This is a genomic window from Prolixibacter bellariivorans ATCC BAA-1284, from assembly GCF_000621705.1.
Classification (GTDB): domain Bacteria; phylum Bacteroidota; class Bacteroidia; order Bacteroidales; family Prolixibacteraceae; genus Prolixibacter; species Prolixibacter bellariivorans.
The window spans coordinates 1-57,671 of record NZ_JHXO01000006.1 but is presented as its reverse complement, the minus strand read 5'-3'; the positions used below and the strand labels follow the sequence as shown (position 1 = coordinate 57,671).

45 protein-coding genes and 5 tRNA genes (1 of these 50 running past the window's edge) are annotated in these 57,671 nt (G+C 43.4%); 11 read left to right on the top strand and 39 right to left on the bottom strand.

What is annotated here, in order from left to right; genetic code table 11:
• The 9 genes from T426_RS0105745 to T426_RS0105705 form a co-directional block, all read right to left on the bottom strand.
• On the bottom strand, positions 1-910 hold the 5' portion of the coding sequence (locus T426_RS0105745; protein ID WP_025863228.1) for a tetratricopeptide repeat protein. The gene continues 842 nt to the left of window position 1, outside the view; only the first 910 of its 1,752 coding nucleotides appear in the window; its start codon is at positions 908-910; its stop codon lies off the left edge, out of view.
• A 108-nt stretch (positions 911-1,018) separates the two neighbouring features.
• On the bottom strand, positions 1,019-1,654 hold the full coding sequence (locus T426_RS22860; protein ID WP_025863227.1) for a deoxynucleoside kinase: 636 nt from the start codon (positions 1,652-1,654) through the stop codon (positions 1,019-1,021).
• 51 nt (positions 1,655-1,705) lie between these two features.
• Positions 1,706-3,823, bottom strand: coding sequence for a prolyl oligopeptidase family serine peptidase (locus T426_RS0105735; RefSeq protein WP_051568944.1), 2,118 nt, complete (start codon positions 3,821-3,823; stop codon positions 1,706-1,708).
• A 143-nt stretch (positions 3,824-3,966) separates the two neighbouring features.
• The gene (locus T426_RS0105730) at positions 3,967-4,464 is read right to left on the bottom strand and encodes a hypothetical protein (protein WP_025863226.1); all 498 of its coding nucleotides are present in this window, start codon (positions 4,462-4,464) and stop codon (positions 3,967-3,969) included.
• Between the two features lie 91 nt (positions 4,465-4,555).
• Complete coding sequence (gene pnp, locus T426_RS0105725) at positions 4,556-6,775, bottom strand: polyribonucleotide nucleotidyltransferase (RefSeq protein ID WP_025863225.1); 2,220 nt, start codon at positions 6,773-6,775, stop codon at positions 4,556-4,558.
• Positions 6,776-6,876: 101 nt separating this feature from the next.
• The gene (gene rpsO, locus T426_RS0105720; RefSeq protein WP_025863224.1) at positions 6,877-7,146 is read right to left on the bottom strand and encodes a 30S ribosomal protein S15; all 270 of its coding nucleotides are present in this window, start codon (positions 7,144-7,146) and stop codon (positions 6,877-6,879) included.
• A 167-nt stretch (positions 7,147-7,313) separates the two neighbouring features.
• Positions 7,314-8,348, bottom strand: a complete 1,035-nt coding sequence (locus T426_RS0105715) for a potassium channel family protein (protein WP_025863223.1) — start codon at positions 8,346-8,348, stop codon at positions 7,314-7,316.
• Complete coding sequence (locus T426_RS0105710) at positions 8,335-9,612, bottom strand: DUF2851 family protein (RefSeq protein WP_025863222.1); 1,278 nt, start codon at positions 9,610-9,612, stop codon at positions 8,335-8,337. The genes T426_RS0105715 and T426_RS0105710 overlap by 14 nt, the downstream gene beginning before the upstream one ends.
• A gap of 65 nt (positions 9,613-9,677) precedes the next feature.
• Positions 9,678-11,042 (bottom strand): sigma-54-dependent transcriptional regulator, encoded by a 1,365-nt coding sequence (locus tag T426_RS0105705; RefSeq protein WP_025863221.1) that lies wholly within the window; start codon positions 11,040-11,042, stop codon positions 9,678-9,680.
• Between the two features lie 134 nt (positions 11,043-11,176).
• Between T426_RS0105705 and T426_RS24980 the strand changes: the two genes are divergently transcribed.
• A complete protein-coding gene (locus tag T426_RS24980; RefSeq protein ID WP_025863220.1) occupies positions 11,177-11,923 on the top strand; it encodes a toxin-antitoxin system YwqK family antitoxin in 747 nt (248 codons plus the stop codon).
• 50 nt (positions 11,924-11,973) lie between these two features.
• On the opposite strand, the gene nhaD (T426_RS0105695) is transcribed toward T426_RS24980, so the two are convergent.
• The 9 genes from nhaD (T426_RS0105695) to T426_RS0105655 all read right to left on the bottom strand — a co-directional run bounded on the left by nhaD (T426_RS0105695) (position 11,974) and on the right by T426_RS0105655 (position 26,022).
• Complete coding sequence (gene nhaD, locus T426_RS0105695; RefSeq protein ID WP_027585396.1) at positions 11,974-13,359, bottom strand: sodium:proton antiporter NhaD; 1,386 nt, start codon at positions 13,357-13,359, stop codon at positions 11,974-11,976.
• A 170-nt stretch (positions 13,360-13,529) separates the two neighbouring features.
• Positions 13,530-14,912: a sodium:proton antiporter NhaD gene (gene nhaD, locus T426_RS0105690; protein ID WP_199898453.1), complete on the bottom strand. Its 1,383-nt coding sequence runs from the start codon at positions 14,910-14,912 to the stop codon at positions 13,530-13,532.
• A 50-nt stretch (positions 14,913-14,962) separates the two neighbouring features.
• Positions 14,963-15,796 (bottom strand): orotidine-5'-phosphate decarboxylase, encoded by an 834-nt coding sequence (pyrF, locus tag T426_RS0105685; RefSeq protein WP_025863218.1) that lies wholly within the window; start codon positions 15,794-15,796, stop codon positions 14,963-14,965.
• 158 nt (positions 15,797-15,954) lie between these two features.
• Positions 15,955-17,040: a peptide chain release factor 1 gene (gene prfA, locus T426_RS0105680; RefSeq protein WP_025863217.1), complete on the bottom strand. Its 1,086-nt coding sequence runs from the start codon at positions 17,038-17,040 to the stop codon at positions 15,955-15,957.
• A gap of 68 nt (positions 17,041-17,108) precedes the next feature.
• Positions 17,109-18,281, bottom strand: coding sequence for an AIR synthase related protein (locus tag T426_RS0105675; RefSeq protein ID WP_025863216.1), 1,173 nt, complete (start codon positions 18,279-18,281; stop codon positions 17,109-17,111).
• A 95-nt stretch (positions 18,282-18,376) separates the two neighbouring features.
• Positions 18,377-20,383: a PorE family type IX secretion system protein gene (gene porE, locus T426_RS0105670; RefSeq protein WP_025863215.1), complete on the bottom strand. Its 2,007-nt coding sequence runs from the start codon at positions 20,381-20,383 to the stop codon at positions 18,377-18,379.
• Between the two features lie 149 nt (positions 20,384-20,532).
• Positions 20,533-22,722 carry a glutamine synthetase III family protein gene (locus T426_RS0105665; RefSeq protein ID WP_027585395.1) on the bottom strand — a complete coding sequence of 730 codons (2,190 nt, stop codon included), beginning with the start codon at positions 22,720-22,722 and terminating at the stop codon, positions 20,533-20,535.
• Positions 22,723-23,086: 364 nt separating this feature from the next.
• Positions 23,087-24,457, bottom strand: coding sequence for a dipeptidase (locus T426_RS0105660; RefSeq protein ID WP_027585394.1), 1,371 nt, complete (start codon positions 24,455-24,457; stop codon positions 23,087-23,089).
• An 86-nt stretch (positions 24,458-24,543) separates the two neighbouring features.
• Positions 24,544-26,022, bottom strand: a complete 1,479-nt coding sequence (locus T426_RS0105655) for an alpha-L-fucosidase (RefSeq protein WP_027585393.1) — start codon at positions 26,020-26,022, stop codon at positions 24,544-24,546.
• Between the two features lie 161 nt (positions 26,023-26,183).
• Between T426_RS0105655 and T426_RS0105650 the strand changes: the two genes are divergently transcribed.
• On the top strand, positions 26,184-26,597 hold the full coding sequence (locus T426_RS0105650) for a MarR family winged helix-turn-helix transcriptional regulator (protein ID WP_025863214.1): 414 nt from the start codon (positions 26,184-26,186) through the stop codon (positions 26,595-26,597).
• A gap of 45 nt (positions 26,598-26,642) precedes the next feature.
• Positions 26,643-27,014 carry a VOC family protein gene (locus T426_RS22850; RefSeq protein ID WP_025863213.1) on the top strand — a complete coding sequence of 124 codons (372 nt, stop codon included), beginning with the start codon at positions 26,643-26,645 and terminating at the stop codon, positions 27,012-27,014.
• A gap of 82 nt (positions 27,015-27,096) precedes the next feature.
• Here the strand turns inward: T426_RS22850 and T426_RS0105640 are convergent, their stop codons facing one another.
• From T426_RS0105640 to sqr, 4 genes are read right to left on the bottom strand one after another with little or no spacing between them, the layout of a single operon-like run.
• Positions 27,097-27,603 carry a DsrE/DsrF/DrsH-like family protein gene (locus tag T426_RS0105640; protein WP_148303675.1) on the bottom strand — a complete coding sequence of 169 codons (507 nt, stop codon included), beginning with the start codon at positions 27,601-27,603 and terminating at the stop codon, positions 27,097-27,099.
• Positions 27,604-27,622: 19 nt separating this feature from the next.
• Complete coding sequence (locus tag T426_RS0105635) at positions 27,623-27,934, bottom strand: TusE/DsrC/DsvC family sulfur relay protein (RefSeq protein WP_025863211.1); 312 nt, start codon at positions 27,932-27,934, stop codon at positions 27,623-27,625.
• A 21-nt stretch (positions 27,935-27,955) separates the two neighbouring features.
• Positions 27,956-28,630 carry a DUF1641 domain-containing protein gene (locus tag T426_RS0105630; RefSeq protein ID WP_027585392.1) on the bottom strand — a complete coding sequence of 225 codons (675 nt, stop codon included), beginning with the start codon at positions 28,628-28,630 and terminating at the stop codon, positions 27,956-27,958.
• 8 nt (positions 28,631-28,638) lie between these two features.
• Positions 28,639-29,874: a type III sulfide quinone reductase, selenoprotein subtype gene (sqr, locus tag T426_RS0105625; protein WP_025863209.1), complete on the bottom strand. Its 1,236-nt coding sequence runs from the start codon at positions 29,872-29,874 to the stop codon at positions 28,639-28,641.
• Positions 29,875-30,029: 155 nt separating this feature from the next.
• Here sqr and T426_RS0105620 point away from each other — a divergent pair, with 155 nt between their 5' ends.
• The 3 genes from T426_RS0105620 to T426_RS0105610 all read left to right on the top strand — a co-directional run bounded on the left by T426_RS0105620 (position 30,030) and on the right by T426_RS0105610 (position 31,911).
• Entirely contained in the window at positions 30,030-30,719 is a 690-nt protein-coding gene (locus tag T426_RS0105620) for a Crp/Fnr family transcriptional regulator (protein WP_025863208.1), read from the top strand.
• An 84-nt stretch (positions 30,720-30,803) separates the two neighbouring features.
• The gene (locus T426_RS0105615; protein ID WP_025863207.1) at positions 30,804-31,376 is read left to right on the top strand and encodes a pentapeptide repeat-containing protein; all 573 of its coding nucleotides are present in this window, start codon (positions 30,804-30,806) and stop codon (positions 31,374-31,376) included.
• A 94-nt stretch (positions 31,377-31,470) separates the two neighbouring features.
• A complete protein-coding gene (locus T426_RS0105610; RefSeq protein ID WP_025863206.1) occupies positions 31,471-31,911 on the top strand; it encodes a peptidylprolyl isomerase in 441 nt (146 codons plus the stop codon).
• A 51-nt stretch (positions 31,912-31,962) separates the two neighbouring features.
• Here T426_RS0105610 and T426_RS0105605 read toward each other — a convergent pair whose 3' ends face one another.
• The 3 genes from T426_RS0105605 to T426_RS0105595 all read right to left on the bottom strand — a co-directional run bounded on the left by T426_RS0105605 (position 31,963) and on the right by T426_RS0105595 (position 36,398).
• The gene (locus T426_RS0105605; RefSeq protein ID WP_027585390.1) at positions 31,963-33,159 is read right to left on the bottom strand and encodes a DUF5009 domain-containing protein; all 1,197 of its coding nucleotides are present in this window, start codon (positions 33,157-33,159) and stop codon (positions 31,963-31,965) included.
• Between the two features lie 41 nt (positions 33,160-33,200).
• Entirely contained in the window at positions 33,201-34,292 is a 1,092-nt protein-coding gene (locus T426_RS0105600; RefSeq protein ID WP_025863205.1) for a family 20 glycosylhydrolase, read from the bottom strand.
• A gap of 300 nt (positions 34,293-34,592) precedes the next feature.
• Positions 34,593-36,398 carry a glycoside hydrolase family 15 protein gene (locus T426_RS0105595; RefSeq protein WP_025863204.1) on the bottom strand — a complete coding sequence of 602 codons (1,806 nt, stop codon included), beginning with the start codon at positions 36,396-36,398 and terminating at the stop codon, positions 34,593-34,595.
• 86 nt (positions 36,399-36,484) lie between these two features.
• Between T426_RS0105595 and T426_RS0105590 the strand changes: the two genes are divergently transcribed.
• Positions 36,485-38,698 (top strand): bifunctional alpha,alpha-trehalose-phosphate synthase (UDP-forming)/trehalose-phosphatase, encoded by a 2,214-nt coding sequence (locus tag T426_RS0105590; RefSeq protein ID WP_025863203.1) that lies wholly within the window; start codon positions 36,485-36,487, stop codon positions 38,696-38,698.
• Positions 38,699-38,746: 48 nt separating this feature from the next.
• Here the strand turns inward: T426_RS0105590 and T426_RS0105585 are convergent, their stop codons facing one another.
• Together T426_RS0105585 and T426_RS0105580 are read right to left on the bottom strand one after the other, a co-directional pair.
• Entirely contained in the window at positions 38,747-39,511 is a 765-nt protein-coding gene (locus T426_RS0105585; RefSeq protein WP_199898452.1) for an SDR family oxidoreductase, read from the bottom strand.
• A gap of 125 nt (positions 39,512-39,636) precedes the next feature.
• Positions 39,637-41,301, bottom strand: coding sequence for an AMP-binding protein (locus T426_RS0105580; protein WP_025863201.1), 1,665 nt, complete (start codon positions 41,299-41,301; stop codon positions 39,637-39,639).
• A gap of 287 nt (positions 41,302-41,588) precedes the next feature.
• On the opposite strand from T426_RS0105580, the gene T426_RS0105575 reads away from it, so the two are divergent.
• Both T426_RS0105575 and T426_RS0105570 read left to right on the top strand, forming a co-directional pair.
• The gene (locus T426_RS0105575) at positions 41,589-42,236 is read left to right on the top strand and encodes an HD domain-containing protein (protein WP_025863200.1); all 648 of its coding nucleotides are present in this window, start codon (positions 41,589-41,591) and stop codon (positions 42,234-42,236) included.
• A gap of 287 nt (positions 42,237-42,523) precedes the next feature.
• Positions 42,524-43,519, top strand: a complete 996-nt coding sequence (locus T426_RS0105570) for a substrate-binding domain-containing protein (protein WP_025863199.1) — start codon at positions 42,524-42,526, stop codon at positions 43,517-43,519.
• A gap of 83 nt (positions 43,520-43,602) precedes the next feature.
• Here the strand turns inward: T426_RS0105570 and T426_RS0105565 are convergent, their stop codons facing one another.
• From T426_RS0105565 to T426_RS0105545, 5 genes are all read right to left on the bottom strand, one after another.
• Positions 43,603-44,175, bottom strand: a complete 573-nt coding sequence (locus T426_RS0105565) for a DUF3109 family protein (protein ID WP_025863198.1) — start codon at positions 44,173-44,175, stop codon at positions 43,603-43,605.
• Between the two features lie 128 nt (positions 44,176-44,303).
• Entirely contained in the window at positions 44,304-45,839 is a 1,536-nt protein-coding gene (gpmI, locus tag T426_RS0105560; protein ID WP_025863197.1) for a 2,3-bisphosphoglycerate-independent phosphoglycerate mutase, read from the bottom strand.
• A 223-nt stretch (positions 45,840-46,062) separates the two neighbouring features.
• Positions 46,063-46,135, bottom strand: a tRNA-Phe gene (locus tag T426_RS0105555).
• A 179-nt stretch (positions 46,136-46,314) separates the two neighbouring features.
• Positions 46,315-46,390 (bottom strand) — tRNA-Phe (locus T426_RS0105550).
• A gap of 104 nt (positions 46,391-46,494) precedes the next feature.
• The gene (locus T426_RS0105545; RefSeq protein WP_169737674.1) at positions 46,495-48,804 is read right to left on the bottom strand and encodes a TonB-dependent receptor; all 2,310 of its coding nucleotides are present in this window, start codon (positions 48,802-48,804) and stop codon (positions 46,495-46,497) included.
• A 265-nt stretch (positions 48,805-49,069) separates the two neighbouring features.
• On the opposite strand from T426_RS0105545, the gene T426_RS0105540 reads away from it, so the two are divergent.
• Positions 49,070-50,290 (top strand): M16 family metallopeptidase, encoded by a 1,221-nt coding sequence (locus T426_RS0105540; RefSeq protein WP_025863193.1) that lies wholly within the window; start codon positions 49,070-49,072, stop codon positions 50,288-50,290.
• Positions 50,291-50,296: 6 nt separating this feature from the next.
• The gene (locus tag T426_RS0105535; protein WP_025863192.1) at positions 50,297-50,959 is read left to right on the top strand and encodes an O-methyltransferase; all 663 of its coding nucleotides are present in this window, start codon (positions 50,297-50,299) and stop codon (positions 50,957-50,959) included.
• Between the two features lie 24 nt (positions 50,960-50,983).
• Here the strand turns inward: T426_RS0105535 and T426_RS0105530 are convergent, their stop codons facing one another.
• From T426_RS0105530 to T426_RS0105495, 7 genes are all read right to left on the bottom strand, one after another.
• Entirely contained in the window at positions 50,984-52,585 is a 1,602-nt protein-coding gene (locus T426_RS0105530; protein WP_027585386.1) for a hypothetical protein, read from the bottom strand.
• Between the two features lie 31 nt (positions 52,586-52,616).
• Positions 52,617-53,534, bottom strand: coding sequence for a hypothetical protein (locus T426_RS0105525; protein WP_025863189.1), 918 nt, complete (start codon positions 53,532-53,534; stop codon positions 52,617-52,619).
• A 155-nt stretch (positions 53,535-53,689) separates the two neighbouring features.
• Entirely contained in the window at positions 53,690-55,519 is a 1,830-nt protein-coding gene (locus T426_RS0105515; protein ID WP_027585385.1) for a lactonase family protein, read from the bottom strand.
• Between the two features lie 42 nt (positions 55,520-55,561).
• Positions 55,562-56,404: a hypothetical protein gene (locus T426_RS0105510; protein ID WP_025863187.1), complete on the bottom strand. Its 843-nt coding sequence runs from the start codon at positions 56,402-56,404 to the stop codon at positions 55,562-55,564.
• Positions 56,405-57,384: 980 nt separating this feature from the next.
• Positions 57,385-57,460, bottom strand: a tRNA-Gly gene (locus T426_RS0105505).
• 44 nt (positions 57,461-57,504) lie between these two features.
• A tRNA-Leu gene (locus tag T426_RS0105500) sits at positions 57,505-57,588 on the bottom strand.
• Positions 57,589-57,597: 9 nt separating this feature from the next.
• Positions 57,598-57,670 (bottom strand) — tRNA-Gly (locus T426_RS0105495).
• Between the last annotated feature and the right edge of the window lies 1 nt (position 57,671).

Sequence of the window (57,671 nt, the reverse complement as noted above, 5' to 3'; positions counted from 1 at the left end):
TGTCCTGGATGTTGGATTTCTCCATCAGTTCTTTAAAACCTTCCCAGTCTTCAGGAGTGTATTTTCCGGTAACTGTCGTTTCAACTTTATCTTTCTTCAGTTTCTTATCAAGAACCTTTGTGGTAGTTCCTTCACGTTTTTCAGCCAGTTTCGTATTGAAAGCCTCAGTTCCATCAGGAGAAGCATATGCTGATACAGCAACACCTTTCAGGTCTTTGCGTTCTGCCTCTGCCGCATCTTTGATGTATTCGTTCAGCTTCACCATATCCTCTTTCTTCAGCTGAGAACCGCGAACATATGCGCTATTGATGAGGTACATCAAATCAGCTTTATATTCATCTGGTACAACGCGCTGGAATTTATCAATGGTCGGATCATAAACACCAGTTGTATTTTTTCCTTTCTCAACACCAACGATTGATGCGGGTTTGTCTTTAACCAATGTTGAGGTTGCAATTACACCGTCAGCAATCTTAACCGGATCGAAATCCAAAGATTTGTCTCCTTGTGAAGCGGTAATACGCACAACCAAATCCGATTTACGCATTCCGTCTACATAAGGAACAGTTCCTTTATAAGAGAAAGTTCCACCGTTGGTATAGCTAATCACCTTGTTATTAGCTTCTACCTTCTCTCCCTGAAGTTTGTAAGGAGCATAAGCTTTTTCTCCACCTTCGTAAGTCAGAACGGGAGTAGCCGTAATAGTAGCTTTCTTGTTAAAGAATTTTTCAGGAATGCGACCCTGAATCTCAACGTCAACGTTACCACCTTTTGCAACAAGCACTTCCGGAGTAACCGTGTAGTTGATTTTATCGGCATTCTTCTTCATTTTCTGCAGACTGGCACAGCTTGACAGCATCATCGCGCCAACGAAGAATACGGCAACAGCCTTAAAATTGATTTTCTTCATGATGAACCTTTATTAATTTTCAAAACCAATTGTTCGACACTTTTCACAAAAGTAAAATCTTTTGTTAATTAAGAAAAGCTTTAGAACGTTTTTTATTATTGAATCTAATTATAAAATTACTCTATTTACCCCCAAATTATAGGACTTATGAAAAATAACGTCAATTAATTTTTCATAATCTGCCTGGCTTTCCACGAAATCAATATTTCGGGTATCTATAATAACAATCGGGAAGTCATTTTGCTGACGGAAAAAGCGAAAATATCCTTCACTGATTTTTTTTAGATATTTTTCATCAATTTCCTGTTCGTATTCCCGTCCTCGCTTCCTGATATTTTCAATCAAACGATTCTCAGGAAGATGAAGATAGACATACAAGTCAGGTTTGGGGTGTTTATCATATATGATTTCAAAGAACTTACGATACAACTGATATTCATCTTCGGCGAGTGTGTTCTGAGCAAAAATCAGCGATTTCATAAAAAAGTAATCGGCCACCGTCAACTGGTGAAAAAGATCGCGATCAGAAAGCTCCCGCTTCAACTGATTATACCGTTCGGCCAGGAAGGACAACTCGAGAGGGAAAGAAAACCGCTCCGGATCTTGATAGAATTTCGGCAAAAACGGATTATCCGCAAACTTCTCAAGAATCAGTTTCGCCTGAAAATCCTCGCTTATCCGATTTGATAATGAGGTCTTTCCGGACCCAATATTACCTTCTATGACCAAAAAACTTATATCCATACAAACCCGGGGTAAAAATTCCGGGAAAGATATCCAATAATTTGCGAAGGGTCAATTAAATTTTGGCTCAACCCCCATTTCATAAAACACAAATGACCAAATATCGGTATACTCATCTATTATCTTTGACGTTGGTTTTCCACCACCGTGTCCTGCTTTTGTTTCGATACGCACCAACGTTGGATTTTTGCCATCGTTATATTCCTGCATCCGCGCCATATACTTAAAGGTATGTGCCGGAACCACGCGGTCATCGTGATCTGCAGTCAATGCGAGAATGGCAGGATAGTGGCCGCCTTTTTTAATATTGTGATAAGGAGAATAGGCATAGAGGTATTTGAACATTTCCTCACTATCGCTGCTGGTTCCATAATCACCAGCCCACGACCAACCAATGGTGAACTTATTATATCGAAGCATATCCATAACGCCTACCTGCGGAATAGCCACCCGGAATAAATCGGGGCGTTGGTTAATAACAGCACCAACCAGCAAACCGCCATTCGAACCGCCCATCAGTGCCAGATGGTTCGTGTCGGTATATTTCTTCTCGACCAGATACTCGCCTGCACCAATGCAATCGTCAAATACATTTTGCTTATGCATTTTGGTTCCTGCTTCATGCCAGGCCTCACCATATTCGCCACCTCCACGTAAATTGGCTACTGCATAAACACCTCCCTGCTCAAGAAAAACCATGCGCGCTGGTGAAAAGTAAGGTGTCAGGCTAATATTGAAGCCACCATATCCATATAGAAGAGCTGGATTTGTACCATTCAGTTTGGTTCCTTTCTTCATGAAAATGAACATCGGAACTTTGGTGCCATCCTTACTGGCATAAAATACCTGCTTTGTTTCGAAATCATTTGGATTGAACTTCAGCTCAGGTTGTCTGAATATTTTCGACTGCCCGGTTGCGACGTCATATTGATAAATGGTGTTCGGCACAGTCCAGGACTCAAAGGTGTAAAATACTTCATTGTCATTTTTATCTCCAATCAAAACGGAAGCACTACCGATTTCAGGCAAATCAATATTACCCGTTAGCTTTCCATCTGGCTGAAACAACTGTAATACCGTATGTGCGTCTTTCATATACGATGCGCAGATTTTACCGCCAACAACCGATACATTACTTAACACATCATCAGACTCCAGAATGGTTTCCACCCAATTGGTCTCTTCCGGATGCTGTGGATCGATACTGACCAACCGGTATCGCGGAGCTTTATAATTGGTCATTACCAGTAATCGTCCATCAACATCATCAACTACCTGGAACTCTTTGTCAAAAGCAGTATAAACAGGTTTCCATTCTGCCTTTTTATCGCTATTTAACCTCACATAAAGTGAGTTACCGATGGATGCTTCGTATTCGGTCAGATATTGAATTTTCTCATCCCTTGTTACATTAATATCTGATAACCGCTTAGGATGCTCAGGTGTATCATACACCATCTTATCGTCGGACTGCGAAGTTCCAACCCGGTGATAATATACTTTATGATATTCATTTGACTGACTCAACTCATCTCCAGCCTCCGGTTTCGCATACCTGGAATAATAGAAACCGTCACCATCCCATCCAATACCAGAGAATTTAATCCATTGCAAATGATCCGACAGTTTCTCTCCGCTATTGATATCCAACACATAGCCTTCGTTCCAGTCGGAACCCGAACGGGCTACAAAATAAGCCAGGTACTTTCCGTCGTTCGAAACACGCGCCGCACTTAATGCCACGGTTCCGTCATCGGAAAGTTTATTGGGGTCAAGTAATACTCTTGGTTCAGCATTTAGATTATCCTGAACATAGAGTACACTTTGGTTTTGCAATCCATTGTTCTTATAATAGAAGTACTTGCCTGCTCTCTTGAAAGGGGCCGAGTATTTCGGATAATTCCAGAAGTTGGTCAATTGTTTACGGATGCTATCCCGATAGGGAATCTTCGCCAGAAACGTGTTCGTCACTTCGTTCTCGGCTTTAACCCATTTAGCCGTTTCTTCCGAATTATCATCTTCCAGCCAGCGATACGGATCGCTTACTTTATGACCAAAGTAATCATCAACAACATTGTCTTTATGCGCCACAGGATATTTGATTTTCTCATTGTTGGTACAGGAAATGGCGAAAAATGCCAGACCTGCAAGTAGTGTGAGCCCTTTCACAAGTTCGGTATTAGATTATTTATTAAACAATTTAAGTCTGTCTGGTATAAATCAACAACACATAATATACGCAAAGGTTTAATTCTTTGCAACTTAAACGGATTAAAATGGTTAGTTATCTGGTAATTTTCTAAAATGAATGCTTACAACAGTTTCTTCTTCGCCCTCATGTCATTGTCTTTACGACCACCAAGCACGTAACCAATCAGCATTCCAATCATGGTGCCACCGACAATAAAGCCCCATTTCTGTCCATGAAACAGCACCAAATCAACTAGCGCGCCAACCAAAGCGCCTGCCGGTAAACCTAGTGCCGACCACCGGTATGTATAATAATAAGGTGGAAGGAAACCGTGTTCCTCCGTCATATGTGATGCCAGCGTTGACAATGCACGGTCGAACTTTCGCCTCCTTTTTCCAGGATGCTTTACTGCGTCGTTCATTCCGGCAATGGTTTCCCTTACTTCTGCATGCATTTCCCGACAAACCGGACAATCATCCGAGAATTCATCCAGTCGTTTAACATTGCGCCAAAACTCTTCCAGTCGATAAAACCGTACATCCTTTTCCGATATACCTTTCAGATTTTCACGAAAAAGGTTCTCTGTCTCATTCAGCCATGCTGATTCTTTCGCTTCCATGTAGTAAAAAAAGATTGATTAAATATAGAAAAACTGGCAGAGATAAAAAAAGCCCGGTCACCCGGGCTCTTAAATATATTCTGAATTAAAATTATCGGTTGTTATCACGACGCGGGGGACGACGATCTCCACGGTTGCGGTCACGACCACCCCGATCTCCTCTGTCTCCACGCTCACTCTCGTTTCCGGTTCTCTCCGGACGAGGCAACAACGCTTTTCTCGATAGTTTCAATTTTCCGGTACGCTGGTCAACCTCAAGCAGCTTTACTTCTACTTCGTCGCCCTCCTTCAGCACATCACCCGGATTCTCAACACGTTTCCAATCAAATTCCGAAACGTGAAGTAAACCTTCCTTACCCGGCATGATTTCAACAAAGGCTCCAAATGAAACGATTGATTTCACCTTTCCTTTGTATACCTCGCCTACTTCGGGTACGGCAACAATCGCACGCACGCGCTCTAATGCTGCGTCAATTGCTTCACGATTGGGTGCGCTGATTTCAACGATTCCCATATCATCAACTTCTTCGATAGCAATTGTTGATTGCGTATCTTCCTGAATTTGCTGAATAATTTTTCCTCCAGGACCAATAACCGGACCAATCATTTCTTTCGGAATGGTGATGGTCACGATGCGCGGAACATTCGGTTTGTAATCTTCACGAGGCTCGTCAATCACTTCGAGAATTTTACCCAAAATGTGTTCACGTCCTTCTTTAGCTTGCTGCAAAGCCTGAGCCATTACATCATAAGAAAGTCCATCAACCTTGATGTCCATCTGAGTAGCGGTAATTCCCTTCTCCGTTCCGGTCACTTTGAAGTCCATATCTCCCAGGTGATCTTCATCACCCAAAATATCGGAAAGTACAGCGAATTTATCTGAATCCTTATCGGTAATCAATCCCATTGCAATACCTGAAACAGGACGTTTCATATGTATACCGGCATCCATCATGGCCATTGTTCCGGCACAAACCGTTGCCATTGAAGACGACCCGTTCGATTCCAAAATATCAGATACAATACGCAAGATATAAGGGAAATCATCCGGAATCATTCCTTTCAGTGCACGGTGAGCCAAATTACCATGACCAATTTCACGGCGCGAAACGCCTCTTGGTGTACGTGGTTCACCAACTGAGAAGGGCGGAAAGTTATAATGCAACAAGAAACGTTCACGCCCCTGAACCGTTACATTATCGATAATCTTCTCATCCATCTTGGTTCCGAGGGTCAGACTGGTCAACGACTGCGTCTCACCACGAGTGAAAACTGCTGAACCGTGCGCTCCGGGCAGGTAATTAACTTCACCCCAGATAGGACGAATTTCGTTCGTTTTCCGACCGTCAAGACGAATCTGCTCATCCAGAATCATCCGGCGAACAGCTTCTTTTTCCACATCGTGGAAATAACGGCCAATCAGGGTCAGCGGAATTTCTTCGTCCTCTTTTCCTTCGCTGTATTGCTCAATGAACTCTTCCTTAACCTTGGCAAAGGCCTCGTAGCGTTCCTGCTTGTTTTGTATTGTTGCCCGAGCTACATCATATACTTTCTGGTAAGTTTCCTTTTTAACCAGTTCACGCAGCTCTTCGTCATTTGTTTCGTGTGAATATTCACGCTTAACTACACCCAGTTCAGCAGCTAACTCATCCTGAACTTTGCAATGTTGCTTAATGGCTTCGTGCGCAAATTTGATGGCTTCGAGCATTTCGTCTTCCGAAACCTCATCCATCTCGCCTTCCACCATCATGATGTTGTCATATGATGCTCCCACCATAATGTCAATATCGGCTTTTTCCAACTGCTCTAACGAAGGATTGATGACCAGTTTTCCATCAACACGACCTACACGAACTTCTGAGATAGCACACTCAAAAGGCACATCGGAAACTGCGATTGCCGCTGATGCTGCCAATCCGGCCAACGAGTCCGGCATTTCATCTTTCCCGGTTGAAATCAGGGAAATCATCATAGCTGTTTCGGCATGATAGTCTTCCGGGAATAAAGGACGCAGAGCACGGTCGACCAAGCGGGCTACCAAAATCTCATCATCCGAAGGACGACCTTCCCTTTTCAGGAAACCGCCGGGGAAACGACCCGCAGCAGAGAATTTTTCACGATAGTCAACCGACAAGGGCATGAAATCAACGTCTTCTTTAGCTTCCTTTGCCGAAACAACAGTCGCTAACAACATTGTATCACCCATTCTAACCACAACCGATCCGTCTGCTTGTTTTGCTAATTTTCCGGTTTCGATGGTGATGGACCTTCCATCACCGAGATCGATTGTTTTTTCAATAGCTTTATACATAATCTCTTCTTCAAACAATTAATAAGTTTTAAACAAATGGGTGGGGCTTTTTCAAAATACCAAAAAAGGCAATTCGAAAATTGCCTTTCAAGGTCGTTCGTTTATCTACGAAGATTCAGTTCTTTCAGAATTGCACGATAACGCTCAATATCTTTTCTTTTCAGATAATCGAGTAATGAACGGCGTTTACCAACCAAACGAATCAGTGCACGCTGTGTACTGAAATCTTTGCGATTCTTTTTCAGGTGTTCAGTCAAGTGACTGATGCGATATGAAAATAACGCTATCTGACCTTCAGTTGAACCTGTGTTAGTAACACTTTTGCCGTGCTTTTCAAAAATCTCTTGTTTCTTTTCTGATGTTAAATACATTTCCTATAGATAAATAGTGTGATACAATCATTACACAGCAGTATTCGCGTTCGATAACAACCGTGTAACATTATTTGCAAAAATCAGCCCCAAAAGTAAATAAAAATATTGAAAAACTGTAATCTTTACTTGCTAATATTTTATTTAAACCATTTGACTGACAACCGCTAAAGCGAGTCAGATTCCCGTTCAATAAGTTCCTGCAACTTGGTAACCTGAGCATGTGAACCCAAGACAAATAATTTGTCCCCCCGGCTCAACATATGGCCGGGACCGGGATTAAACACATATTTTCCTTCGAAATTCTTCAGCCCCACAATCGTTGCCCCGGTAATATTTCCCATCCTCAGATCGCCAATGGTTTTTCCTTCATACTCCTCAGCCATCCGGCTACAAGGTACTTCCGTCAGACTTACCGATTTATTCCGCTGAAGTAAAACATACTCTACAAATTCCACAACATCCGGCTGGGTCACCAAACGGGCCATCCGTTGTCCTCCCATACGCTCCGGCATAATCACGTTTGTCGCTCCGGCCCTGCGAAGTTTCATGTCCGAACCAATTTCCGAAGCACGACTGATAATGAGCAAATTCGGATTCATACTTCGTGCAGTCAGTACCACAAAAACATTGTCTGCATCGTTTGGTGTAGTAGCTATCAAAGCTCGTGCATGATCAATACGCGCCAAGCGGAGATCATCCTCATGGGTGGCATCTCCCCTTACGTACAGAAGATTGGGATCTTCCCGAATGCGCTCTATCACATTATCGCGCTTTTCAACAATAACAAAATGTTGATTATGATCCATGAGCTCTAAGGCCGCCTGTTCGCCATTCCGCCCAAAACCACAAATAATCACATGATCGGTCAGTTTCTCAATCTTCTTATTCACACGACTCGTCTTTAAATAATTAATAAACTCACCATCCAGGAAAAAACGCACCAAACTGGAACCCACATAGGCTATATTCCCCAGTGAAAAGATAATCAAAATTGAAACAAATATTTTACCGCCCGGCGATAATGGCTTCACGACTTCGAATCCCACGGTTGAAATCGAAATGATGGTCATATAGAACGCATCAACGAAATCGAGACCTTCAATAATCATAAACCCAAGGACGCCGAAAATTATCAGCGACAACATCAGGACAATTCCTATGCGTAATGTTCTGTAAGTTTGTTCCTCAAAGAGGTTCATGCAAAATTATTTTATGCCCGATTCCGCAACTAAGACACCGCTTTAACTCACAATAGCGACTTTTTAAATGCAATAATGCCTGTGATTCCAATGCATTGTCAGCTTCAATTCCAGCCAACGCCCACTTTCGTATCACCATATTGTCTTCTGCCGGCAATTCTTCCAGCAGTTGCAGTGCCCTGTTCTTCAAATATAGTTTATTTTGGTGTTCTCCATACAGGAAATAAAAGGGAACAATCACATTTATCACCAACAACCTCAACGATTGCTCACCCATCTTTTTCTCACGCAATGGCGATTCCCTGTTAAAATGGTAATGCTTATCCCAGTATGGCGAAGCAATTACCTCAAACCAACCTCGCATTTCGTCAATGTTTTTTGCTTCCAGTAGTTTTCCGAGCAATCCCTGTGAATTATAAATCAACCGGGCAAACTGAGCTAACCGGATCGTTGGAAAATTGACCGGTCGCATTCGCATGAATTTCCAAAGATGCCCGGCAATGGGTTTCAATGAATATTTCGTTGCCAGGAAACGGTATTCCTTCCGTAATGAAAGATAATAATCATCCGCAAACAACTCCTCACCTAACAGCCCGGCCTGCCCAAAGAGCAATGCCTCGGTTTGCTGTAACGAATCATGATGATGAGCCAGAATCCTTTGTGGTAATGAACGGGCCAGCATTTCAAAGGGCTGAGCATTTTCCTTAAATCCAAAACCACGGGCCAACATTCGGTAAAATGTTTCTCCCCAGTCGCCATTTGTATCCCGGAGTATCCCGTCAACCATCTCTGATTTCTCTTTCAGGCGTTCAATCATCACACTGTTTAGAAAAAACTTTACCCGGAAGGGATCAATCCGGAATAACCGGGAAGCACAAGCAACCCAATCCTTGCTTTCCGTGAGTTCATGATAATTCGCTTCGATGGTATCCGCCCATTTCAAAATAAGGGTAGGAAGTTCGACACCCAGCGTATTTTTAACACGCTCATCATACTCAGCAACCACGTGTAGTATGACATTGTTATAGGCTTGGTCCTTGTCATGGCCATGGCGTTTCCAATCGGAAGATTTACGGTGAAGCTCAACACTACCAACCCATAACGTATTATCTATGCGAATACGTGCATCAGAGAAATCAGGGCCTGCATGCAGATTATGAATTCCGGGTTGAAGGATTTCAATTGGCTCCCCGTTAATCGTTTTTAGCTGGCGTGACTGATAAAGACGGTGTTTCCAAATAAAATGAAGAAACTCTTCTTTCATATGGTCGGTGGATAATATTCCTGAAATTACAAAATTCCAGCCGCATTAACCAATCATAATAATTATCAGAGCTTGTATTTACGAATTTTATTGTAAAGTGTTTGGCGGGTAATTCCCAACTGAGCAGCGGCAGCGCTGTGGTTATTCTTGTGTCTTTCCAGCGCCTTTTTTATCATCGATTTTTCCATCTCCTCAATGGTATCGGGAATCTTAAACAAATGCGATTGTGCTGCCGACCTAAACATGAAGTCTTCGGGTTGCAAAACTTCTTTTTCGCACAGAATAACCGCCTTTTCGATCGTAAGCTTTAGTTCGGAGATATTTCCCGGCCACTGGTTCAGTTTCAATTCTTCCAGCGTGCGGGCACTCATCCGGAGTGTACTTTTATGGTATTTAGCACATAATTGTGCAATAAAGAAATTGGCTATACCCTCAATATCTTCGACTCGATGCCGCAAAGCCGGAATTTCGACAGCTTTGGATGAAAGGCGACGATACAACTCCTCATGAAAAACTCCTTCCCCAACCAATGATTTCAAATCTTCAGCTGTTCCGAGCAACAGTTTTACATTTACCGGAACGGATCTGACAGCACCAACCGGCTCTACCGCACCTTTTTCCATGTAGCGTAAAAATTGCTCTTGCACAGAAAGTGGTATTTTTGCTACTTCCGGAATATAAAGTGTACCGCCTTCGGCTATTTGAAATTTTCCGGGAAGATCCGGATCTGCGGTTGGGTAGTTCCGTTTTTTCACACCGAAAAGGTAACCTCCCAATTCGGTTTCTCTTTCGAGCAAACTGTTTGCCTCGAGAAATAATTTATTTCTTCGCGATGATTGATTATGAATATAACGAGCAATTGTTTTCTTTCCACTTCCAGTCTCTCCCTGCAGCAAAATAGCATCAGGAGTGTCGATTACACCTGTTACGGCATGCATCATCCGATTATAAGGTACGGAACTTCCCTCGATGATCGGTTCGGATTGCAATATCTCTTTCTTTACACCCTCAAAACGCAATTCGACCAATTCACAACGCTCTTTCATCAGCTTAAGCTGCACGACGGAGCGAAGAGAAGCAACAAGTTTTCGGTTATTTACCGGCTTGAAAGCAAAGTTGGCCGCGCCCTCCTCAATAGCCCGCTCGCCCAACATAACATCTTCTTCTTCCAACAGGATAACCACCTCTATTCGCGGATTAATCCGTTTAATTTCACGCAACCAATAAAGGCCACGTTCCTCCCCTTCTCTGACTCCCGAAAAATCAACGTCTAAGATCGCCACATCGGCCTTTTCGGTCTTTAGATAAAACGGCAGCAGGTTCGGATTTGAAAAGGATTTCACCGATTCAAAATCCATCCTAAGCGCCATCTCCAATGCACCGCCCGGACCTTTACCGTCATCAATGATTAATATTCGACCTTCAGACATTTAATTATCTATTTCTAACAAAGATACATCCACTTAGGCCTGCGAGCAACCTATTCTGTAAATTTTTTTTACACTTTCATGGGTTTTATTCCCTTATTATATTACTTATCTTACAGTATGTTAATTTCGTCATTATGAAACACACCCACCTAACCATTGCATCAATAGCCTTCTTGATGGGATTCTCCTTATTTTTCTCGTGTTCTTCATCTAAAAGCGATAAGCGCGATACCAGTTCGATGCAGAAAAAAACGGAAAGTGAACTAAAGACTATTAAAAACTATACGAACGGGAAACTTACTTCCATTGTTCATTTTAAGGATAGTATAGCTGAAGGAGAAGCCCGAAATTTCTATTCCAGTGGAAAGCTGGCTTCAGTATTTTATTACAAGCACGGAAAACTGGAGGGAAAAGCAATGAAGTATTATCCCAGTGGCAAAATCTACCGTATTCGCTGGTATGTCAACGGAAAACTTCAGGACACAGTAAAAAAATATTATGAGTCGGGTAAACTCATGTCAACCCAGGTGTATAAAGACGGGATGCCTTCCACCGATTTGAAAGAATACTCTCTTAGTGGAAAGTTGATTTCGAACTATCCCACTCTTGTATTTACACTGAAAAATTCAGCTGATTTTTACAAACGCAAATTACTGGAATTTAAATTATCAAATGGTTCCAATGTCGTGAGATATTATTATGGACCGCTTACCGACGGAAAATACCTGGATCCCCAAGCCACTCCTATCGGACAATCTGGGAATAAAGGACAGATTCCGCTTCAACCTGAAGATTTAGGAAGAAAACTGGTAGTAATTGCCAAATACATCACACCGCTACAGAATGTCTACCTGATTCAAGCCAGTTATACATACAAATAAGAAGGGCACTCCCATTCAGGAATGCCCAATATCTATCAGATTAAAACATCTTAGAATATAACAGATTGCACATAGTAGGTACCTGCACCAGCTAAATATCCCAGCAATGCGATCCAGGAAATCTTACGGGCATACCAACCGAAATGAATTTGTTCCATTCCCATGGCAGCGACACCGGCAGCAGAACCAATAATTAACATCGAACCTCCCGTACCTGCACAGTAAGCAAGGAACGACCAGAACTGACCATCCTGAACAAAAGAGGCCAGATAACCTTCTGCTCCGGACGGGGCGATACCATACATTCCCATGGCACCCGCAACCAACGGCACGTTATCAACAATAGAGGACAGTGCTCCAATAATCAAATTGATGCCAAAGATATTCCCAACATGTACATCCAAAAATTTAGACACGATGTCAAGCTGCCCCGCAGACGATAAGCTGGCTACTGCAGTCAGAATACCGGCAAAGAATAGAATGGTCGGAGCATCGAGGTTACGAACAACCCGGCTCACACTTAGAATACGTTTATCCTCGTGAGGACGATTCTTCAACATTAAATCAGTAATCAACCAAATTACTCCCAAACCAAGCAACATCCCCAGGTATGGTGGCAGATGGGTAATGGTTTTAAACACCGGCACCGATAACAGCGCACCGACACCCAGGAAGAAAATAAACTTCCTTTCTCCCCGCGAGGTAAACTCTCTCGTATCTTCGTCTGTTAATTCTGGTCTTTCCGTCTCACCTTTCATAAATATCGAGGCGATGATGACTGGTACCAGCATACTGACCAAACTGGGCAGAAATACTGATTTGACAATATGTTCAGTCGTAATCTGTTCACCAATCCACAACATAATTGTTGTTACGTCACCAATAGGCGACCATGCACCCCCGGCGTTAGCCGCAATAACAATCATACTGGCAAAAATCCATCTGTTTTCGGGCTTTCGCAGAATTTTCCTGGTAAGGGTAATCATTACGATGGTAGTAGTCAGGTTATCCAACACTGCCGACATAAAGAAAGAAAGGATACTGATTAACCACATCAATTTAACACGGTCGCGGGTAGTAATGTGATCGGTAATCACGCGAAATCCCTGAAAACGGTCTACAACCTCGACAATCCCCATAGCTCCAAGCAAGAACAATACAATGGAAGCTATTTCGGAAAGATGGTGGAATAACTCGTGTTCGGTAATAAACTCTCTCACAACCTCCGGAGAGGTGGATTCGGGGTGTTGTGAAATAAACTCGTGCCAACTGTGACTGTAACCTAACGAAAGAATATCAGACCCACCGATGGCATACACGGCCCACATCAGCGACCCAATTATTAAGGCTGTGCCTGCTTTATTTATTCGTATCTCGTGCTCAAAAATAATTCCAGCATATCCCACGAGAAAAATAATTGCCATTAATTCAAACATTCTGCAAAAGTTTAGTTTAGTAACAACTTATTATACCTAGTAAAAGTTTGGACCTTATTCAGAAATAAAACGTTTCAAGCTGGTATACATTACTTTCTGCACTCTTTTTTTCTTCCTTCCCAGCGCCGGAAGATAACAATGTGACCTTCTATATTCAGTGTTTTATGTCACTAAAGTCCGAAATAAAAAAGCGCGGCTCCCGCCAAATAACCCAGAAATGCCAAGCCGGACATTCGCTTAAAATACCATCCAAAACTGATATTTTCCATACTCATAGCGGCTACCCCGGCGGCTGAACCAATGATCAACATCGAACCTCCGGTTCCCGCTGTGTAAGCCAGGAATGTCCAGAAATCACCATTTACCACAAACGTTGAAAGATAACCGTTTGCACCCGGCGAAGCAATGTCATACATTCCCATGGAAGCCGCAACAAGTGAGGCATTGTCGATTAACGAGGACAACATCCCGATTAACATATCAATACCATAAATGTTTCCTACTCCGCTATCCATTTTCATGGCAACCAAGTCAAGTAAACCTGATGAAGACAAAGCCGCAACCGTAGTTAGAATACCTGCATAGTAAAGAATTGTCGGTGCGTCGAGCTGACGAACAATTCTGCTTACACTCAGTATTCTTTTATCCTCGCGCGGATGCGTCCGCAACATGATATCTGTTGTAACCCACAATACTCCCAGCCCCAACATCATTCCCAGGTAGGGAGGTAAGTGGGTAAAAGTTTTGAATACCGGAACAAATACCAACGCGGCAACTCCCAGCGCCAGGATAAACCTTCTTTCCCACGGAGCTGTAAATTCCTTTGACTCTACTCCAGCATCTTCCGGTCCTTCATCCACACCTTTGACAAAAAATGAAGCAATGAGCAGCGGAATCAGGATGTTTGCCAAACTGGGTAAAAAGATGGCTTTAATAATATAGGCGGCCGTAATCTGCCCTCCAATCCAAAGCAAGATGGTGGTCACATCACCGATCGGCGACCAGGCTCCACCGGCATTAGCAGCGATAACCACAATACTGGCAAATATCCACCGATCCTCCGCCCTGTTTATCAACTTCCGGATTAACGAAATCATGACAATGGTAGTCGTCAGGTTATCGAGCACAGCAGAAAGGAAGAACCCCAACAATCCAAGTATCCAAAGTAGTTTTACTTTATCTCTGGTACGGATATGATCAGTTAAAACCCGAAAGCCTTGAAAGCGGTCAATGATCTCAACAATTCCCATTGCCCCAAGCAGGAAGAGCAATATACTCGCCGTATCGGACAAATGGGGCAACAACTCATGATTGACGATGAAATCACTCAGCATCTCATGCGTCGCCGGACCCGTAAATTGGGAAAGATAATCGTGCCACGAGTGACTGTAACCCATCGAAAGGATTTGGTCGCCCCCAGCCAGGTAAACAATCCAAATCAGAACACTCATAATGAGCGCCGAAGCTGCCTTATTCACTTTGATTTCATTCTCAAGGATAATTCCGGAATATCCAATGAGAAAAATCAATGTCATCACAATCACCATCGTCATATCAACGAGTCAGTTTGCAGCCTTATAAATCTCTCAAGTTAGGTTAAGGTTTATATCAGCTTGTTTAGTTTAAGTATTTCTTTCATTTCCGCGGCGACTTTCAGCGCATTTTCCCTCGCTTTTTCAGCAAAATCCTCACCATCCGAAGCGTAGATGATTGCCCTCGATGAATTGACCAGCAATCCACACTGTTCGTTCATTCCGTATTTTGAGACCTCAGACAAACTTCCTCCCTGAGCTCCTACTCCCGGCACAAGTAAAAAGTGATTCGGGATGATTTGACGTATTCCGGCCAGTTCTTCTGCTTTTGTGGCACCGACAACATACATCATGTTTTCGGTAGTTCCCCATTGACTGGAAGTCTTCAAAACCTTCTCAAATAATTTCTCTCCTGTCGCCTTATCTTCCATAAACTGAAAATCGAATGCCCCCTTATTGGAAGTAAGTGCCAGCAAAACAATCCACCGATCGAGGTAAGTCAAAAACGGCTTGACCGAGTCTTCACCCATGTAAGGTGCAACCGTAACAGCATCAAAATCGAGGTGGTCGAAAAATGCCCGGGCATACATCGAGGCAGTGTTGCCAATATCGCCCCGTTTGGCATCAGCAATGATAAAAATGTCAGGATGGTTATACCGAATGTAGTTGACAGTTTTTTCCAGGCTGCTCCACCCCTGAACGCCTAGCATTTCGTAAAATGCCAGGTTAGGCTTGTAGGCCACTGCGACATCGGCTGTTGCGTCAACAATTTCTTTATTGAAAGCAAATACCGGATCTGTTGCGTCAAGCAGGTAACGTGGAATCTTGCGGATGTCAGTATCCAGTCCTACACACAAATAGGAACCTTTTCGTTTGATGTTTTCAAATAGTTGTTCGGTATTCATTTCCTGAAATTTTGGCTCGAAATTATTTTTATTTAGGACAAATCTGCTTTTCACTTCTTAGTATTTACTAAAAACCTCGCAGTGAAAATACTATGATAATCAACTCACGTTATTGGCCATACCAATAGGACATTCTTCTTATCCTGTAAATAGTTGTCTTACAACTCGCTCTCCTTCAATCTTTGTGCGTTTTCTTCAACGCGCAGCTTATCGATTACTTCCTCGATATCGCCATCCATAACGGCTGAGAGATTGTAAAGTGTTAAACCAATTCTATGGTCGGTAACACGTCCCTGTGGGTAGTTGTAGGTACGTATTTTTGCCGAACGGTCTCCCGTCGAAACCATGGTCTTTCTGCGTGAAGCTACATCATCGAGATACTTTTGGTACTCCATATTGTAAATCCGGCTACGCAATTCAGTCATGGCTTTCGCCAGGTTCTTCAACTGCGACTTTTCATCCTGACAAGTTACCACAATCCCGGTAGGAATGTGGGTTAAACGAATGGCGGAATAGGTGGTGTTCACACTCTGTCCGCCCGGACCTGAAGAACAATAAGTATCTTTCCGAATATCACTCTCCTTCACGTCTACATCAAACTCTTCTGCTTCCGGAAGAACGGCCACGGTCGCTGCAGATGTATGCACTCGTCCCTGCGTTTCGGTTTGCGGAACACGCTGAACACGATGCACCCCGGACTCATATTTCAACACTCCATATACGCCTTCACCGGAAACCTTGGCCACAATTTCCTTGTAACCTCCCGATGTGCCCTCGGTGTAGTGGGTGATTTCCATACGCCACCCTTTGGCGTCGCAATACTTGGAGTACATGCGGAAAAGATCGCCGGCAAAAATGGCAGCTTCGTCTCCTCCGGTTCCACCACGAATTTCCAGGATGGCATTTTTACTGTCTTCCGGATCAGCCGGCACCAAAAGCAACTTGATGTTTTCTTCCATCTCATCCACTTTGGCTTCGCTGCTTTCCAATTCTTCGCGGGCCATTTCCCGAACATCTTCGTCACTTTCTTCGGCCAGCATTTCGCGGGCATCCTTAATGTTCTGAAGTACCTTTTCGTATTCCGAGAATGCTTTTACCAGCGAATCAAGCTGTTTGTATTCCTGATTCAGCTTGACGTACCGCTTCATATCCTTCATCACGTCCGGGTCGGTAATTTGCTTACCAACTTCTTCAAAACGTATTTGGATACTTTCAAATTTATCTAAGAGTTTGTTATCTGACATAGTCTGTAGCATTTTGGCATTTTTTCCCCATTAAAATAATCTCACTGCAATAAATTAAGCCTGGGTAACTAATGGTATGCAAAAGTGCCAAATTCCGATTGAATGGTTAGTTTCTTGCCTTCATGTTTTTCAACACGCCCAACAATTTGCGCATCAATATTAAATTCTTTGGCTATCGCGATAATACTTTCAGCAACATCAGGCTCCACATACAGCTCGAAACGATGCCCCATATTGAATACCTTGTACATTTCCTGCCACTCGGTTCCGCTCTGCTCCTTGATGAGCTTAAACAGCGGAGGAACCGGAAACATATTGTCCTTCACCACGTGCACATCATCGACAAAATGCAGCACCTTGGTTTGTGCTCCGCCCGAACAATGAATCATCCCGGAAACCTGGCTTCTGTATTTCTCCAGCACTTTGCGAATAACCGGCGCATAGGTACGGGTCGGCGAAAGCACCAGCTTGCCGGCATCCAGACCAACATTTTCGATGGCATCCGTTAATCGGCATCCGCCGGAATAAACCAAATCATCTGGTACTGAAGGATCAAAACTTTCGGGATATTTTTCGGCCAGGTAATGAGCGAAAACATCGTGACGGGCTGAAGTCAATCCGTTACTTCCCATTCCGCCGTTGTACTCCTTTTCGTATGTGGCTTGTCCCGATGAAGACAATCCGACAATCACATTTCCAGCATGGATATTGTCTGCTGAAATCACATGCTCGCGTTTCATCCGGCAGGTAACCGTAGAGTCGACGATAATGGTACGGACCAGATCGCCCACATCGGCTGTTTCACCGCCAGTCGGATAAATCGAGATTCCCCGTTCGCGCAGTTCCGCACATAATTCTTCCGTTCCATTAATAATGGCCGAAATCACTTCGCCGGGAACGTTATTCTTGTTACGTCCAATGGTAGAAGAGAGCAGAATATTATCGGTAGCTCCCACACAGAGCAAATCATCAAGATTCATGATAATTGCATCCTGCGCAATGCCTTTCCAAACCGATAAGTCACCCGTTTCTTTCCAATAAAGGTAAGCCAGTGATGATTTGGTACCGGCTCCGTCGGCATGCATAATGTTGCAATAATCGGGATCGCCGCTCAGGTAGTCCGGAACTATTTTGCAGAATGCTTTCGGGAAAAGCCCCTTGTCGATGTGCTTGATGGCGTTGTGCACATCTTCTTTCGATGCCGAAACACCGCGCCGGTTATATCTGGTTTCGCTACTCATGGGTGAAAATAGATTTTGCCGAATGGTTAACCCCCTCCGGATGAAAAACAACCGCAAAATTAATATCTTTTTAGACTTTCACCTTTATGGAATTGTTACTCCTTAGGTGACGGTGCAAATTTCTCGCGATAATCCGTCGAAAGCACCCTGAATTCGGTGCGACGATTAATTTGATGACAAATTTCCTGCTCTTCTTCGGTTGGCAATTTGTTAATGAAATCGCAGGTTAGTTCATCTCCTCTTTTCAGGAAATTGTATTTCTCAGCCAATTTCCGGGTAACGGTCTTGGGAGCTGTCTCGCCATATCCTTTTGCTACCAGCCGGGCTGGTGAAATGCCGTTTGCCACCAGGTAATTCACAACCGACTCTGCCCTTTTCTGCGAAAGCTCAAAATTAAATTTTGCATCACCCCGGCAGTCGGTATGCGCCATTAACTCGATAGTGACAGTTGGATTTTGTACCAGGATTTGCACCAAACTATCCAACGCACTTTTCGATGCCGGCAACAAATCCCACTTTCCGAAATCGAAGTAAATATTATCCACCCGAATTGGAGCATCAGTCGGAGTGAGTGCCAGACTGACATCAAACGTTTTGCTGTCCTTCAAACCAATGGTTGTTTCATTGGCCTTGGCATTGAGGTAGCCTTTCTTAAAGGCGGCCACCACATATTCTGTTTCCGGATTGAGCCTAAATTTGAATTTCCCGTTATCTGCATTTAGTCGCAACATGGTTCCATCAGTACCGATCAGCCGAATGGTCGCGTTCCTCAATCGATTGCCGTTTTCTTTGTCAACTACATTTCCATCGATTTCAAAAATCTTCGGCGGAAGCACAAACGAGAAGATATCGTCGCCACGTGTTCCTTTCCGATTGGTCGAAAACAATCCCCTGTCCTCTCCGGGAATAAAATAGATGGCAAAATCGTCGCCGGGTGAATTAATGGGCGCTTTCATATTCTCAACTTTCCATTGCCCTTTGTCATCCTTCACGGCTTTAAAAATATCGAGCCCGCCCATTCCCACACGATAATCGGAAGAGAAATACAATTCGCCGTTATCACGAATGAACGGGAACATCTCGTTTCCGGGCGTATTGATAGCCGGTCCCATATTTTCGGGTTTTCCCCAGGCTCCCGGAGCTCCTTCCGCTTTCCAAATATCTTTACCGCCAAAACCACCGGGCATATCCGAAACGAAATAGAGCGTCCTGCCATCAGCTGACAGCGACGGATGAGCAATCAGCAAAGTATCGCCACCCAGTTCGACTCTTACCGGCTCCGACCAGGTTCCTCCTGTTTCGGAACTGGTGTATATTTCCGCACCCATCGACTTGGTCTTGTCGTAACGGCAGCGGGTAAAATACATGGTTGTTCCACGCGAATCGAAAGATGCCGCTCCTTCATCATCACCTGTGTCAACAGTCAGATTCTCGTCAACCAGCGTTGGTTTTTCCCAACGACCTTTTTGCTTATCGTAATACGAATGGAAAATGTCACCATACAACTGTCCGGTAATCGGGCTATCGCGACGCCCGGTTGCGCCTTCACGTGAAGAGGTGAACACTATCTGATTTTCGTGGCCACCAGGATAAACGCCGGCATAATCACTGGACTTTGAATTCAGTGATTTTAAATCTTCTATCTGAAAACGAGTCGGATTTTCCAGCCACTTAGGCGTTCTATCACAAGATGCAATCCCGTTCAATGCATGTTGATCGCCAGGCTGCGACTTCAGATACAACTGGTAATTGGCGATTGCCTCATCATATTCCTCATCGGCTCTCAACACATCGGCATAATGAAGAATGGCAATCGGATCGGAGTATCCACGTGTAATTGCTGTTTTGTAAAAACTGGCAGCTCGCTTATACTCCCCAATATATTTATAGGCTTCAGCGATGCGAAACTGTATTTCGGCCTTTACAGCCCTGTTTTTGGTTTTTCGATAGGTTTTCCGGTACTGTTCGATGGATCGATAATATTCCCCTATTTCATATGATTTATTCGATTTTGACAATTTCCGGGAGGCCTTGCATCCGCCCAACGCAATCATCAACATCAATACCGATATAAAAACAAACAAAGAGGAATTAGACTTCATCGATCAGGAATTATGAGCCGTAAATTTAGACCTTTTCCGGTTAACGTAAAACCCTTATGGCTATTTGACAACATCTGAAACAAAAGAAAGCCGCCTTCCAACAGGAAAACGGCTTTCAAATCTAATCTTAATGGAATTTGTCCTTGAAATTATCTTGCAAAAAGTAATTCACGATACTTAGGCAATGGCCACAACTCGTCATCAACAATCAGTTCCAATTTATCGATGTGGTAGCGGATATCCTCGAGGAAGGGACGTACCGTTTTGTCATATGCGTAAGCCTTTTCGCGCTCATTCTCGATGGCATTGGCCACTTTACGTGTCTCAATCATTTCAGCCACCTTCGCCTTAATGTTGGAAACATGTCCTGAAATAGTACGAATCATATCCAAACGGGCGCCAGCCAGTTTCTCAAACTCACTTTCAGGGAAGAGATTTTTCAAACCCTGAACATTTTCAATCAAGTTCGTCTGATAACGGATGGCAGTAGGCACAATGTGATTGATAGCCAAATCACCTAACACACGAGCTTCAATCTGGATCTTCTTGGTGAATTTCTCAAATTCAACCTCAGTACGGCCTTCCAACTCTTTGGGTGTGTAGATACCCATTTCACCGAAAAGGTTTATGACCTTATCTGTCATGTAAGCATCCAGTGCTTCCGGTACATTCCTCACGTTGGTCAAACCGCGACGGGCTGCTTCCTCGACCCACTCTTCGCTATAACCGTTACCGTCGAAACGAATGTCTTTACACTCAACGATGTATTTTTTCAGTACCTGGAAGATAGCTTCGTCTTTCTTCACTCCGCTTTCAATGATGACATCCACATCCTTTTTGAACACAGTCAGCTGTTTTGCCAAAGCCGTATTCAATGCAATCATCGCTGAAGCACAGTTTGCGGAAGAACCAACCGCGCGGAACTCGAACCGGTTTCCGGTGAAGGCGAAAGGTGAAGTACGGTTACGGTCGGTGTTGTCAAGAAGAATTTCAGGAATACGACCGATATCTAATTTCAATGCTGTTTTTTCATCCGGAGTCATCTTCCGGTCAACGACCGCTTCTTCCAGATAGTCAAGCATCTTATTCACTTCTGCTCCCAGGAAAGCAGAGATAATGGCCGGCGGAGCTTCGTTGGCACCCAAACGGTGAGCATTACCTGCAGTCAAAATCGATGCACGGAGCAAATCCTGGTTATCATGCAACGTCTTCAACGTGTTTACCACGAAGGTCAGGAATTGCATATTCGCTTTCGGATTTTTTCCGGGAGAATACAGGTTCACACCGGTATCTGTAGAAAGCGACCAGTTGTTATGTTTTCCGGAACCGTTAATTCCAGCAAATGGTTTTTCATGAAGAAGAACACGGAAACCGTGATGACGCGCAATACGGGTCATGGTGTCCATGATCAACTGGTTGTGATCGTTGGCCAGGTTAACCTCCTCAAAAATCGGCGCTATCTCGAACTGATTCGGAGCCACCTCGTTGTGACGGGTTTTTACCGGAATACCCAGTTTATATGCTTCATTTTCCAGATCACGCATAAAATAAGAAACCCTTTCCGGAATAGAACCGAAATAGTGGTCATCCAGCTGTTGATCCTTGGAAGATGAGTGTCCCATTAATGTACGGCCAGTCAAAATCAGGTCGGGACGTGCATTGAACAGAGCTTCATCAATAAGGAAATATTCCTGTTCCCATCCGAGGTTAGCCGTTACTTTCGACACATTCTTATCGTAATACTGACAAACCGCAACGGCTGCTTTATCAACAGCGTTGATGGCTTTCAACAACGGAGCTTTGTAGTCAAGAGCTTCTCCGGTGTACGAAATAAATACGGTAGGAACACAAAGAGTCGTTCCAACAATAAATGCAGGAGAAGAAACATCCCATGCCGTATAACCACGCGCTTCAAAAGTATTCCTCAAACCACCACTTGGAAAGGACGACGCATCAGGTTCCTGCTGAGCCAGTAATTTTCCTGAGAAATTCTCTACAACGCCACCCAATTCTGAATACTCAATAAAAGCGTCGTGTTTCTCTGCGGTACCGTCAGTCAACGGATGGAACCAGTGAGTGTAGTGTGTTGCACCATTTTCAAGCGCCCATGCTTTCATGCCTACAGCTACCAAATCAGCCGATTTACGATCAATGGTAGTTCCTTTATCAATCGCATCGGTTACGGCTTTGTAGCCTTCTTTCGACAAGTACTTTTTCATCTTCTCCCGATCGAAAACTAATTTTCCGTAATAATCGGAAGTGAGATTTGCTTCACGGGGGACACAAACGGGTTTTCTTTCCAGAAGTGCCTCGAGGGCTTTAAATCTAAATGTTGCCATAGTTATTCAGGGATATTTGTGAATGATTTTTCTTGATTCTGAAATCAAAAGTAATTTTTTTGATATATAACATTGCTTTTTGCGATGATTTCACACTCCATTTTCACAATTTCTTAATATTACCCCTCATTTTTTGACATATATCTGCAATTTTTGCCACTTTTTTAATCAAAAAGCTGATTTTTGATTTTCACACACTGAAATTCATTTTCAAATTATTGTATTTTTAGTGTTTTCTGTAAACATATGTCACTATTTAATCTTCTTTGCCAATAATTTTTGCCACATCTCAATAAAAAAGGGAAATACAAAAATTGTATTCCCCTTTTGGCTAACTATTTGAGTGATGCTATATAGTCATCTTCTATTTTTCACCTGCGGCAAAATATTTATAGAAAAGCGGAATGGTCCTAATTCCATTATAGAAGTTTTCCAGCGGGAAGTTTTCGTTAGGAGAATGAATGGCATCTGACTCCAATCCAAATCCCATCAGAATAGTTTTAACTCCCAGAATTTCCTCAAATGTGGAAATGATAGGTATACTTCCCCCACTTCGAACCGGAACAGGCGTACGGCCAAACACATCTTCACAGGCTTTTTCTGCAGCACGGTAGGCCGGCAGATCGATTGGACAAACGTAGGCTTTACCTCCATGCAAAGGAGTCACCTCAACAGTTACTGTATCGGGAGCAATGGATTCGAAATATTCTTTGAACACAACCGCCATTTTCTCATGATCCTGATTCGGGACCAAACGACTGCTGATTTTTGCAAAAGCTTTAGATGGTAAAACTGTTTTGGCTCCTTCGCCCGTGTAACCACCCCAAATTCCGCACAAATCAAACGAAGGGCGAATTCCGGTCCGTTCGTTAGTTGAAAATCCCTTTTCACCATCAAGCACTTTCACGCCGATTGCTTCCTTGTACTCGTCTTCATCGAACGGTGCTTCGGCCAGTTTAGCGCGTTCTTCAGCAGAAACCTCCAACACATCGTCATAAAACCCAGGGATAGTCACACGATTATTTTCATCGACCATGCCGGCAATCATCTGACTCAATACATTGATAGGATTGGCCACGGCTCCGCCAAACAATCCGGAGTGCAAATCACGATTTGGGCCTGTAACTTCAACCTGCCAATACGCCAAACCACGCAAACCAGTTGTAATTGAAGGAATATCGCGGGCAATCATACTGGTATCCGAAACCAGAATGATATCCGCTTTCAACATTTCTTTGTGCTCTTCGCAGAATTTACCCAGATTAGGAGAACCAACTTCTTCTTCCCCCTCAATCATGAACTTCACATTACAGGGAAGCGTATTATTCTTTACCATCAGCTCGAACGCTTTGGCATGCATAAACGATTGCCCTTTGTTATCTTCAGCACCGCGAGCCCAAATTTTCCCGTCTTTAATCTCGGCCTTGAATGGTTCCGTGTTCCACTTCTCGATCGGATCGACGGGCATCACATCCATGTGACCATAAACTAATACCGTCGGCTTAGCTGGGTCGATAATTTTCTCACCGTAGGTTACCGGATTGCCATCCGTTTCGTAAACATCTGCTTTATCGGCACCGGCATCTAGCATCTGCTTCTTCCAATACTCGGCTGCTTTGTACATGTCCGGTTTGTGCTGAGCGATAGAACTGACAGAGGGAATACTTATCAGTTCGAACAACTCCTCGAGGAACCGCTCTTTGTTCTCTTCAATATATTTATCAATGTAATCCATGATGTAATTTTTTTTTGAATGCCTAAGGTACATTTTTTTCCTCATGCTGACAGAATCGGTTTCCCGGAAAATCCCCCGCAATGTGACTATTGAACCTCAGGAAGCAAAAACAAACCAGCCGCCGAAATAACCGGACAGGCCATTGCCTGTTCGATGTTAAGCCTTACTTTATTTGCCGTAACCATTGGAAATCTTAAAAGCTTCTTGTAACCGATGGTATTTCCTTTTGCAATAGGTCTCCATTCTCCATTTTGCCAAACATCTACCGAGAAGTTGGTTACCCGTTGCCCCAACGGAATGTATTCCTGTACCATAAAACAGTTGAATGTCTCCTCGCCGGGAAGTTGGAAAATCACCGTTCCCCCTTTTTCTCCATCGTTGGTTGCCCAATAGGTTTCCGGATCATCGTCGATGATGTTTCCAGCAGCATATTTATCGCTTCCACCACGAATTGATGAAGCTGTCACATGGGCCCTTTCAAGCAGGTTATCATCAAATGCCTCTTGCAACCAGGCATGAAATTCCATCAATCTTACTGAATCAACCGGATTAATGCGTCCACGTCTGTCGGGTGGAATATTCAAATTCAGAGAAGCTCCGTTGCCAACCGAATGAAAATAAATCTCCACCAATTCCTTCAAGCTTTTCACCTTATCATTTTCCGAAGGATGATAAAACCAACCCGGCCGAATAGAAACATCAGCTTCAGCCGGCATCCAGAATTTTCCGTTCTGCGTTCCGGTTTCACCAATTTGCCACTGCGTTGTCCCGGCTACCGCTTTCGTTTCACCTTTTGCAGGAAGTGGTGTATAGGTTGCCCAGCAAGAATCCTGCGCAAAACCATGTTCATTCCCGACCCAACGAATATCCGGCCCGGCATCGCTGAAAATACAAGCACCGGGTTGAAGTTCACGCACTAATGGAATTAAATTGTCCCATTGATAGTAGGATGAGCGATCGATCGTTCGTGTTTCCCGGGCACCTCCGTAATATCCGTCGCCTCCGTTTGCACCATCCCACCACACCTCGAAAACATTGCCGTAGTTGGTCAGTAATTCTTTCAACTGATTACGGTAATAAGTAATGTATTCCGGCTGACCGTAACCGGCATAATTACGATCCCAGGGCGACAAATACACGCCGAATTTCAATTGATACGTTCGACAGGCATCCGAAATCTCCTTCACGACATCGCCTTCTCCATTCTCCCATGGAGAGTTCTTCACCGAGTGTTCGGTATAAGCCGAAGGCCAAAGACAAAAGCCATCGTGATGTTTGGCAGTCAGAATTGCTCCTTTAAAACCTGCAGCACTCAATGTTCCGATAATCTGGTCGGCATCAAAATCGGTCGGATTGAAAACCGACTCCGGTTCATCACCATAGCCCCATTCTTTATCGGTAAACGTGTTGGTTGTAAAATGCAGGAAGGCATACATCTCCATTTGGTGCCATTTCAATTGCCGTTCGGAAGGAACCACGCCATATGGCTTCGGCGGCAGAACTGCTTTTTCCTGGCAACCAGACAATAGTAAAAGCAGGCAGGTTAATCCAATCAATTTATGCATGGTGGTTTGTTTAGTTTATGTCAACTAAACAAAAATAACAATTATCCCTAAAGCTGTATTCATCCTACAATACAGAGAAACCGGAGACACGTATTGAAAATCAATCCAATGTATTTCAAATTTAGTTCTATCTCACTAACTTTATAAGTAAACCGAATCTTATGAAACTGGAAGAAGTTATTGCCTTTATTCTCACACAAAGTGAGCAAATAGAAGAAAAAGCCCGGCTACAATCGGAATTGAGAGATGTCACAAATCATCAAATTCACTGTTTGAAAAGTATCAACAACCTGAAGAACCCAACCCCAACCATCCTGTCGAAGGAACTTGCGATTACCAAGCCATCCACCACGGCCATGATTGAAAAACTGGTAAAAAAAGATCTGATAAAGAAAGTACCATCGAAAAAGGATGGCAGAGTGTTTCATTTGCAGATAACAGCGAAAGGAAAGAAAATCATTCAATGGCACCATTCTATTCATACCAAAATTGCCGACCGGATATCAAAGAACCTGAATGAGTCGGAGAAAGATATTCTGGTTTATCTGCTGACCAAAGCTGTTGCAGAAGAATAAATCGCTACGATAATCCTTTTCAGCTTGTTCAAAATCATTCATCCAATGAAAAAATTCAAGTTTCGCTATCATCATCTCGGCATACCGACCGACCAAAAAAAAGAAAATGAAGTCTATCATGAACGACTGAAATTCTACCATTCCGGATACGAGTCAAGTGAGTTTGGAATTGAGTGGATGCGTTTTGATGAGGATTCTCCCATGCCCGAACTCGTAAAAACGATACCCCACGTGGCTTTTGTTGTTCACGACATGGATGAAGCATTAAAAGGACGAAATATACTGGTTCCTCCCAACAGTCCGTCGGCAGGAATACTGGTTGCCATGATTGAGGAAAACGGCGCACCGGTGGAATTTCTTCAGTTTACCACCCGGGAAACAAAAAGAAAAAGTCGCACTACCATGAGCCATGGTTAAAAAAGAAAGGGAGGCGGACGGTTCCACTCTCCCTCTCCAAACGTTTAAATGTCTAAAAGCCTAAATTAAGGCAAAAGCCAAATCAGGTAAAGATGATTTGGGTATTTTCGCCACCAGCCATTTCATAGAACTGACCGATGGTAATAATGTCTTTTACCTCATCGCTCAAATCTTCCTTCTTGAGTTTGAACATGTCGACAGCCAACTTACAAGCAAATACTTCTCCTCCTCCGGCTGTAATCATCTCCAAAAACTCATCCACAGGTGGCATATCCAGGTCATCCATGCCTTTACGCATCATAGACGATACACCACTCTCAACTCCGGGCAATACACCCAGCAAAGACGGGAACTGCATTCCTCCCGGCATCCGCATAGCCGGATTTCCCAAAGTTGCAGTATGTAGTTTATTCATTCGCTTTTTGGTAATTCCATCAAGGCCGAAGAAAGTAAAGAACAATTTTGCTTCAATGCCTTCCATCACGGCTCCATTGGCCATTACCAGTGCAGCGTATACATCTTCCAATGCTCCTTTAGCACATATAACCAGTACCTTTTTCAGGGGCGTTTCTGCTTTATGTTCACTCATCATTCAAGGATTTATTGGGTTAAACACAACTGGTGGGTTTAGGAATACCGGCCAGTTTCGATGAAATTTTCAACGGACCACCGGGGAAGAGTTGGTAAAGTCCTTTAATGTCGACAACACCTGATTTACCAACCTTGCGGATGGTCAAAGCCTCTCCGGTTTCAAACTGCTTACGCAGATAGTTCAACACCTCGAGATGCTTATCTGTCAATTCAATTCCAGCTTCCGTTGCCATCTCCTTTGCAATCTCCTCATTCCAGTCAGCCGGATTCGTGAAATAACCATCTTCTGTCACTTCAACTGTCTTGCCTGCATAATTCTTTTCTGCCATTGTTCTGTCGTTTTAATGTTGTTATGAATTAGGATTGTTGGTTGAAAAATTCTTCATCAGTGTTACGATAAACCCAAGTGCTTTTTTCATCTCAGGTTTATTTAGTTCGCGTATCATGCGGAACACTGAAACTTCGGGAACCTTCTGGCTACTGGTTTCGGACAAAGCCTGAGTAGCATTCTTCATTCCCTGCATCACTTCGGGACGTCCCAACGCTTTCAGCATATCCAGCATCGGATCGATATTCTCCGCCAATTGCTTCAGATCGTCAGCCGAAACTTCGGTAATGAATTTATCCAATACATTTCCGCTTTCGCGTAGAAATTCAAAATAACCTTTCCGGTCAAACTCATTCAATTTATCCGTGAAGTCCATAATGGTTTCATTCACGATAGGCGTGACATCTTTGACCAAATCAGCCATACTCTCGAACGTGATAAGCAAATCGCGGAAATTACCCATGTTTCGCAACACCCGCAGTCCCATTCCTTTTAGCTGTTCCGGGTCGAGCTCCACCTGACGGTTTTCCAGTTCCACCACGGCTGTATCGTACACATCCTTGCCCACGATGGAAATATCGGACACCAAATCTTCCAGTTGATTGGTTTTGAGCCGTTGCTCGTTCACATGCTCGAGCAATAGATCAACTTTCGCATTCAGTTCCGAAATCTGAACTTGTAGTGCTTTATCATCCATGGTTCTCCTTATTTTATCATTTTCTTGCCAGCCATCGTCATTAACGGATCGATGGGTAATTCTTTCCCGCGAAGGAGAATATGCCAGTACATCCAGCGGAACATTACTTTTCCGTAGTGGTTGATTTTGGTATTTTTTAGCAAACCAAACGGCCCGATTCCCGGCAAGGGAAATGTTCCCGGAAGTGGTTCGGTATCGTAATTGAAATCGATGAGGGCTCCTTTTCCGAAACCTGTTTCGATGTAGCAGTTGGCGTGTCCGTCGAATTTGGCCATCAACGGACGACCTTCAATAGCACTCATCAGGTTCTCGAAAAGGATATCAGCCGCGAAGTGTGCAACACTACCTGCTTTGGATGTCGGCAGATTGGCTGCATCTCCGAGTACAAATATGTTCTCGTATTTTTCCGACCGCAGTGTATGTTTATCAGTAGGCACGTAATTCATATCATCGCCCAGGCCGCTACGCTCTATAACCGAATTCCCCATGTTCATGGGAACAATGGTCAACACATCGAACGGAATCTCCTGCTCGTCGTATGAAACGATGGCCTTCTTCTCGTTGTCGACTTTTTCGATATAAAAATCCGGGACAACCTTGATATTTTTCTCAGCCAATAATTCGCTCAACATTTTCGTGGCAATCGGCTTGGTAAATGCCCCGGCCAGCGGAGTAACGAAGGTAATGTCAACCTTGTCTCTAATTCCCTTTTCGGTAAAATAAGCATCAGCCAAGCATACAAACTCGATTGGCGCAACCGGACATTTATATGGCAGTTCAGTAATAGCCAATACCAGTTTGCCCCCTTCCCACTGTTTGAAGAATTTCTGCAGTTCAACCGCGCCTTCAACCGTGTAGAAATCAAAAATCTCTTTTCTCCACAATTTGTCAGTCAAGCCCGGAGTTTCATCAGGACGGGTTTCCGTACCGGTTGCAATAATAAGATAGTCATACAATAAAACGCTTCCATCTGCCAGGTGAACCTTGTTTTCTTCAGCCTCCACTTTATCGACTTCCGAAAAAACCACTTTTACGCCCGGTGGAATGAAATCGGCTTTGGGTTTGATTACATCTTGCTTATTGTATATCCCGAAAGGAATAAACAAAAAACCTGGTTGGTAATAGTGAGTGCGGTGCTTATCAACAATGGTAATCTCCCACTCGTCCCTGTCAAGGGATTTTCTCAGCTTGTTGGCCATCATTGTGCCAGCAGTACCCGCTCCTAATATTAATATGCGTTTCATCGTTACTGGATTTAGAATATCAATAAAAATCTCAGAAGCGAAAATACTTCCCCTCAACATGCGAGCAGAAAAATGTCGTGTGACAATTATCATCAGCTAATATTTATCATATCTTTTTAATACCTTAGGGTCCTAAATAATCAGGGGATATAGATATGAACACCTTTGAATGCACCTGCGAACGATGCCACTTAAGAACCCTGTTCTTCAATCATATATCAAAGAATGACATTCGTTCAATCTGCACTCAGAAAGTAGAACACCGGTACGAAAAGGGCGATGTGATTTTATGTGAAGGCGATCCCATCAAAAATTTTCTTTATCTGAAAGAAGGCTTGGTCAAGCTTTCAAGAACAACGAGCGATGACAAAGAACAGATCATCAGTTTTGCCAAACCGTTCGACTTTGTCAGTCTCCTCAGTGTCTTCTCTTCAGAAAATTATCATTATACTGTTACTGCCATTGAAGATTCGACGACTTGTGAACTCGACCTGGGACAAGTGAAAGAAATTGCCCGTGAAAACGGTGTATTCACACTCGACCTGATGACTCGGGTAAGTGAAGCAACAGACCGAATTATACTGGACAATCTGGAAATCAAGCAAAAACATTTACATGGAAGGGTGGCTTATGTACTGTTGTTCTTCGCTCAAAATGTATACGGACGTGACGATTTTGAATTACCTATTTCCAGAAAGGAAATTGCAGAATACATTGGCATGACAACCGAGAATGTTATCCGCACTCTTTCCGAATTTAAAAAGGACAAGATTATTCGGATTTTTGGCAAAGAAATCGATATCATCGACCGGGAGCGGCTGGAAAGTATCTCTCTGCACGGATAGAAAATCGCCACTCCTTTTTTTAAAATATTTCAACGTCTCATACCGGATTTGTTGTACCTTCAGGTGATTTTAAATCCTGAAGAAATGAAAGAAGCGGAGCATGACAATCAAGTGTTTGACGGCATCGATTACAGCCGGCAGACCATCGGCGGGGAAGAGTATTACGATTGTACTTTCAGGAACTGTAACCTTTCCGAAGCCAACCTATCAAACAGTGACTTTAACGACTGCATATTTGAAAACTGTAACCTGAGCCTTGTTAAGTTAGCCAACACCGGACTGAAAACTGTTTCCTTCAAAAATTGCAAACTGATTGGTATTGATTTCAATTCCTGCAACCCTTTTCTCCTCAACGTAAAATTTTCAAAGTGCCAGCTCGATTATGCAGGTCTTTACCAGATGAAGCTGAAAGAGACAACGTTTGAAGAGTGTTCGCTCGTCGAAGCCAATTTTTCAGAAAGCGACTTAACAAATGCATCCTTCCGGGAATGCGATTTATCAAACGCTATATTTGATTTTACGGACCTTACCAATGCTGATTTCCGGAACGCTCACCATTATACCATCGACCCCGAACGGAATAAAATGAAACAGGCAAAATTCTCTCATTTCGGACTTGCCGGCTTACTGGGAAAATATGACCTGCGCATTGAATAGTACATACAACATAAAGCTGCTCGACTGTCTTACGTCCGCCTGCTGATAAGTGAATAAAAAAGATTGTATTTTTGTGGTCAAAAATTAAAAGATTATGACAAAACGTGCTGAGATTCATACCGCGAAAGGGGTAATGAAAGTGAACTTTTACGAAGAGGATGCTCCGAATACCGTAGAAAATTTCGTTAAATTATCGAAAGAGGGATTTTACGACGGATTGACTTTTCACCGTGTAATTCCGGATTTTGTCATTCAGGGTGGTTGCCCTAAAGGTGACGGAACCGGCGGTCCGGGTTACAAAATCAAATGCGAACTGGATGGCAATAATCAATACCACGATCGCGGCGTATTGTCGATGGCTCATGCCGGCCGTGATACCGGTGGTTCGCAGTTCTTTATTTGCCATAGCCGGCAAAATACAGCTCACCTCGACCGTAATCATACCTGTTTCGGTAAAGTTTACGAAGGTCTGGATGTGATTGACGAAATTCGCCCCGGCGATGAAATCGAAAAGATTGTCATTATTGAAGACTAATCGACTTTCATATGAAAATGAAGCCCGACTGATTTCAGCCGGGCTTTTTCATTATAGCTTCAGCTTTATTTTGTGTTTTTCCAACCAACCGGTTAACAAAACAACCAATAGCGCAAAAATCAGTGATTTCAATATCCCGATAAAACCGGTTCGCAAGGCAATTGGCAGAACCAGTCCCCAAATACTTCGTACCGGGTAGATGAAATAAGGTAACAGGTAAGCTGTTAGTGTTGCTGTTCCGGCCGGACGAATCACATTCGCCCAATTGGTTTTCCCTTTCTTATCGGCAATAAAGTACAGTAAACCAAACAGAGCGAACCCCATTCCCGAACAAATACCAACCCATGCCGGTGTTGCCTGAATTTTCGAAATACCCCATTCGGGCCTTAAGCCAAAACCATAAGCTAAAGAAACAACAGCCAATACAGCCATCCACATGTAAAATGACTTCTCTTTTCCGGTTTTTTGCAGCTTCCGCAGAATGACGGCTGCCACCATTCCTCCCGCCGTTAATGCGGGATTAGAACCCGAAATAAACGGTCCGGCTACATTTCGAAGGAATTCCCAACCGGAAGTCCATCCGGCAAGGTCTGCTATGTTCAGCAAATTGAAAAACAACCAACCGGCAATTATCACCCAAAGGTTTCCGCGGGAAGCAACATAAAGCAATGCATTTAAGAGATACGCCCAACCAATCAGGCCCAAAATTCCCCACCAATAAACCTGCATCCACGACTCGCCATTTTCACCTCCATGGTAAATGGCTGCCAGGAAAATGAAGATTGCCACACCGATTCCCTGCATCATATAAACGGCTTTCTGCGACAAACCGGTTCGTTTCCAATCAAGCCAAATGAGCATGATGCCTGCTCCCATCAGCAATTCCCATCCAAAACGTCCTACCATTACCTGGCCTCCGGTAATTTCTTCCAGGTTCATCATATAAAAACCCAGCAACATCAGTGAAACGGAACGGATAATAATGTGCCAGATAATTTTTCCTGCCGAATCTCCCTTTTTTCTTCGGTTCGCAATAGCAAACGGTATGCTGAGGCCTACAATAAAGAGGAAAAGTGGAAATATAATATCGGAGAATCCCAGATAATCTTCGGTAGCAGAAGCATGTTCGAGCCATTTTGGAACTCCCTGGAGAGACCACAAATCATTTACAAAAATCATGAAATACATAGTCAGGGCGCGCAGTATATCAATAGCAGCCACCCGACCTAAGGAAGTTGGTTTTGTCATGGTATGGTTCGATTGTTAGAATAAAAAATGTTCGCTTTGAATTATTTTCCGGTCCATGCTTTAGACAATGCTTTGAAGCAAGCAATATCACTTAATCCATTTTCCGGTTTCTCACCCTCCTTCCAACGATTGAGAAAACTTTCCGCAGGTGTCCACACGGTATGCATGACGCCCAGGAATTTTTCATTCATCGGGGCAGGTGAATTTTGCCGAAAACTCTTCATATCCTCCAATTGCTGCAAAGCCACGTCCTCTTTTCTCCAGGGACAACTGATGACACGCAGTCCTTTCTGAGCAAAATAGGGAGCAGTAGGCACCGCTTTCACGTAATGCCAGTCACAAATAACCACGTCTTTGGGAATCATATCAACAGCGGGCCAGGTATTGTTAAAGCTACCTTCCCACATGCCAATTCCACTGGATTTGCCATCGATTAGCCTGTCACCCCAAATCCATAATTCGGTTCCCGTCTTTGCCAAATGGTCATTGATACGCTTCACTTCGTCGGCGAACAGTTTAGCTTTCGACTTACCGGCACAGCGCGGACAATCCGGGTCACCGATGTAGAAAACTTCGTCCATGCCCGCATGAAACGCTTTCGCATGAAATGCTCTCACAATTTCATCTACCACATCGAATACTACCTTGTGTACTCCCGGATGCAACGGACAATAACTTTTGCAGTATAAACTGTCTTTGTTTGGCCACTTGTATTCCTTCGGCAACTTTACATCGGGCGTTTCATCAAACTGCGGATATACTTTCAACAAATTCCCTAAATCGGATGCCCAGGATTGGTGCCCCAGCAAATTAACCTGTGGTATAATGGCTATCTCATTGTTTTGGCAGGCCTCAACTATCCGATCCACATCTTTCTGCGAAAGCGCATCTTCATCGCGCAATTCCGGATGGCTTTTATATTGATAATTATAATCAACTCTCAAAACCAACGTATTTATGCCTGCCGGTCCCAGCACATCGTTAATAAATTCCAGAAAGGTATCCAAATCGGCTGGCTTAGGTGCAGCAATACAGAACCCGCGCAACGGTGGCTCAGTATTTATTTTTTTCGGTTGTGCAAAAGCTGGTGTAATCAGAAGAGCAAGCAGTAGTAAAGCAGTAATCCTTTTCATGTCAGTTAGTTTTAGCGATTAGTGCTAAATTTATGTGATTAACATCCAATCGCAAAAACTCTTTAAAAGTTTGCAGAAACCGTTCGTGACTAACTCTTCAACTAAATGCTAAAATATATTGCACAACAGCTAACCGGACAAAACAATATTAGAATAATCCGTCTATATTGCGTTTGATCCTTTTACTATTTTAACCATAAAACCGTATATCAAAGGTTTTCAATCAGAAACCGGGTTCTTTCCCTTTAAAGGGGCCAGAACCCGGTTTCTTTTCAGTAATGATATATTCTATTTATACCTTTATTTTATGGCTTCCCGGATAATTTCTTCTAGACTTAGTTCGCCTTCCGAAATTGTTATGGCCGATTCAATCATGGCCAGATGGGAATAAGCCTGCGGAAAATTTCCCAACATCCGTTTCGTTTTAAAATCCAGGTCCTCGCTGAAAAGTCCTAAATGGTTGGAATACGATAATAGCCGATTAAACCTTTCACGCGCTTCTTCCTTGTAGCCCGTCTTGTAAAGACTGTTTACCAACCAGAATGAACAGATAGTGAATGCTGACTGCGGTTCGCCAAAGTCATCTTCATTTTTATAGCGGTACATCAAGCCGTCGTGCTCCAACTCGCGTTGTACGGCAAGTACCGTACTTTTAAACCGTGGATCGGAAGCCTGCACAAATCCGTATGACTCCATCAACAGTACCGAGGCATCCAAATCCTCACTTCCGTATGACTGTGTAAACGACTGTTTCTCTTCCGACCAGGCATTTTTTAAAATACTATCGCGAATGCGGTCTCTCAGCCGTTCCCATTCCGTGAAAAGCTCTTCCTGCTTGAGCAAATTACCAACTTTCACTGCCCGGTCAACAGCCACCCAACACAATACTTTACTAAAGGTAAAATGCCGGCTCTCGTTCCGGAATTCCCATATTCCCTTGTCGGGTTTCTGCCAGTTGCGTTCTACCATTTTTACAACATTCCGTACCAGCGTCCACAACTCTTCGCTGTATTCCAAACTGGCCGGGAAAAGTTTGAATTGCTGATAGACTACATCGACTAAAATGCCGTAAATATCATTCTGCTTCTGCTTGTAAGCCGCATTTCCGATTCGCACCGGACATGAGCCTTCGTATCCTTTCAGGTGTTTCAGAACCTTCTCCGAGAGTTTCTTCTCACCGCTGATACCATACATGATTTGAATGCGCTCATCTTTTTCGGGCAACAAACTGATGATAAAGTCAAGGTAATGCTGCGTCAGACTCAGGTGACCAAGTCCGGTCATGATACGGACCACCATCGATGCATCGCGAATCCAACAGAAACGGTAATCCCAGTTTCGCTCCTCTCCAATTGTTTCCGGTAACGAAGTTGTTAATGCTGCCAGCACGGCGCCGGTTTTTTCGTAACTCAACAACTTCAGCGTAAGCGCACTCCGGTTAATCTCGTCATTGTATTCCTTGAACCTGGTTGTCCGCTCCGACCAGTTTAACCAATACACCTGTGTCCGCATCAACTTCAGGTAAGCTCTTTTTACATCCTGCCTCAACAGTTTTTGATTATAACTCACCAGGACAAACTGATCTTCCGGCAAGTGTAAGACTTCACCTGCTACCAACTTTTGTTTGTCAAAACTGGTGTATAAATAGAGCGAATCGTAAGGACCTTTGGTGGTATTCGACTTAACGTAACCATCGTTAACAATCGTTTTGGTCTCAAATTCCGCATATTCAAGGCGTGGATCATACACAATCCGGAACGATGGATTACCCGTAATATGCTTGAAGTAGCGAATAATATCGGGCGGTGAATAGTATTTTTCTTTTTGATTCTCGTAACGCGGCATAAAATCATGCACTTCGAAAATACCGTCCTCACATTCGAAACGGGTGCAAAGTATATTGGTCCGCGGAAGATAAAATTGCTTCGATTCGTTTAACTTTTCAGGCAGAATGGCCATATGTCCTCCCTTCTCATCATCCAGTAAGCGTCCGAAGACCGAAGACGAATCAAATTTCGGCAGACATAACCAATCGATTGAGCCATCTTTGGATATCAATGCTGCACTTTTGCAATTCCCTACAATTCCATAATTCAAATTATCCATTCTGCCGTTTTTGTTTCTGCCAAATTTGTTTAATCGCCAAAAAAGGGCTATTATCAGTAAAAATCCAAAAAAAACATACTAATTATATGAGCAAAATTCATATTGTTTCAAACCGGCTCCCATACAGCATCAAAGATACGGAAAACGCTTTTTCTCTGAAACCGAGCGTCGGAGGGCTGGCCACTGGAATGAAATCAATTTATAAAGAGTACAACGGCTCATGGATAGGCTGGCCCGGAGTGGCCAGAGAAGACCACACAACAAAGGAACTTGACCAGATTGATGCGTTGCTAGGAAAAGAGAATTGTGTCCCGGTACATCTTAGTCATGAAGAGATCAATCTCTATTACGAAGGTTTCAGTAACCGCACGATTTGGCCTCTTTTTCACTATTTCACACAATATGCCGATTTCAATGCCGACACGTGGGAAGTGTACAAATCGGTTAATCAAAAAATGGCTGACGCGACCATATCAGTTTTGGAAGACGGCGACTCAGTCTGGGTGCACGATTATCAATTGCTTCTGGTACCCGAGATGATTAAATCGAAGAAGCCCAATGTTACGGTTGGATTTTTCCTTCACATCCCGTTCCCTTCTTACGAAGTCTTCCGGACCCTTCCCTGGCGAAAAGAGCTCATTAAGGGAATGCTGGGAGCTGATCTATTAGGCTTTCATGTGTATGACTACGAACGACATTTTTTCAGTACGGTCCGCCGGCTCTTCGGTTACGAAATCTCGTTTAACCAAATCCATGTCGAGGACCGGATTATTCTGGCGGATGCCTTTCCGATGGGAATCGATTACGACAAATTCCACGACGCTGCATTGGCCACCCACCAAAAACCGTTGCAGGAGAAGTCGAGATTGCATCAGGAGCTGGAAAAATATTTCCTTACCTCACCTGACCGCCGTTTGATTTTATCTATCGATCGCCTCGATTACACCAAAGGAATTCCGAACCGACTGAAAGCATTTGCCCGTTTTCTGGAAAAATACCCGGAGTTTCGCTACAAAGTAACGCTGGTCATGCTGGCGGTTCCTTCCCGCGGACAGGTAGATCATTACCAACAACTGAAAAAGGAAGTGGATGAGTTGGTTGGTAGCATAAACGGCCTTTATGGAAGTATTAATTACACTCCCGTCTGGTACTTCTACCGGTCACTGCCTTTCGAAAACCTTATCGAGTTATACAGTTCCTGCGACGTTGCACTAATCACGCCTGTTCGTGACGGCATGAACCTGGTAGCCAAAGAATATGTTGCCTCCCGAACCAATAAAAGCGGTGTGATTATTCTCAGCGAAATGGCTGGAGTAGCCAAAGAGATGGGTGAAGCCATTATCATCAACCCCAACGATGAGAATGATATGGCCGAAAGCATTTACCAGGCGCTGACCATGCCTTTAGATGAGCAACGTGAACGGATGAGTTTCCTGCAGGATCGCATCAAACGATATGATATTTTCAAATGGGCTCATGAATTCGTAAAATCGCTGTTCAAAGCCCGCGACATTCAATCCGACTTTTTGGCGAAACGAATCAATACCAAAATCCAAAAACAACTTGTTGCCGATTACACGAAAAGTAAGAATAGAGCCATCTTCCTTGATTACGACGGCACCTTAACCCGTTTCCGGAAAAACCCGCAGGATGCCTCACCCGACGAAGAATTGCATAACTTGCTTAAAAATCTGGAGAAGGATGAGCATAACGATATCACGCTCATTAGCGGTCGCGATCGCGCAACCCTCGAAAAATGGATGGATGGACACAAAGTGAATCTCATCTGCGAACATGGTGTTTGGGTGAAGGATTTCGGCGGAACCTGGAAGACGCTTACCAACATCAGTAATTCGTGGATGGACATGGTTCGCCCGATATTGGAAAACTTCGTAGACAGAACACCCGGCTCGTTCATCGAAGAGAAAAATTATTCCCTTGTATGGCATTATCGCAAAGCGGAACCGGAGCAGGGTGAGTTGCGCGCTAACGAACTAAAAGACGAGCTTACTAACCTGGTTTCGAATCACAATCTCGAAATCATGGAAGGGAACAAAGTGATCGAAGTGAAAAACGGTGGTATCAATAAGGGCGTAGCTGCACTCAATTTCCTTCACAACAAGAATTATGATTATGTATTGGCCATGGGAGACGACTGGACTGATGAATTCATGTTCAGGGAGCTTCCGCGCGAAGCCATCACTATAAAAGTAGGATTGAAACATACCAATGCCACTTACAACCTCGAATCGGTTGATGCCGTTAGAGAATTTTTAGGGGATTTGGTCAATGCCGGTTAAACAATAAGGAAAGAATATAGAAAAGGGGAGCCAAAAGCTCCCTTTTTTTTATACATAAATCATTTTCCGAGTCATACCTCCGTCTACTACAAAATTCTGACCGGTAATGAAACTGTTTTCAGGCTGTACCAGAAAAAAAGCCATATTGGCAATGTCATCCACTGTTCCCACTCTTCCAACCGGATGTTGAGTGTTATCTTCTTTCGTTAATTTTTCTTGTTTCGCAGCTGACTTCTTTTTCATTGCCGAAACATCAATCCAACCCGGTGAAATACTGTTCACTTTTACTTCCGGCCCCAAACTCATGGCCAGGGAATGTGTCAGTGCATAAACTCCCCCTTTCGATGCGGAATAGGCTTCAGTATCGGGTTCTGACTGAAAAGCTCTTGTAGAGCATAAATTAATGATGGCTCCCTTGTTCCTTCTTAACTCCGCAGCACAATGTTTTGAGCACAAAAAAGGACCATTCAGGTTAACATCGAGAACATGTTGCCACTCTTCCAGCGAAAGCTCAGTTAGTGGTTTGTTATTCGCGATAGCAGCATTATTCACCAAAACATCGATTCTTCCAAACAACGAAATCGTTTTTTGAACAGCGACCCGAACGGCTGCTTCGTGAGAAACATTGCATAAAAGATATTCGAAATCGGGCGAGTTCAGTTGCTTCTCCACTTCTCTTCCGGCTTCATCATCCACTTCCCAAATGGCAACTTTCCAGCCTTCCTTCAAAAATTTCTCTGCCATACCGCGACCAATTCCCTGGGCACCCCCGGTAATTACAACAACATTTTGTTTCATATTATCTGCCATCATTCATTTCCATTAAAATAGGAAAATATCGTCTTCACAATAATCCATAAAGGTCGGGAATTTTGTCTCACAAAAGAAAAGGGATACCCCTATGAGAGCATCCCTTTCTATATTGTAAAATTTCTTTATCAGGAATAAAGGAATCGCTTAATTTTTTGCGTTGGTGTTCGTTCGAAAGGCGTTGGCTGAACCAGGACCAGTTGAACCTGTGCAAACTTACTTACACGGGAATTTACATATGCCTGCAGTTCCTTCAACGTTTCGTCCACTTTTTCGTTGACATACTGCTCAGCCTGATCACGCATCAAGTGGTACTTTTCTTCAATCTCCTCGATATTCAAATGAACCAGAGCAACTAATTTTCCCTTTCGTTGTACAACCAACGACTCAACCACACTCCGGAAGTTATTAATGACTGACTCAATCTCTTCAGGATAGATATTCTCTCCGGAAGCTCCCAGAATCATATTTTTAATTCGTCCCTTCATGTACAGGTATCCATTCCGATCGAATACACCCAAATCACCGGTCCTAAACCAGCCATCTTCGCTCAGCACTTCGCGTGTCAGTTCCGGCTCTTTGAAATACCCTTTCATCACATTCGGCCCTTTAGCCAGAATTTCGCCTTCGCCGGTTTTGGGATCAGGATTTTCCAGTTTTAATTCTACTCCTTCGAGCACGGGTCCAATTCCCTGCAATCGTGTACCACTTGCTCCGATACCAGCTAGCAATGGGGACGTTTCAGTTAAGCCATAGCCAATAGCGTACGGGAACTTTGCTTCACGCAGAAAAATTTCAACCTGTCGGTCAAGTTTTGCACCTCCAATACCGAAAAATACCAATTCTCCACCAAATGTTTCCATCAACTTCTTCCCGGCAATCGCGTTTAATTTTCTCCGGATGACCGGAATGCGATACAATGCCCGAATGAAACCATTCTTTCGGAACTTCGGTAATATCTGTTGTTTGTATATTTTCTCAATAATCAGCGGCACAGAGAGCATCAACGTTGGTTTTACCTCCTGAAGGACAGGCAACAATACTCTTGCTGTCGGTGGCTTTTTCAAATAATGAACCGAGGCTCCGTACATAATGGGTAACAAAAGCCCAAGTGTATTCTCAAATGTATGCGATAAAGGCAGCAGGGACACGAAACGATCTGTCGTCAATATTGGCTGAATGGTATAACTCTGACGGGCATTCCAAACCAAATTGCGATGTGTCAGCATGACACCTTTTGATTTTCCGGTTGTTCCTGATGTATAAATGATTGATGCCAAGGCGTCTTCATCGATATCGACAGAATCGGTCAAATAATATTCGTCTGATAACGCCGATGGAACACTAAGAATCTGATCTCTCGATGTTCCTTTCGAAATAACACCAAACGTTTCCATTAAAATGACAGAGGAGAGCTCGATGGATTCAAACTCTTCTACTTTATTGTATAGATTCTCGGAAACGAACAGTGCTCGTGTTTCCGAATGCTTGAAAATATTTTCAATTTCAGCCGGCGAAAAGTCTGGTAATACAGGTACAGCAACGGCACCAATCATCGAAACAGCAAAAAATGCAATTCCCCAATTTGGCATATTACTACTCAATATCCCAATTTTGTCGCCTTCTTTTAGTCCCAATTGCCTTAGCAATCCGGCAACTTTCCTAACTTCGGTTTCAAGCTCGGCATATGTGCGGTGTTCTTCACCGGCAAACACCAGCGATTCCTTGTCTTTAAATTCGGCAAAACTACTCCGAAGCATTTCCGGAATAGTTAGTTTGTTAAGTTTTCTCATGTTTTCTTCTCCAACCCCAAAAATAGTATTTCTATATACTCAGCAATTTCCGTTCCATGATTTTTCATGTCCCACCCCCTTGATTTCGATTTACTTCAGATGTAAATTATTCATTGAAAAGCAGTTCAAGTTTATTTGAACGAATTATAAATTGCCTCGACACAAAGATACGATATTTGCCTAAATATCAATGCATTCAGGATTTTCAACCATTTAGGTCAAATGATCGACAATAATATGTATTTTCCCTGTGAATACAATCCGAATTTCATCGAATAGCTGATATAATGAAATACCACGATAAAAAACAGATCATCAGGCAAACAGAAGATTTTATCCGGGCGCGATTCACCGGCGACAGCTCGGGGCACGATTGGTGGCACATCCATCGCGTACGGAATTTGGCATTGGAACTGGCCAAAAGAGAAAATGCCGATGAATTTATCGTGGAAATGGCCGCTTTACTGCATGATTTAGATGACTGGAAACTGAATCAAACAGGCAACCAGGTAAAAAAATGGTTGGATACGCTTCTACTTTCGGAAGACGAAAGCTTCCACATTTTGAGCATCACAGAAAATGTCTCATACAAAGGAGCTGGCGTACCAACACCAATGAGCAGTATCGAAGGGAAAGTGGTTCAGGACGCGGACAGGCTGGATGCCATCGGTGCCATTGGCATTGCACGCACATTTGCCTATGGCGGAAGCCGCGACCGACTCATTTATCATCCGGATACGACACCTGAATTGCACCAAAGCTTTGATAGCTATCAGCAAAATCAATCGCATACCATTAATCATTTCTATGAAAAATTGCTTCTGTTAAAAGACAGAATGCAAACAAAAAGTGGTTCCGAAATGGCAGGGCACCGTCACCGTGTTATGGAAAATTTTCTTGATGAATTTTTCAAAGAATGGGATGGCATTAAATAACATCCTGTATCAATGTACAATACAGTGCATGTCGCGTTGCCTTCTGTTTCATTCTTTCGAAATTAAGAGTCAATTAGTATAAAAATCTGGCACCCAGAATCATTATGTTTTTAAATACCTTCAGGATTTCTCCCACATTTCAATGTTTTTTTATTTCCGAATCCGTAAATTTATATTGAGAGAAAACCAAAACTACCTAGGGACTAACCGGTCCTCCGCTTTCTTCTGAAGAACATTTTTCGTTCTGTACCTGATTCTATTTTGAAAATCTTTTAAATATCCATGTCATGAAAAGTGTATTGCGTTATTTCATTCTTTTCATTGGATTGATATTGGCTGGTTGCTCGAGCGATAAAGTAAAGGTTGGTTTGCTGATACACAGTCTGGACAAAGAACGTTGGGAGAATGATCAGAAATATTTTATTGAGTATGTAAACGAACTGGGAGGGAAGGTATTGGTGGCCGTTGCCGACAACGACGAACAGAAACAAATACAACAAGCTCAGGACCTGCTGAAAAGAAAGATTCGAACCCTTGTTGTTATTCCTGTTAACCAGTATAGCGCTGCCAGCATTGTCGATTTGGCCCATAACCGATCGGTCCCCGTTATTTCGTATGACCGTCTCATCAACAATAGCCGTGTTGACTATTATGTGTCAACTGACAACATCAAAATTGGCGAAATGCAAGCCCGGTATATGATGAACCTGGTACCCGAGGGAAATTATGCCTTAATTGGTGGCTCAGAATATGACAATAACAGTCGAATGCTTTATCTCGGTCAGATAAATATTCTGCAGCCTTACATTGAGCGAGGTGATATTTTTCTGGTCTACCGAAAATTCACCAAATTCTGGTCGGAGGATGAAGGTTACCAAATGGCTAAGGAGTGTCTGGATCAGAACAATAATCAGGTGGATGCCATAATTGCCGGCAACGACGCTATTGCATACGGGGTTCTACGCGTCCTGAAAGAACGAGGCCTTGAGAAAAAAATAGCGGTAGCCGGAATGGATGCTGACCTGCGAAATATCCGCGAAATCGTGAAAGGCAATCAGTCCATGACCGTTTACAAACCAATTAAAACCATGGCTTCCACAGCTGCTCAAATTTCGGTTAAGTTGGCCCGGGGAGAAAAAATCGAAGATTGCAACAGTCGTGTGAGCAATGGTTCCTGGCTGGTTCCATCAGTTTTGCTTGATGCTCTGCCTGTGTACAAAGACAATATTGAACAAACTGTTGTTGCTGAGGGCTACCTCACAGAAAAGGAAATTTACAAATAAAACCCTGTCAAGAAAAGAGGCAATTCCCATCCATCGCAAATGAATGGGAATTGCCTCTTTTTATGTCTTTAACTGATTATAATTTAATCGCGTGGAATATTTTCTGCGGCATACTGCAGCTCCTCGTACCACTCTTTACCGTATTTCCTAATTAAGGGCTCTTTTAAGAATTTCCACAAAGGCAATTGCTCTCTTTTTCCGCAGGCTTTTCCGGGTTTACAAATATCCAATTCCTGGTAATTCACGGCATCAAAACGCTTGTATTCGGTTATCCGAATAGGGAAAAGATGACATGATACTGGTTTTCGGAAATCGATTTTCCCATCGAGATAAGCGCGTTCGATGCCGCATTTAACGGTGCCGTCCTCATCCCAATAGGTATAAACACATTCTTTATTACCGATAATAGGAGTAACCAAATCCCCGTCGGAATCAATCATGGAAAAGCCTTGTCTTTTAACTTCGGCCCGGTTCCGCTCTGACAGATATGGTTCAACCTCAGGGTAAACCTCTTCGATAATTTTCGCCTCTTCTTCCGTCAGTGGTGCGCCGCTGTCACCTTCCACACAACAGGCTCCCTTGCATTTCGACAAATCGCAAAGAAACTGCTGATCCAAAACATCAAAACTGACCAATGCTTTCCCTATCTCAATCACTTGTTTACTATTTAGTTATTAGCCATCTGCTGAATTTCATTTTCCAGAAGTGAACGTCGGCAAAAATAAAAAAAGAACCGGGAAAGAATCATCCTCCCGGTTCGATAATTTCTTGGAATAAGAATAATTTATGCGTTCTCAATCAGAACTTTTCCCGTCATATCCTTCGGAACATCAACCCCCATAATGGTTAACAGTGTGGGAGCAACATCGGCAAGAATACCATTTGTCAACTTCTTGTCCTTGTTTTCGGTTACCCAAATGCAGGGAACCGGATTAAGCGAGTGAGCTGTATTTTCGCTACCGTCGTCGTTCAGTGCATTATCAGCATTACCATGATCGGCAATAATTACGACATCATAATCATTGGCACGAGCAGCTTCGACCACTTCCTTCACGCAGGAATCGACCGCTTTCACCGCAGTCTGAATGGCTGAATAAACACCGGTATGTCCTACCATATCGCCATTGGCAAAATTGAGGCAAACAAAGTCAGCCGACTTATCATTCAACTCTTTCACGATGGCATCTTTTACTTTCGGAGCCGACATTTCGGGCTGCATATCGTACGTAGGAACTTTCGGTGACGGAATCAGAATACGCTTCTCTCCATCGAATTCCTGTTCGCGTCCACCGGAAAAGAAGAAGGTAACATGTGCATACTTTTCCGTTTCGGCAATACGAATTTGTTTTAAGCCTGCTTTCTCAACAACCTCTCCCATCGTATTGGCCACGTTGTCTTTATCAAACAACACGTGAACACCTTTGAAGCTGGCATTATAGTTGGTCATAGTGTACCATTCAACCGGCATAGTATGCAAATCTGCCTCTGGATGCTCTTCCTGTGTGAAGGCCATCGTCAACTGACGCAGTCGGTCAGTCCGGTAGTTGAAACATATAACCACATCGCCTTCCTGAACGGTTGCCAATGGCGCGCCATTTTCATCAACCATCACCACCGGCTTGATAAACTCGTCGGTTACACCTTCATCATATGATTCCTGAATGGCTTTCAAAATATCATTGCTCTTCTTGCCTTCGCCTTTCACCAACAGATCATAAGCCAACTTGATGCGCTCCCAGTTCTTATCACGGTCCATGCCAAAATAACGGCCAACCAACGATGCAAAACGGGCATTGGTTTTTTCCAGGCCTTTCAAATCGCTTTCCACAAATCCGTAACCGGAACGCGGGTCGGTATCACGCCCGTCCGTCAAACCGTGAACAAACACTTTTTCCAATCCTTTTTCGGTAGCAATCTCGGCCAGGGCAATCATGTGATCGCTCAGTGCGTGAACGCCACCAGGACCAATCAAACCAATCAGGTGAACCTGTTTGTTATTGGCTTTGGCATAATCATAAGCTTTGAGCAATTCCGGATTGGTCCACAAGGATTTATCCTTAACCGCTTTGTTGATTTTCACCAAATCCTGGTATACTACACGGCCGGCGCCAATATTGAGGTGTCCAACTTCGGAGTTTCCCATCTGACCATCGGGTAAACCAACATTTTCGCCTGAGGTTAATAATTCGCTGTGAGGATAATTATTCCAAAGCTCATCGATAAATGGTGTGGGAGTACTAAAAATTACATCGCCTTTCGATTTGTCACCAATCCCCCAACCATCGAGGATCATGAGCATGGTTTTTTTAACGTTTGCCATCTTGAATTCTACTTGTTTAATTAACGACTTTAATCGTCGCAAAAGTATGATTTTCAAGCGAGGAATAAAACCAGTGGAACATTCTTGATGAACAAATTAAGGATTTATTAAACGTAATTTGAGAGAATTATTTACAATCGTTCAGAATCGATATATGGGGGAGAAAATTAACTGAGAAAGTAATAAAACAAAAGAGGGAAAGATTTTCATCTTCCCCTCTTTGTGGTGCCACCTGGAATTGAACCAGGGACACACGGATTTTCAGTCCGTTGCTCTACCAACTGAGCTATGGCACCTACTCATTTGGTTTATCAGTTCGTCAAAAGTAAAGATTTTTTAGAAATCCCAAACTTTTGCCTTAACCGATTTCTTCAATAAACTCGTTAAAATAAAACCTTTCTAAATAACTATCCAACCCTAACAACTATGACTCATTCAGAAAAATACCGGAGCATCTCTGCTTCGGTATTTCATCTGGTGGTGCCACCTGGAATCGAACCAGGGACACACGGATTTTCAGTCCGTTGCTCTACCAACTGAGCTATGGCACCTTAATTTTGTTAAGCGCGGTGCAAAAGTAACGATTAATTTCTATGTGCCAAATTTCAACTTAAAAATTTTTAAACCCGCTGTGACCGCCGCTTTCAGCTAACGATCAGAAATAAACTCGATACAAGATAGTTGGCACAAATCCCAACTGATATTGCTGCTCAATAGCTCCTGATTCCGGGTTGAAATATTTTCTCAGCAAAATCTTTTCCCCCGTAAGGTTACGAAGACTTAACGATAAATCATGGCTTAACCAACGCATCGACCATTTCAGGCTAACATGAGCATCAACCCTAAACCAGGCAGGTTCCCGATTGGCGTATCGTAATGCTTCATCATAAACAGTATAACCCGCCAAAACGGAGGTGTTATCGTCAATTCCCGGCAAGGGTGAACCTCCCGAATAAATAGCATGCAAACTAATATCTAAGAGCCCGTTTGGCGCAAAGGAAAATTTCGTACCCAACACCAAATCTGATTTATAATTGCCATTGAAGGCTGTATTTCTCGTGGTGCCGTCACTTGCCTTATATTTCGAGTCGTACAGCGAACCCGACAGACGGAAATAGTATCCATGTGACAGGTATTTATCGAGTTGCAGATTCAAACCTTGGTTCTGTCCAGTTCCCAGATTTACCAACGGATAGATCGAATAATCCCTGAAACCAGCCCCGTAGTTTATCATTGAATAGCTACTCACATGTTGTTCTACCGGTACCTTCATCAATTGCTGAAAATAAACTTCGGCATGAAGCCGTAGACCGCCACGAAAATTTTTATCGACAGCTCCCACCAGTTGATGCATACGCGTCGATCCAAGATTCCGGTTACCTTCTGTTATGACTGTGCCGGTAGGATCGGCTTTCGTTTTCATGAAATAGAGAAACATGGGTTGCAGCTGACTTTGAAGACCGTAACCGATGGAAACAATGGTTTTGTCATTATACTCGTGCCTGATGCTCAAACGTGGTTCAACAGATGCCGTCTGATTAAACGTAAAATAATTGGCATTTACACCCACATAAACCGCTGTTGTGTTACCGAATTTGTGTTGCCACCCGGCGTCCGCCTGAACCTGCACTAACCCTTTTTCATTTGCATTCAGTAACGTATAATAGGTTTTAGGGTAAACCTGCGTGACATTCCCCGTCAGGGTACTGTCGGAAAAATTCACTTCATGGATTCGCGCTGAAACTCCGGCAACGATGTAATTAGAGGCCGATGGTTTATGCTGAAAGCGAGATGAGAAGAACAGTTCCTGCTCTTTGTTATCGCTTCCGGTGTCAACTTGACGAAGCGTGGGGCTACGGTACATTTCCATCCGGGAAGTTTGCTCATATCCTGAAATTCCGACCGTTGTTTTGACGGAACTGATTCCCCGTTTCAAATAAATATTATGAGAAAATCCACCCGTGTAAAGCGTCTCGTCCAGGTATTTGTCGGTATTTGGCGTGCCTCCATAAACGTAAAAATTTTCAGGATGAGCACTTGTTCCCCGAAGCATTTCCACCTTATTCTTTCCGCCGGTAGCAAATATGGAAAATGTTCCGGCGAAACGAGTCGGGACATTTACTTTGACCGCTGCTTGTTGCCTGTCGGGAAATATTCCCGGCACAGCCTCTACTCCGCTTCCATCCAACGCCGACGGAAGTGAATTCCGGTAATAGACCAAATAGGAAGATGAAGGCTTTCGGCTAATCGGGCCTTCTGCTGATATCGCCGCTCCGTACGAGCCCATTTCCAAGGAATACCGACGATCGACACGATTCCCATTCCGAAATTTAAGATTAAACTTACCCGCCAAAGCATCGACCGGTCCGGCCGGAGACGGGCCATAATCAACTTCCGATTTTCCCATCACGGCATTGGGCAGTAACGGGTAAGTCCCTCCCGGCAATCCAATTTCGTGACTAAAATTAGGGGCTACTACCGGAATATCATCAATTTGCCAAACCAATCCTGCTGGCGAATTTCCCCGAACACTCAGGTCGTTTCGACCTTCCATTATTTGCTTGAAAGCCGGAAGTTCAGCAACCATTTGAGCCGGGTCTTCGTTTACATTATCCAAAGCCTGGACATTTTTCCTGTTAAACGAAAAGGCACTGACCGTAGTCGTTGCATTCCTGGCAATTCCAGGTTTATATGGCCGGATATCGATATCCTTCTTATTATCACTTACCTTTTGGTCCAGTTCTATCACCCGGAATGCTTCTTTTCCGGTAACCACTTCCACATTTCGGAGAAGCAGGTTCTTGTAATCTTTTAGTTCGATCACAATATCGTGAAGTCCGACCGGAACATTTTCAATTTCGAACCACCCGTTAAAATCGGATGACGTCGTATAAAAACGGCTTGTTCCCCGAATGGTGACCGTCGCACCCGGGAGTGGAGCTTTGGTTTGATGATCAAGTACCACACCTCTGAATGTTTCAACATGTTGTGCTGAGACGGGGCCATTCAGCAATAAAAGTGTAAAAATGAGTAACAAAAGCCTGTGTAAGTTTTTTTTATCATCCATAATCTGCCGGGGAAATGATTAACGATTTCTCAATAAAAACGAATGAAAGCGTAATCTGTTATTTGATTCACGGAAAATAGCTGAACTGAGCGATGAACTATTTCAGGATAAAAAGGTACAAATAATTATTTTCCATACTTTTGCATCCTGATTAAGAGAGAATATGAACTACTTCACATATACATTGCCCAACGGTATCCGGCTGATTCACCAGTATGTCGATTCGCCGGTAGCCCATTGTGGCGTGATTTTTAACACCGGGTCGCGGGACGAAAAGCCGGAAGAACAGGGAATGGCCCATTTTATTGAACACACTATTTTTAAAGGTACCCGCAAACGGAAAGCTTATCATATACTCAGTCGCCTGGAAGATGTGGGCGGCGAGCTAAATGCCTACACTACAAAGGAAGAAACCGCGCTGTACGCTTCGTTCCTGAATGAATATTACAACCGCACCATTGAGCTTTTCAGCGATATTCTCATCGACAGCACTTTTCCCGAAAAGGAGTTAAAGAAAGAGAAAGAGGTCATCATCGAGGAGATTAACTCGTATAATGACAGTCCTTCGGAACTAATTTTCGATGAATTTGAAGATCTGGTGTATGACGGTCACCCTATCGGGAGAAATATTCTGGGAACACCCGAAAACATCAAACGATTTAACCGGAACGATGTGAAACAATTCATCCGGGAGAATTACAATACCGACGAAATGGTGATTTGTTCGGTTGGGAAAATTACTCCAAAGAAACTTCAAAACCTGGTCGAGCGCCATTTCTCTCATGTTCCGGAAAATTCGAGAAAACATCAACGAACAAAATTCATCGGGTACAAGCCGGAAACACGTCTGGTACACAAGGACACATTTCAGGCACACTGCATCGTCGGAAACGAGGCTTTTGACAGCAAGCATCCGCAACGCATAGCCATGATATTGCTGAATAATATTCTTGGCGGACAATCGATGAACTCGCGCCTCAACCTTTCGCTTCGTGAACGAAACGGAATGGCCTACAATGTGGAATCGAGTTACACGGCATATACGGACACCGGAATTATCAATATTTATTTCGGCACCGACAAGGAAAATCTCGATCGAGCTATTAAACTCGTTAACCGGGAAATCAAAAAACTGCAAACCCAGGAAATGGGAAGCTTGCAATTGAGCAAAGCGAAAAAGCAATTGGTTGGTCAGTTAGCCATGGCACAGGAAAACCGTGAAGACCTGATGTTGACCCTGGGAAAAAGCTTTTTGCTGTACAACCGCGTTGATAGCCTTGAAAAAGTAAATAACAAAATCGAAAAGGTAACCGCCAGCGAACTGATGGAAATCGCAAACGAGGTTCTCGACCGGGAAAAACTTTCGACACTCATCTTTAAATAACCAGTTATGCGTCTTTCAATCGATCTTGAAAATTACATTCTGGAACACATTGAAGAGGAAGACCCGGTTTTGGCTCAACTCAACCGCGATACACATGCCAAGCAGCTTTACGCTCGCATGTGTTCCGGCCATTTGCAAGGCTCTATCCTGACGCTGCTGAGCAAACTGATTGAACCGAAGCGAATCCTCGAGCTAGGCACATTCACTGGCTATTCGGCACTCTGTTTGGCCAAAGGATTGCAGTCTGACGGAGTATTACACACCATCGAAATCAATGATGAGTTGGAAGATTTTGCCGCACATTATTTCGACCTCGCCGGAATGCGGAACCGGATTGTGCAGCACATTGGAGATGCATCCACCATTCTGCCCACATTTGACGAACCGTTCGACCTGATTTTCATGGATGCTGACAAACGGTCGTACCCAGAGCATTATGAAATGATTGTTCCGCTGGTGCGGGAAGGCGGAATTATTATCGCCGACAACACGCTCTGGGATCAGAAAGTGCTCGATGAAGAAATCAGCGACGAACAAACAGCGGGAATTCTCCGGTTCAATGACCTTGTTAAAAATGATTCCCGGGTGGAAACTTACCTTTTTCCCGTCAGGGACGGCCTGACCGTTTTACGCAAAAAAGGCACCAGCTTGCATTCCGGTGCCCTTTAAGCGTAGTTAACTTGAGTTTATAGATTATTGGGGTAAGGCAGGACAAACTACTGCATGGACGATGACATAAATATCTCTGCCGCCAAATCCATCCAGCGTAGTATTCCAGGTATTTTCAGTAAGACCTTCGTCAACAACCGTATATTTACCCGGCGACAACGTGTAAACAATATCGCCGTTGTTCTTCTGGTAGTGCGGAATACGTGGATCGGGATCATCTCCGGCATTCCCTTCAGCGACCCAGACGTGAACCTGCGTTAAATCGAAATCAGATGAAATATTCATTGATATAGAAACTAAGGAACCGTTGTAAGTTACTGTCGTCGTTCCCGCACTAATACCGCTCTCCGGATGGCACTGTGGAGGATCTTCATTTTGTCCACCTCCGGCGCCGGCCAGCATGGTAAACTCATAAGGGGTACTACTCGAAACAAGTGGTCCATTGGTCCACCCCCAACGATTCGAAGAAATCAGGTAACTGTAGTCAAAGAAGCAGCTGCTGTATGTCTCATTATAGGCAAAAGCCGTTTCGCAGTTGCCTCCCGGATCATTCGGATCTTCCAGGCAATTCAAATATTCCAGATGAATAAAGCGTGGATTATCAACATTCGGATCCGGAGCCAAGTCTACTTTAACGGTGATCCCTCGAATTTCATCAATTAGAATGGGGGCGCCAACATAGGATGTCAAGCCCAGGTATTCAAGAATGATTGATTGAGGAATAGTTACCGTAAATACGTCCGAATAAATAACTTCGCCGTTGTTTAATTCCCCGAAAGCGGGCCGGATTTCTAACGTCAGGCCATCTGTCATTTCGATTGCCGGGGCATACAACGGGAAGCAGACCGGATAAATACCGGTAATAGCATTGTCCACTACCGTGTAATTGGGACCAATATCCCAATAGGCATTACCGGAATTGAGGTCAAAAGGAACCCATGCCGCCAAATCGGCAGGATAAACCTGGTGGTAATGTTCCGGATCATTCTCATTGATACAGTTAATGAACACACATACTTCATCGCCCTGTACAATGTTATAATCAAACCACTCGAATCCAAATGCCGGTGCTATTTGCTGATTAAAACAAAGCAGATCAATTTCAATCCGATTCTTCTCGTACTTGCCAACCGTGAACTCGAAAGGAAGTGCTTCGGCAACATAATCCATAAAGGCAGAATTGTTCTCCGGGGTGGCCATCACCATTTGGGTATTCTCGACCGTCCAATCGCCATTGAGATCGATTTTTTCCACCAATGCAAAGCGTTCAATAGAATATGTTGCATCCGCATTCAGTTGAAGCAGCTCCGAAGCGACGCCAGCACCCACCGGGTCAAAAGCCAGAAAGTAAGTTTTATCAAAGGCATTGGCCCCCGTTAACCGGACCATCAACCGGTAGTTCGCAGCAGCATCTTCGCCGAGCAGAACATTATCACAATCCAGCTTAGCAAGAATCGCATCCAAATCCAGGCTTCCATTTTTTAGGGTTGGACCCGAATTTTCCGCAAAAAAAGTGATATCAACTTTCGGCGTGCTGCTATCAGAGACTTCACTTCTTGAACAGGCCCACACCAGAACCAGCAGTGCAACAGCTGAAATCAAGCTATTTATCCTTCTGTTTTTCATAGGCTTCTCTCATTTATTGCCTCTGCGTTCGTTATGGTACCGGACAGAGAATCTCATACACGTAATAACCTTCACCCGCGTTGACCGGATCATTTTGCAGCTCCAGCAGTATTTGATTCACTTCTGCTGCAGTAATAATGAAATCAGCTTCCACATCGCCATCGTAAACAATTTGGACTCCTACTCCATAGTCTGTCGCACCGCTCCAAAGTGGGAAACAAATCCATCCATCACTCGAATTTCCGGATGAAGCATATATATCTCCTACGGTCGATTCATCAATCATCGTATAGAAGGTTGCTGAATAATCGGCAGGTCCCCAGGTTTCGGTTCCGTTACTGGTACACTGACTCACATACAGACAGATTTCGTCACCGAGAATTACGTTCACTCCAGTCCAGACAAATCCAAAACTGGCAACATCAGTCGGCTCGAAACAAAGCACTTCCATGAGTAATCGCTTTTTCTGATACAACTCGACTTCAAACTCATAATTAAGCGGAGTATTTACGTATCCGGAAAAGACTGAACCTTCCACCGGAGTGGCCATGATGGTTTCATAATGAGTAACTCCACCTCCATCATCCACCAGTTGAAGTACTTCGAATTTGGTGACAACATATGTCCCAGGAAGCAGCATGATGAGATCAGAAGCAACTCCGTCACCGACCGAATGTAACAGAAGGATTTTATCCTGCATATTTACAACAGGATCTCCTCCCTGCGTTGCAATGGAAATGCGTATCGCATCAGCCGTTGCCAATTCACAGTTGTCCAGATAATAGGGCTCATCCACTGCCGCTTTCAGTACCGAACCTCCTTTGGCGACCCCTATTTCCAACTGTGTGGAATAGTCCCGGGTTCCCCAATTGAAAAGATCGTTACAGGAAAGCGCTGCAAACGTAAAAAACAGAATTGCGACTGCCTTGAAAATATTTATTGTTTTCATAAGCGTAAATTTTCAGGTTCGTTCATCGATTTCATCTCTTCCCCAATGGGAAGCTTATTGCCTTTGAACCTGATGTTTGTTCGAAAGCAGGCAATCATTTTAAAGGGAATAACACCCTGCTGCAAGAGGCAGGATGTTATTCTTTGGTTATATCCTTATTGGGGACGAGCTCTGTTCAAAATGAACGGCGAAGCCAAATCACCATAAGTGTATGTAATGTCAGGAATTGGGTTATATGAAGTGAAAGAGTCAGCAAAATCGAACGGAGTATTCCATCCTTTCAGGCCAACGTCATCACCATGGCCGGTAATGATAAAATCTCCCCCTTCGTACACCATTGCTCCGAATGTATTATTCAGATTCACTTCATTTTGCAACTCGGTTACACTTCCCGTGGCAAGATCTATTTCATGCACGTAACTAGTACCTCCGTTTTTACTGAAGCTCCACAATGTGCTATGACCTGCATCATCCTTTACTGCAATCAAATCGCCACCTGAGAAATCAACATCTGTACTTAAATCAATTTCATTGTACTCTGAATAGTTAAGACCATCCGGATCGAGAACATAAAATGTCAGGGCATCGGTATTCATATCTGCAGCAAACAGAGTGTCATTCATATATACCAACTGAGTAACTTTTTCCGGCACATCACCACCGATACCGAAGGTTTGAGAACTCATGGAATACAGATCATATACAAGAATAGTATTGCTTACGTCTGAATCAACTACGTAGAGTTGACGGCGGTTCGGTGCTACGGCAATGTGAGGATCGCGTCCCACTTGAGAAAAATCAAGGATTTTTGTCATCAGCACATCACCTCCGACAAACCTTAAAGCGTATATATCTGCTACATCGCTGCCATTACTGTGCGACTCAAAATAAGCCGGTTTGTGGCAATCAGTCAACATGATGTGGATATATCTTGGATTTTCAGCTTGTGGATCGTCTGTCAATTCAACTTTTACAGAAATACCATCTCCCAAATCTTCAGCGATTCCTTCATATTCAGTCAATCCAAGATACTCCATAATGATGTCGCGGGAAATATGCACAATCACACTGTCACCATAAATCAATTCACCTTCTGCTGTTTTACCAAAGACAGGATTTAACTGCAGCAGAAGACCTTCCGGCATATCCTCGAGAACGTCATACAATGGGAAACACATCGGTGTCACAGCACCAACAATCTGGCTACCGTCTCCGCCTTCTGGTGTCGTCAACTCATAATTTGGCCCTACGACCCAATAAGGTGTGTCTTCTAATGGAGTCGCTCCGTCAGCTGTCTTCCATGCATAAATATCGGAAGCAAATACCTGGTGATAGAAATCCCGGTCATACTCATTGATACAGTTAATGAATACACAAATTTCATCACCTTCGACAATGTTATAGTCGAACCACTCGAAACCGAATGCTGGTGCAATTTGCTGGTTGAAACACAGCACATCGAGTACCAATCGGTTCTTTTCATAGTTATTGATATCAAATCCCAAAGGAAGAACATCAGTAACAAAATCTTTAAAGGCTGAGTTTGCCATTGGAGTAGCAAGCAAAATATTCCATCCGCCTTCGCCATCATCCTCAACTATTTCGAACTGCGTTAAATAATACTTCCCTGGAGTTAACTGAACCAAATCAGAAGCAATACCATCTCCTACTTGCGTGTAGCCAAGGTAATAATCGGTTCCCGGAGGTTCCACTCCTTCAGATAAAACACCACCTGGTAATTCAGCTTCAGTTGCAATTCTAACATGCACCGTTCCGTAATCGGCCCAACTGCAATCAAGAGCTGCCAACATTTCATCGTATGGCAGATTAGCTGCCTTCAGCATCGGTTTGGTCAAATTGGCCTGAAAAACCAAATCAACTTTTTGGGGTTCGTCAATACTCATGTCATCCTTCTTAGTACAAGAAAAGAGCATGGCAAACGGTACTGCAAATAGCAATACCCGGAAAAGTAAATTTTTTCTCATTTCGGTAGAATTTAAGTTTCACATAAAACATGGAATTATATATCACGAATCACATCCAACTTCAAGATGGACATAGTCAATTTCGCCATTTACATACTTGTCTATTTCTGTTTTGGTTACCGGAATAATCAGAAGGGTATTCTCTTCACCAATTGGTTGAACCTGGAGAATAACACCATTTGTATAATCATCCGGAAGAGGAATGTAGATGGGTTCAGGTTGTCCCTGGGAATTCAGGTTATCACCAGTTAGGAGAACATCTACTGGATTTTGATCGGCATCAGCACTGTAAGCAGTTACATCATAGGAGAGCACTTCGTGATAGTTCTCACGATTGCCCGCATTGCACCGGTTAATGAACAAATAAAACCCGGAAGCTTCAGCTGATTGATAAACTTGGCCGGAGCTGCTTTCTGTATTCGTCTCGAGATAAGAAAGGTTCAGACAATTAACATGCAACAGTGTGCGGGCAACGGAAGAAGTGCTGAAAGTGCAATCCGTTGTGCTATGAATCGGATAGGAAACAGCAAAATTTGGGGCTGAGATTAATTGTGCCTTCTCCATCCGGTGAACGGTAAATTTCGTTAATCGATAATCAGCAGTAGTTACCGGGATAGAACGGGAAACATATCGCCCATCCTGAAAACGCATGGAAAGAGGGTAGTTTAAGGCGACTATTTCTCCATCGGAACGAACTAACGTAATTTCTGCATCAAAATCGGCTTTGGGAGGATACACCTCCAAACTATTGAACGCATCCTCAAGCGACACTTCAATGAATAGTCCGTTCTCCAGTTTCAGTAAATCTTCCTCCTGGCTGCTGCAGGAAATCACAGCTAATGCGAACAATGAAATTGCGATGAGGCGGGTTAGCTTATTTTTCATAATATTTAGGATTATGTACGTACTGCTTAATTACCAGAGCATAAAATACCTTCCCGACATGAATCGCTATTCTCTGATTTAACATAGCTATCCTGGTCAGGAAATTATCCTTGTAATCAAACAGAAGAAATAAACACTGAAGAGTTCAGTCTGGAAGTGAAAGGGGGAGACTGTCATTCAATCTATTAACAGCACCAAACTACTGTTTTTCGACCCTTAAATACATGATTAGACTGGCTTCAGGATTAACATAATAGGTTTTAGTTTTCGTTCTACATAGGTGCAATCGTTATCAACTTACTGTGGTTAGGCCAGAAAGCAGGAAGAACTCTACATTTCCGTTTTAACGGAAATTGATGCACTTTCAATAATTCTACAGTTAAAGGTGCAGCCAAAGGCAGACAAACTGCCTTTACTGGCACATATTGCGGACTACACCTCTGAGCTTCGTGCCATCATCATTCAGTCAATGACGGCAAAGGAGTTTTTCATTCAAGGCTAATAAAAATCCTTGGTAAGAACAGGTTACTTAGTTTTCAATCCTAATAAGGATATATAAATTTAAGTCATTCACAAAGTAAACACAAGGTATTGGTTAAAAAATACACGAAAAGAAAGAGTTTATTATCTTATTTTTCAACCACTTAACTAAATAGTAATTACAAACAGACTAACTCGCTAAATGACTATTATTTTATGGTATAATCGCTGGCAATTATATCATTTTGTTTTTTAAATAATTATTATGAACTATTGTCTGCAACAAAAGACACAAAACACCAAACACTTATATTACAGACTCTTAAAAACAAAAACCAACCTTGACATATTCTTAACCACCTATAAGGAGGTGAAAAAAAGAGGAGGGGCATTCATAATAATAACACTGTTAACCTTGCATAGTCGAAATATGCGGGGAAAAGAGTTAATCCAGGACCGATAAAATTGGAGAAAAAAAAGCCTCCGAAGATTCGGAGGCCTGGAGCGGGAAACGAGACTCGAACTCGCGACCCTAACCTTGGCAAGGTTATGCTCTACCAACTGAGCTATTCCCGCAAAAAACGGAGCAACTAAAAAATTCATTGCTCCGTTACCTAATGTACCCAGAGCGGGACTTGAACCCGCACGGCCATAATGGCCATTGGATTTTAAGTCCAACGTGTCTACCATTCCACCACCTGGGCATCCTTTCGAGCGGGAAACGAGACTCGAACTCGCGACCCTAACCTTGGCAAGGTTATGCTCTACCAACTGAGCTATTCCCGCA

Bases quoted from the DNA above. Each gene is read 5' to 3' on its own strand.
- T426_RS22860 (WP_025863227.1), bottom strand. From the start codon at position 1,654: ATGGATATAAGTTTTTTGGTCATAGAAGGTAATATTGGGTCCGGAAAG.
- T426_RS0105730 (WP_025863226.1), bottom strand. From the start codon at position 4,464: ATGGAAGCGAAAGAATCAGCATGGCTGAATGAGACAGAGAACCTTTTT.
- pnp (WP_025863225.1), bottom strand. From the start codon at position 6,775: ATGTATAAAGCTATTGAAAAAACAATCGATCTCGGTGATGGAAGGTCC.
- rpsO (WP_025863224.1), bottom strand. From the start codon at position 7,146: ATGTATTTAACATCAGAAAAGAAACAAGAGATTTTTGAAAAGCACGGC.
- T426_RS0105715 (WP_025863223.1), bottom strand. From the start codon at position 8,348: ATGAACCTCTTTGAGGAACAAACTTACAGAACATTACGCATAGGAATT.
- T426_RS0105710 (WP_025863222.1), bottom strand. From the start codon at position 9,612: ATGAAAGAAGAGTTTCTTCATTTTATTTGGAAACACCGTCTTTATCAG.
- T426_RS0105705 (WP_025863221.1), bottom strand. From the start codon at position 11,042: ATGTCTGAAGGTCGAATATTAATCATTGATGACGGTAAAGGTCCGGGC.
- T426_RS24980 (WP_025863220.1), top strand. From the start codon at position 11,177: ATGAAACACACCCACCTAACCATTGCATCAATAGCCTTCTTGATGGGA.
- nhaD (WP_027585396.1), bottom strand. From the start codon at position 13,359: ATGTTTGAATTAATGGCAATTATTTTTCTCGTGGGATATGCTGGAATT.
- nhaD (WP_199898453.1), bottom strand. From the start codon at position 14,912: ATGACGATGGTGATTGTGATGACATTGATTTTTCTCATTGGATATTCC.
- pyrF (WP_025863218.1), bottom strand. From the start codon at position 15,796: ATGAATACCGAACAACTATTTGAAAACATCAAACGAAAAGGTTCCTAT.
- prfA (WP_025863217.1), bottom strand. From the start codon at position 17,040: ATGTCAGATAACAAACTCTTAGATAAATTTGAAAGTATCCAAATACGT.
- T426_RS0105675 (WP_025863216.1), bottom strand. From the start codon at position 18,281: ATGAGTAGCGAAACCAGATATAACCGGCGCGGTGTTTCGGCATCGAAA.
- porE (WP_025863215.1), bottom strand. From the start codon at position 20,383: ATGAAGTCTAATTCCTCTTTGTTTGTTTTTATATCGGTATTGATGTTG.
- T426_RS0105665 (WP_027585395.1), bottom strand. From the start codon at position 22,722: ATGGCAACATTTAGATTTAAAGCCCTCGAGGCACTTCTGGAAAGAAAA.
- T426_RS0105660 (WP_027585394.1), bottom strand. From the start codon at position 24,457: ATGGATTACATTGATAAATATATTGAAGAGAACAAAGAGCGGTTCCTC.
- T426_RS0105655 (WP_027585393.1), bottom strand. From the start codon at position 26,022: ATGCATAAATTGATTGGATTAACCTGCCTGCTTTTACTATTGTCTGGT.
- T426_RS0105650 (WP_025863214.1), top strand. From the start codon at position 26,184: ATGAAACTGGAAGAAGTTATTGCCTTTATTCTCACACAAAGTGAGCAA.
- T426_RS22850 (WP_025863213.1), top strand. From the start codon at position 26,643: ATGAAAAAATTCAAGTTTCGCTATCATCATCTCGGCATACCGACCGAC.
- T426_RS0105640 (WP_148303675.1), bottom strand. From the start codon at position 27,603: ATGAGTGAACATAAAGCAGAAACGCCCCTGAAAAAGGTACTGGTTATA.
- T426_RS0105635 (WP_025863211.1), bottom strand. From the start codon at position 27,934: ATGGCAGAAAAGAATTATGCAGGCAAGACAGTTGAAGTGACAGAAGAT.
- T426_RS0105630 (WP_027585392.1), bottom strand. From the start codon at position 28,630: ATGGATGATAAAGCACTACAAGTTCAGATTTCGGAACTGAATGCGAAA.
- sqr (WP_025863209.1), bottom strand. From the start codon at position 29,874: ATGAAACGCATATTAATATTAGGAGCGGGTACTGCTGGCACAATGATG.
- T426_RS0105620 (WP_025863208.1), top strand. From the start codon at position 30,030: ATGAACACCTTTGAATGCACCTGCGAACGATGCCACTTAAGAACCCTG.
- T426_RS0105615 (WP_025863207.1), top strand. From the start codon at position 30,804: ATGAAAGAAGCGGAGCATGACAATCAAGTGTTTGACGGCATCGATTAC.
- T426_RS0105610 (WP_025863206.1), top strand. From the start codon at position 31,471: ATGACAAAACGTGCTGAGATTCATACCGCGAAAGGGGTAATGAAAGTG.
- T426_RS0105605 (WP_027585390.1), bottom strand. From the start codon at position 33,159: ATGACAAAACCAACTTCCTTAGGTCGGGTGGCTGCTATTGATATACTG.
- T426_RS0105600 (WP_025863205.1), bottom strand. From the start codon at position 34,292: ATGAAAAGGATTACTGCTTTACTACTGCTTGCTCTTCTGATTACACCA.
- T426_RS0105595 (WP_025863204.1), bottom strand. From the start codon at position 36,398: ATGGATAATTTGAATTATGGAATTGTAGGGAATTGCAAAAGTGCAGCA.
- T426_RS0105590 (WP_025863203.1), top strand. From the start codon at position 36,485: ATGAGCAAAATTCATATTGTTTCAAACCGGCTCCCATACAGCATCAAA.
- T426_RS0105585 (WP_199898452.1), bottom strand. From the start codon at position 39,511: ATGATGGCAGATAATATGAAACAAAATGTTGTTGTAATTACCGGGGGT.
- T426_RS0105580 (WP_025863201.1), bottom strand. From the start codon at position 41,301: ATGAGAAAACTTAACAAACTAACTATTCCGGAAATGCTTCGGAGTAGT.
- T426_RS0105575 (WP_025863200.1), top strand. From the start codon at position 41,589: ATGAAATACCACGATAAAAAACAGATCATCAGGCAAACAGAAGATTTT.
- T426_RS0105570 (WP_025863199.1), top strand. From the start codon at position 42,524: ATGAAAAGTGTATTGCGTTATTTCATTCTTTTCATTGGATTGATATTG.
- gpmI (WP_025863197.1), bottom strand. From the start codon at position 45,839: ATGGCAAACGTTAAAAAAACCATGCTCATGATCCTCGATGGTTGGGGG.
- T426_RS0105540 (WP_025863193.1), top strand. From the start codon at position 49,070: ATGAACTACTTCACATATACATTGCCCAACGGTATCCGGCTGATTCAC.
- T426_RS0105535 (WP_025863192.1), top strand. From the start codon at position 50,297: ATGCGTCTTTCAATCGATCTTGAAAATTACATTCTGGAACACATTGAA.
- T426_RS0105530 (WP_027585386.1), bottom strand. From the start codon at position 52,585: ATGAAAAACAGAAGGATAAATAGCTTGATTTCAGCTGTTGCACTGCTG.
- T426_RS0105525 (WP_025863189.1), bottom strand. From the start codon at position 53,534: ATGAAAACAATAAATATTTTCAAGGCAGTCGCAATTCTGTTTTTTACG.
- T426_RS0105515 (WP_027585385.1), bottom strand. From the start codon at position 55,519: ATGAGAAAAAATTTACTTTTCCGGGTATTGCTATTTGCAGTACCGTTT.
- T426_RS0105510 (WP_025863187.1), bottom strand. From the start codon at position 56,404: ATGAAAAATAAGCTAACCCGCCTCATCGCAATTTCATTGTTCGCATTA.